Here is a 57,671-nt window from a genome sequence, read left to right as displayed (position 1 = left end):
TGTAATCCACGCCCTCCTTCAGTCGCAGGCCAAACTTCTGCACACGCTCGGCGATCACGGCGGGACGGCCGATCAATGTGGGCAGTGCGATGCCTTCGTCGACGACGATCTGGGCGGCGCGCAATACGCGCTCCTCTTCGCCCTCTGCGTAGGCAACACGTTTGCGCAGCGCCTTTTTGGCCGCGGCGAAGATCGGCTTCATCGTGGTGCCCGAGGCGTAGACAAAGCTTTGCAACTTTTCGCGGTAGGCATCCATGTCCTTGATCGGGCGCAGCGCCACGCCACTGTCGGCCGCCGCTTGCGCGACTGCCGGTGCGATCTTCATCATCAGGCGCGGATCGAACGGCTTGGGGATCAGGTACTCCGGGCCAAAGGCGAGCGCCTCACCGACATAGGCCGCAGCGACCACCTCGCTCTGCTCCGCCTGTGCCAGCTCGGCAATTGCGTGCACCGCTGCAATCTCCATTTCCAATGTGATCGTAGACGCACCAGCATCCAGCGCGCCACGGAAGATGTATGGGAAGCACAGAACGTTGTTGACCTGGTTCGGGTAGTCCGTGCGGCCGGTTGCCATGATGGCGTCGTCACGCACTGCCTTCACTTCTTCCGGCAGGATTTCGGGCGTGGGGTTGGCCAGTGCAAAGATCAACGGCTTGGCGGCCATGCTCTTGACCATGTCAGCCTTGAGCACGCCGCCTGCAGACAGGCCCAGGAAAATGTCGGCACCCACAATGACTTCGCGCAAGGTGCGCGCGTCGGTCTTTTGCGCGAACTGTGCCTTGTCTTCGTCCATCAGTTCGGTGCGGCCTTCGTAGACCACGCCAGCCAAGTCGGTCACAAAAATATTTTCGCGCGGAATGCCCAGTTTGACTAGAAGTCCCAAGCAGGCCAGTGCTGCGGCACCCGCGCCGGAAGTCACCAGTTTGACTTTTTTAGGGTCTTTGTCGACGACTTTCAAACCATTGAGCAACGCGGCGCCTACGCAGATGGCCGTGCCGTGCTGATCGTCATGGAAGACCGGAATCTTCATGCGCTCGCGCAGCTTGCGCTCTACATAAAAGCAGTCAGGCGCCTTGATGTCTTCGAGGTTGATGCCGCCAAAGGTCGGCTCCAGCGAGGCAATGATGTCGACCAGTTTGTCCAGGTCGTGCTTCTCGTCGATCTCCAGATCGAACACGTCGATGCCGGCGAACTTCTTGAACAGTACGCCCTTGCCTTCCATCACCGGCTTGGATGCCAGTGGACCAATATCGCCCAGACCCAGCACCGCCGTGCCGTTGGTGATCACTGCAACCAGGTTGCCGCGGCTGGTGTACTTGTAGGCGTTGTTCGGGTCTTTGACGATTTCTTCGCAGGGGGCGGCGACGCCAGGCGAATAGGCCAATGCCAGATCGTGCTGGTTGATCAGCTGCTTGGTCGGCGTGACCGCAATTTTGCCGGGCGTGGGAAACTCGTGGTACTCCAGGGCTGCCTGGCGCAACTGCTCTTTCTTTTCGGCAGAGTTGGCCACGGGACCGCGGGGCTGGAGGGAAGACTCTTCAGACATTGTTCATCCTCTGCGGCAGGGCTTGCGACAAAGGTGTCGTGCCCGCTGCTTTATATGGGCTTTGCATTGTAGACCTCGCATCCCGGGACGCAGACCCCGGGATCACTGCAAATTCATGCAGATCAGTCATGACATTATTCAGGCCAGTGTGATCTTGGCGAACTCCATGCGCCGTGCGGTTTGCTTGGCCGTCAACACGAAGCCGCGCTGCGCGCCTTCAGCGTCCATAAAACGCCATGCACCACCGGGCTCACCATTCTCGGGCGCTGTATCAGCGATCCAGCCGCCCGCTTGTTCCGGGTGGGCGCTGGATACGACGACGGGCCAGGCCGGCGTTTTGATGCTCACCGGCATCAGCGGGAATACGAGTGCAGTGGGTGTGCCAGCCAGTGTGGCGGCCAACGCGCGGGCAGCGTTCATGATGGGCATCACGTAGGGCAGTGTGCGGTGGCCTGCAGACGCGTACTGGGCGCAATCACCCAGTGCGTAGACATGCGCGGCAGATGTCTGCAGATGGCCATCGACAACAATGCCGCGTTCGCATGCAATACCGGCGGCGGTCGCTAGAGCGGTGTCGGCCCGCAGACCGATCGCGCTGAGCACTACATCGGCTTGCACGGTCGTGCCATCGGCCAGCGTGGCGAGCAGCCAGCCATCGCTAGTGTCCAGCGATTTGACCGAGGTACCAAAGTGCCAGTGCACACCCAGCGCTTCCAACGCGGTCTGGATTTGCAACCCTGCTTGTTCCGGAAGCAGCAAGGCCAGCGGGCGGGACGCAGGGTCGGCGACATGAATCTTGAAACCGGCGTGGACCAGATCGTTGGCGAACTCGCAACCGATCAGGCCGGCGCCCATCACGAGTACGGTCTTGCTTTGGTTTTCGGAGCTACTGGCGCTTTCTGTGTCTGCCACCAGGGCTGAATGGAACACGGAGAAGTCTTGCAACGAATTGACCGACAGCACCTTGTCAGCCGCATTGCCCTGGATGGGGACGCGGATGGCGTGCGCGCCGGTGGCCAGTACCAACTGGCCATAGGTGAGGGTTTGCTCGCCTTCCGGGGTTTGCACCTTGATGTTTTGTGCAGCGGTGTCAAGGCTTTGTACACGGCTGTGCGCCAGTAGCGTCACGTTCTGCGTTTGCGCCATTTGCGCCGCCGGTGTGGTGACCAGTTGCTGCGGGCTGCGCTTTTGGCCAAAAGCATTGGACAGCGTGGGCTTGGCATAGAAGTCGCCGTTATCGGAGGTGACCAGCACCACGGGGCTCGTGGTGTCCAGTTTGCGGAATTCGCGTACGGTGGTCCAGCCGGCCAGACCGGCGCCAATGATGATCAGTGGATGCATGGTTGTTGTAATGTTAAATTTGTATGGCAATTGTGCCTCAGGCACCCGCAGAATGTGCGTAAGCAGCTATGAAATGTATAGCATCCGCAGACCCATAAAATCAGGGGATGTCTCTGTACCCACCATTGGAACCCCGCCGCACGGGCCGCTTGTCGGTCGATGCAATCCACACTCTCTATTGGGAAGAATCCGGTAACCCCGAAGGCATTCCCGTGTTGTTCCTGCACGGCGGCCCGGGCTCTGGTACCTCGCCCAAACACCGCCAGTTTTTTGATCCCGAGCGCTACCGCATCGTGCTGTTCGACCAGCGCGGTGCCGGGCAGTCCACGCCGCTGGGCGAGTACCGCGACAACACCACGCCGCTATTGGTTCAGGACATTGAGCAACTGCGCGAGATGCTGGGGATCTCGCAATGGCTGGTGTTTGGCGGGTCCTGGGGCTCCACGCTGGCGCTGGCTTATGGGCAGGCGCACACGGAGCGCTGCCTGGGCTTTGTGCTGCGCGGCATCTTCTTGTGTTCCGACGCGGAGATTGACTGGTTCATGCAAGGCATAGGCTGGTTCTTTCCTGAAGAACATGCGAAATTCACCGCGCCGATCGCGCCGGAGCGCCGCGGCGAGTTGCTGGATGCGTATTGCGAACAGCTCTTCAGCGACGACCCGGCGCAAAACCTAAGCGTTGCGCGCACCTGGGGCCACTACGAGGGCAGTTGTCTGCATCTGCTGCAGGACAAAGACGTTGCAGACCAACACGGCAATGACACGGTGGGTCTGTCTGTCGGGCGGCTGGAGGCGCACTACTTCCGGCACAAAGGCTTTATGACTCCCGGGCAGTTGCTGCAGGGCGTTGAGCGCATCCGCCACCTACCCGCCGTGATCGTGCAGGGCCGCTACGACGTGGTCTGCCCGCCGCGCACCGCGTGGACGTTGCACCAGGCCTGGCCCGAGGCGCGGCTGGTGATGGTGGAAGACGCGGGGCACTCTGCGTTTGAACCCGGCATCACCGCAGCACTGGTGGCGGCGACAGACCGATTCAAGACCGATCTGACGTTTTAGGTTTTTCCGACGTGCCGCCCAACAATTTACGGGCGGATGTGCTGTTCTACTTCCTTCAGTGCGCCGGTAGAAAGCCGCCTGCAGGCGGGGGCAGCAAGGTTTCATTGCTGCATTTTTACGGAATTTTTACGGGCACGTAGTCGCTTTCATCCCCGTTTTTACAGTCAAAAAAATATCCTCACTCTCAGGTTTTTTACTGGAGAAGAGTCAATGGATATTCCTTACGTGGTCACGGGGGCCCTGCTGTGGCTTGCCATGGTGCTGATGGTCAAGGGGCTCGAAAAGCTCGCAAAGCCCCAAGGAGAACGCGCATGAACGTGCTCCACATGCTTTACGGTCTGGGCGGCGTTTTGTCGATCCTGCTGCTGGCCTACCTGGTCTACGCGCTGATTTGCGCAGAGGAGTTTTGAATGACCGCCTCTGCCTGGGGTCTGCTGGCCCTTTTCTTACTTGTCTTGTTGGTTGTTTCCTGGCCATTGGGTACATGGATTGCCCGCCTGAGTGCCGGCAACCACCCACGATGGATGCAACGGGTTGAAGCGCCGTTGTATAGGCTTGCCGGGACTTCCCCGGAGCAGTCCATGAAATGGACGCACTATGCGCTGGCCCTGTTGGCCTTCAATGCCTTGGGTGTTCTTGTGGTCTACACATTGCAGCGCCTGCAAGTCAGCCTGCCACTGAATCCGGCAGGTATGGCAGCTGTTTCGCCTGATTCGTCCTTCAACACCGCGGTGAGCTTTGTGACCAACACCAACTGGCAAGGCTACTCGGGAGAGTCCACGATGAGCTACCTGACCCAGATGCTAGGCCTGGCGGTGCAGAACTTCCTTTCCGCCGCCACTGGCATTGCCGTGGTGTTCGCACTGATCCGTGGATTTGCTGCACGTTCGACCGCGGTGATTGGCAATTTCTGGGTTGACATGACGCGCATCACGGCGTGGTTGCTGCTGCCGCTATCGCTCGTCTTCGCCCTATTCCTGGTCGGCCAGGGTGTCATTCAGAACTTTGACGCTTACAAGGATGTCACCACATTGGAAGTCACTGCATTCCAGATTCCCAAGATCGACGCCAATGGCGCGCCCGTGGTGGATGACAAGGGTGCGCCGGTGATGCAGGACACCCAAACCGACAAGCAGACGCTGCCCATGGGCCCGGTTGCTTCCCAGGAAGCCATCAAGATGCTGGGCACCAACGGTGGCGGTTTTTTCAATGCCAACTCGGCCCATCCGTATGAGAACCCCACTGCGCTGAGCAACTTCCTGCAAATGCTGGCCATCTTCCTGATTCCAGCTGCGCTGTGCTTCAGCTTCGGCATTGAAGTGGGCGACAAGCGCCAGGGCTGGGCCATTCTGGCGGCGATGACTGCGATGTTTGTGGTGGCCGTAATGGTCATCACACCGGCTGAACAAACCGGTAATCCCTTGCTGACCCCGCTGGGCGCAGACCAGAGCCAGTCCACCCTGCAATCAGGCGGCAATATGGAAGGCAAGGAAGCCCGTTTTGGCATCAACGCCACCAGCCTGTTTGCCGTCATCACCACCGCTGCGTCTTGCGGTGCGGTCAACGGCATGCACGACTCACTGACCCCCATTGGCGGCATGGTCCCCATGGTGATGATGCAACTGGGTGAAGTGGTGTTTGGCGGCACCGGAACCGGCCTGTACGGCATGCTGGTTTTTGCGATCCTGGCAGTTTTTATTGCCGGCCTGATGATCGGCCGCACGCCGGAGTACCTGGGCAAGAAGATTGAGGCCCACGAAATGAAGCTGACCTCGATCGCTATCCTGGTCACGCCCATCATTGTGCTGGCGGGTACAGCCATAGCGGTCATGGCGGATGCGGGCAAGGCGGGCATTGCGAACCCTGGCGCACATGGTTTCTCCGAAATCCTTTACGCGCTGACATCGGCTGGCAACAACAATGGCAGCGCCTTCGCCGGTTTGTCTGCGAACACACCTTTCTACAACGTCCTGTTGGGTCTTGCTGTCTGGTTTGGCCGCTTTGGCGTAATCGTCCCGGTGCTGGCTATTGCGGGTGCGCTTGCATCCAAAAAGCGCCTACCGGTCACCTCCGGAACATTGCCAACCCACGGCCCATTGTTTGTGGTGCTGTTGATCGGCACCGTGCTGTTGGTAGGCCTTCTGAACTATGTGCCTGCGCTCGCGCTGGGGCCGATGGTCGAGCACCTGATGCTCTTTTCGACCCATTGATTCATTGAGCAAGTACACACCATGAAAACAAAAACCTCTTTGACGCTGTTTGATCCTGCGCTGATCAAGCCAGCCATCGCCTCTTCTTTCGCCAAGCTGAGTCCGCGCGCACAGTGGCGCAACCCGGTTATGTTTGTCGTTTACATCGGCAGCATTCTGACCACCTTGCTGGGCTTCCAAGCTTTGCAGGGCCAAGGTGAGGCGCCGGCCTGGTTCATCTTCACGGTCGCCGTGTGGCTTTGGTTCACCGTGCTGTTTGCCAACTTTGCAGAAAGCTTGGCCGAGGGCCGCAGCAAGGCGCAAGCCGCATCGCTGCGCAGCATGAAAAAAAGCACCTGGGCTAAAAAATTAAAAGAGCCCAAGCATGGGACCACATGGTTGCCCGATCAGGCCGAAAACCTGCGCAAGGGTGACATCGTGCTGGTCGAGGCGGGTGACACCATCCCCGTCGATGGTGAAGTGATCCAGGGTGTTGCGACTGTGGATGAGAGTGCAATTACTGGCGAGTCGGCACCGGTTGTGCGCGAATCCGGTGGCGACTTTGCGTCCGTCACCGGTGGCACGCGTGTGCTGTCCGACTGGTTGGTCGTGCGCATTGGGGTCAATCCCGGCGAATCCTTTCTGGACCGCATGATCAGCATGGTCGAAGGCGCCAAGCGCCAGAAGACGCCCAATGAAATCGCGCTGACCATTTTGTTGGTGGCACTCACCATCGTGTTTTTGGTCGTGACGGTTACGCTGCTGCCCTACTCGGTATTCAGCGTGGGCGCCGCTCAATCGGGCACCGCTGTCAGCATCACCGCGCTGGTGGCTTTGCTGGTGTGCCTGATCCCCACCACCATTGGCGGCCTGTTGTCTGCGGTGGGTGTGGCGGGCATGAGCCGCATGATGCAGGCCAATGTGATCGCAACTTCCGGCCGCGCTGTAGAAGCGGCAGGCGATGTGGACGTGTTGCTGCTGGACAAGACCGGCACCATCACACACGGAAACCGCCAGGCCTCTGCGTTCCTGCCTGCACCGGGGGTGACGCAGGCGCAGCTTGCGATCTGCGCAACCCAGGCATCTATGGCAGACGAAACGCCGGAAGGTCGCAGCATTGTGACTCTGGCGCAGCGCCTCGGAAATGTGGAAGCACTGGTGGGCCAAACGGTGGAAGTCCCATTTACGGCTCAAACCCGCATGAGCGGCGTGGATGTCACGCGCCCTGATGGAAGCACGCGCCAGCTGCGCAAAGGTGCAGTGGATGCCATCCGCAAATATGTGGAGTCGCTGGGCGGCACTTTGCCCCCGGAACTGGTGCGCGTGTCTGACGAAGTTTCGCGCCGTGGCAGCACGCCGCTGGCCGTCGCCGATGGCAATGCAGTGTTGGGAATTGTCGAGCTCAAGGACATTGTCAAAACCGGCATTAAGGAACGCTTCGGTGAGCTGCGCCGCATGGGCATCAAGACGGTGATGATCACTGGCGACAACAAGCTCACTGCTGCAGCGATTGCTGCTGAAGCTGGCGTGGACGACTTCCTCGCAGAAGCAACGCCGGAAGACAAACTCAAGCTGATTCGCAGCTATCAGAGCGAAGGCCGTCTGGTCGCCATGACAGGCGACGGCACCAACGACGCACCGGCTCTCGCCCAGGCCGATGTGGCCGTGGCCATGAACAGCGGCACGCAGGCGGCCAAAGAGGCCGGCAATATGGTGGACCTGGATTCCAACCCCACCAAACTGCTGGAGGTAGTGGAGACTGGCAAGGCGCTGTTGATGACACGCGGGTCGCTCACCACGTTCTCGATTGCCAATGACGTGGCGAAGTACTTCGCCATCATCCCGGCGATTTTTGTAAGCACCTATCCGCAGCTCGCGGCCCTCAATGTGATGCGCCTGGGTAGCCCCTCGTCGGCGATCCTGTCGGCCGTGATCTTCAACGCCTTGATCATCATGTTCCTGATCCCGTTGGCGCTCAAAGGCGTGAAATACCGTCCGGTAGGCGCAGCCATTCTCTTGCGCCGCAACCTGCTGATTTACGGCCTCGGCGGCTTGATCGTTCCCTTCATTGGCATCAAGGTGATTGATCTGATCCTTGTTGCCATGGGTCTCATTTAAGGAAATGCCATGAACAAAATTATTCGTCCCCTGTTGACCACCTTCGGCATATTGACCTTCGTGACCGGAATCGCCTACCCCTTGGCGGTCACCGGAATTGCCCAGACATTGTTTCCGAACGAAGCCGCAGGCAGCCTCATCGTCAAAGACGGCAAGCCGGTTGGCTCCCGCTTGATTGGGCAAAACTTTACCGACCCCGGCCACTTCTGGGGCCGCCCGTCTGCCACTGGCCCGCAGCCCAACAACGGCATTGCGTCGAGTGGTTCCAACCAAGGGCCCTTGAATCCGGCATTGGTCGATGCTGTCAAGGGACGTGTAGAAGCTTTGCGGGCAGCCGACCCTGGCAACACCGCTGTGGTGCCCGTAGATCTGGTCACCGCTTCGGCCAGTGGGCTGGACCCGGATATCAGTCTGGCTGCTGCGCAGTACCAATTGGCGCGTGTTGCCAAAGCCAGAAATCTTCCCGTGGAGAAGGTGCAGGCCCTGGTCGATCAGAACACCGAGCGTCCGCTATTGGGCATTTTGGGCCAACCAGTGGTTCATGTATTGCCGCTCAATCTCGCGCTGGGCGCTCTGCATTGATGCACACTTGATCCATGGCAAACAGCGCTGACAACCGGCCGGACCCAGACGCTCTTCTCGCACAGTTGCAAGAGGAGAGCCTGGGGCTCGAGCGCGGCAAATTGCGCATCTATTTCGGTGCCAGCGCCGGCGTGGGCAAAACCTACGCGATGCTCAGTGCGGCACACCGTGCAGAGCGCGCCGGCCAGTCCGTACTGGTCGGCGTCATCGAGACGCATGGCCGCAAGGAGACCATGGAGCTGCTGGCAGAGCTTACGCTGCTGCCGTTGCGCAAGGTTCCGTACCGCGGCCAGGTGCTGATGGAGCTGGACCTGGATGCCGCCTTGGCCGCCAAACCCGATGTGCTGCTGGTCGATGAACTGGCGCACAGCAATGCGCCAGGGTCGCGGCACCTCAAACGTTGGCAGGATGTGCAGGAGTTGCTGGACGCGGGCATTGATGTATGGACCGCAATCAATGTGCAGCATCTGGAGAGTCTCAATGGCACGGTCGGTGCCATCACTGGCATCCGCGTCAATGAGACCGTGCCAGACACCGTGCTGAACGGGGCGGATGAAGTTATTTTGGTGGATGTGACAGCTGATGAGCTGCTGGCGCGGCTCAAGGCGGGCAAGGTGTATGTCCCGCACCAGGCCGAGCGAGCCAGCAAGAATTTCTTTCGCAAGGGCAACCTGTTTGCGCTGCGTGAAATTGCGCTGCGCCGCACGGCCGAGCATGTGGGTGACGATGTCCGCAGCTACCGCGCCAAGCAGTTGCAGCAGGCCCGACCCGATGCGCCGACTGGGGCGGCCTGGAATACGTCGGGCGCGATGCTGGTCTGCGTCGGCCCGGGCGAAAGTTCGGAGCACGCCGTCCGTAGCGCGGCGCGGCTGGCTGGCCAGCTCAATGTCAACTGGCATGCGGCCTGTGTGGAGACGCCCACACTGCAGCGCTTGCCTACTGCCACCCGCGACCGCACGCTGGCCGTTCTCAAACTCGCCGAAGAGCTGGGCGGCAGCACGGCGGTACTCACGGGCGACGATGTCGCAGCCGAGCTTCTGAAGCACGCGCAGATGTTGAACTGCGCAACCTTGGTATTGGGCCGCCCAGCGGATCGCCGATGGAGTGCGCTGTGGCGCGCAGTGCGTCCGACGTTGACACGCCAGCTGGCGACACTGGCCCCCACGCTGGACATCATTGAAATCGGCACCACGCCCAGCGTGCGCCGCATTCAGAGCGCCATCCCCGAGCAGGCGTCGACCGATATCGATGCGCCGTCCTGGCTAGATGCCTGGCCCCGCTATGCAAAGGCAGCCGCTGCATGTGTTGCCACCACCTTGCTGACGCTCCCTCTGGCAAATCTGCTAGACCTTGCCAACATTGTGATGCTGTTTTTGCTGTGTGTCGTGGCGGTTGCCGTTCGTCTTGGCCGAGGCCCTTCCACGTTGGCCGCCGTGCTGTCGGTGGCGTCGTTTGATTTCTTTTTTGTGATGCCGCAGTTTTCTTTTGCAGTCAGCGATGTGCAGTACCTGCTGACCTTTGCGGTGATGTTGAGCGTGGGCCTGCTGATTGGCCAACTGACTGCCCATTTGCGCTTCTCTGCGAGTGTGTCGGCGAGCCGTGAACGCCGCGCGCAAGCCCTGTTTGAGTTGACCCGGGACCTGTCTGCTGCGCTGCAGACGGTGCAGGTGGTGGAGCTGGGGGAAGCAGCGGTACAGCGCACCTTTGGCGGGCAGTGCAAGGTACTTTTGATGAATGAGATTGACCAACTGGCTTATCCGGAAGGACTGCCAGCTTCCCTGGACACCAGCATTGCCGACTGGGCATTCAACCGCGGCCAGCGTGCTGGCCTGGCGACGGACACCCTGCCATCCAGCACTTGGCATTACGTCCCGCTACAAGCGCCGATGCGCATCCGTGGCGTGCTGGCGGTGCAGCCAGCCAAACCTCGTTGGCTGTTCATTCCCGAACAGGTCAAACAGCTGGAAACCCTGGCCCGCCAGATCGCCATCGCGCTGGAGCGCGTCCACTATGTTGAAGTCGCGCAATCGGCAGTGGTGCAGATGGAATCCGAGCGCTTGCGCAACACCTTGCTCGCTGCGATGTCCCACGACATCCGAACGCCGCTCACCACCTTGGTGGGCCTGGCGGAAACCCTGGCAGCTTCCCATCCCTTGACCGCGGATCAGAAAATGTCAGCGCAGTCCATCGGGCTGGAGGCGCGGGAGCTCAGTGCCCAGGTCACCAACATGCTGGAAATGGCACGGCTGGAAAGCGGACAGGTGGAGTTGCGCAAAGACTGGCAATCAGTGGAAGAGGTCGTCGGCAGTGCGATCCTGTCTGCCCGGCACGCACTGGGTGCGCTAAAAGTCGGCACCGAGCTATCCGCAGATTTGCCCCTCGTGGAATTTGATGCTGGCTTGATCGAGCGTGTGCTGGTCAATTTGCTGGAGAACGCCGCCAAATACGGTATTTCAGATACCGCGCACGACCCGGCGATGGTTCTCAGCGCAGAGGTCTCAGCGTCCGCACTGGTCATGACGGTGCGTGACTTTGGCCCCGGCCTGCCGACCCATGTCAAAGGACATGAGGAAGATCTGTTTGCAAAATTCACCCGCGGCCACAGCGAATCGTCAACCCGTGGCGTCGGCTTGGGCTTGGCCATCTGTAAAGCGATTGTGGAAGCCCACCGTGGCAAGATTTCAGTGACGCAGGCCGATGGCGGTGGTGCAGAATTCAAGGTCACACTGCCACGCACACCGCCGCCTGAATTGCCATGCCCCAACCCGTCGCCATCCTGATCGAGGACGAGCTTCAGATCCGTCGCTTTGTGCGCGCGGCGCTGGAGGCGGAGGGCTGGTTGGTTCACGAGGCAGAGACCGCGCAACGAGGCCTGGCCGACGCCGGCACGCGCAAGCCCGATTTGCTGATCGTGGATTTGGGGCTGCCGGATGGAGATGGCATCCATGTGATCCGCGATGTGCGCAGTTGGTCGAATGTGCCCATCGTCGTGCTGTCGGCCCGCGCGGGAGAAGAAGACAAAATTGCGGCGCTGGATGCGGGCGCCGATGACTACCTGACCAAGCCATTCGGTTTGGGGGAACTGATGGCACGTGTGCGCGCCAACCTGCGGCGACCACGCACGGCTTCGGGCGACTCATCTACCGGCGTGCAAGCAAGTGAGGATGCCGTCTTCCAGTTCGGCGATATCGAGGTAAACCGTCTGGAGCGCATTGTCCGGCGCGCAGGCGAGGAGGTGCACCTCACGCCGATTGAGTACCGTTTACTCAATGTGCTGATCTCCAATGTCGGGCGGGTGATGACGCACAAGCAATTGCTGCGCGACGTGTGGGGTCCGTCGCATTCCGAGCAAAGCCATTACCTGCGGATTTACATGGGCCATCTTCGGCAGAAACTGGAAGCCGATCCGGCGCAGCCCAAATATTTGCTGACGGAAACCGGCGTTGGCTATCGACTGTTGCAGGACATGTAGTCCAACCTGCTCGGAGTTCTATTGATGACATGGACCATTGACCAAACGCCGATGCAGACAGGCCGTCTTGCCATCGTGACCGGCGCCAACATTGGCTTGGGATATGAGACCGCATTGGCCTTGGCGGGCCAGGGATGCGAAATCGTGCTTGCCTGCCGCAGCCTGGACAAGGCAGAAGCTGCGAACGCGCAGATCGCGGCGCAGTATCCAAAGGCCCAGGTGCACTGCATGGCGCTGGATCTGGCCAGCCTGAAGTCGGTGCGCGCATTTGCCAAAGCGTTCAGCAAGAAGTTCAAGCGCCTTGATCTGTTGATCAACAACGCCGGCATCATGATGCCGCCCTATGCGTTGACGGAGGATGGTTTCGAGAGCCAACTCGCCGCCAATTACCTGGGGCACTTTGCGCTAACCGGCTTGCTGTTGCCGCTGCTCAATGCCACACCCGGTGCGCGCGTGGTTTCGCTCAGCAGCCTGGCGCACAAATGGAGCGGCATCCAGTTTGATGACTTGCAATTCACCAAGGGGTATGACGCGCGCAGGGCCTATGGGCAAAGCAAACTGGCGTGTCTGATGTTTGCCTACGAGTTGCAACGGCGGCTCAGCAAAGCGGGTGCTTCCACGTTGTCGGTGGCGGCGCATCCGGGCATTTCGGCCACCAATTTATTCCAGCACATGCCCAAGATCGTGGGCGGCCTGGCGCCGCTGGCGGGGCTGGTATTCAACTCGGCACGGGGCGGAGCGCAGCCTACGCTGTATGCCGCCCTGGGTGCAGACATTGAGGGCGGTGATTACTGCGGCCCCGGCTCGCTGGGCGAAATGCGCGGCCCGCCGGTCAAGGTGGGCTCCAATCGGCGTTCGCGTGATCTGGCCGCTGCCGCTAAGCTGTGGGAAGTGTCTCAGCAATTGACTGGCGTGCAATACCCAAGTTGAGCTCCAGCCAGTCGTCAATCTCGTGCGCATGGTTCAGTGTGCGCAGCGCCATATAAGCTGTCTCGGCCTCCGGGTAGCGGCGGCGCAGAAAATTCAGCCACTGCTTCAACCTTCCGGCCTGTTGCTTGCGTTCCAGGCGGCTGCAAACCAGATGCCAGAAGTCCGCCATCAACGGCAGCAGGCTTTGCCATGTCACCGTGGGCACTGCTACGGTTGGTGCCATTTCGGAGCGGATCGCCCAGGCCAGACCCGGGTCGGTCACGATGCCTCGGCCCAGCATCAGGTCATCGCAACCCGACAGTTCGCGGCAACGCATCGCGTCCTGCACATTCCAGATCTCGCCATTGGCAATCACCGGAATGTTCACTGCGCGGCGCACATCGGCAACACGCGCCCAATACGCGGGTGGGCGATAGGCGTCGGCCTTGGTGCGGGCGTGTACCACCAGCTCACCAGCGCCACCTGCAGCAATCGCCTGTGCGCATTCCTCGGCGCGCGAGTCGTCGGCAAAGCCCAGGCGCATCTTCGCCGACACCGGCATGTGCGCAGGCACTGCACGGCGTACCGCGGCGACGATGCGGCACATCAGTTCCGGGTCGTCCAGCAGGGCCGCGCCGCCGCCATGGCGGTTCACCACTTTGGCCGGGCAGCCAAAATTCAGGTCAATGCCATCCGGTCCCAGCGCGGCAAGCCGGGCTGCGTTGTCGGCAAGACATTCAGGGTCAGAGCCCAGCAACTGAGCCCGCACCGGCACACCAGAGAACGTGCGCCCACCCGTCAGCAGCTCGGGCACGATGCGGATGAAGGCACGGTCCGGTAACACCGTGTTGGTGACGCGAATGAATTCGGACACACAGCGGTCTATGCCGCCGACGCGCGTCAGGATGTCGCGCAGCACAAAGTCCAACAGACCCTCCATGGGCGCAAGAAGCAGAGCCATAGGGTCAGGCGGAGTTAGCGGGCGCGAATGCTGCCAGTGAGTGCATTGGCCGGGTAGAAACGCTGAAACGCTTTCCAGACCACACCGGACTTGCCGGCGCGCTCAAGCATGTCCTTGAGTGCAGCCTTGTCGGCCTCACCCACGCTTTTGGAAATATAGACGCCACTGTCGCCCCAGGGCAATTCGTCTATCGGTTCTGATCGCAGCTTCTCCAGCAGGCCTGCGGCCTTGGGGTCGGCCTGCATCGCGCCGACCAGAATGGACGGGGCCATGATGGTCATATCAATGGCCCCGCTTTGTAGCGTGCGTGCGACGGATGCGGCGTCTACGTCCAGCACCACGCGACCCTGGCGTGTCAGCTCTTTGACCAGTGATTGGTAGGCCGGGCCAAAATCAAAACCACGCACCAGCCCGACCTTGATCTCATGACGGTCTATCAGTTCCTGCGCATTGCGGATCACCAATCGATCCGATGCGACCGAAATCAATGTCGCCCGGCTTTGGATCAGCGGCACGAAGATGCCAAATTCATCTCTGGACGGAGTTCGTGAAGCGGGTATCAGCAAATCGGCCCGCCCACTTTCATAGAGCAGGTCAAGGCGGGCTCTGGGCACCAACGAAAGCTCGAATGCGCAGCCTTCCTTGAGCCCTACATTGCGCAGCAGTTCGGGGTACACGCCGCTGATGGTGTTGTCTGCCGCGACAAATACGCTCAGTCCGATCGGTGCGATCGGAACGACGATGTTGCGTGAGCAACCGGCCGCAGCGATGCCGGGCAGGCTGGCCAATAGCGCCATTGCGACCAGGCAATTTCGGGCGTAAGCAGGAAACACGTGCATTCCGGTGGTTGAGCCCTGCATCATAGAAGGTTCAGACTCGGTTCAATAGTGCTAGGCGCTGCGGCGTCCCGACGTCGGTCCAACGCCCGGTGTACAGCTCTGCGCTGACGCGCTGCTGGTCCATCGCGGTACGCAATAGCGGTGCCAGCGATGCCTTGGTGCCTAGAGGGTTGCCCGAGTCGATGGTGCACCAGGGCGCCGTAAACAATTCGCTGCGGTACAGCCCGATGGTGGAATAGGTCCAGCGGGGCTGGGCGGAGTCTTTGGGCAGGTTCAGCGCAAGGCCGGTGTCTTGTCCCTCGGCTACCTCCAGCCCGAAGTCACCGCCCGGGTTGTGCTCAGGGTTGGGTACCAGCCACAGATGCGCGAGCTTGTCGCTTTCGGCAAATCGCGTGAAGGACTGGGCTGAAAAGACGAAATCTGGCGCATAGACATCACCTGCCAGTACCCAAAACACAGACGCCAACAACGGCAGGGCGCGCGCGATGCCGCCCGCAGTTTCCAGCGCCTCACCAAAATCGCGTGCCTCGTGGGAGTACTGCAACGCAAGGCCATCGGTATGCGTGCCGAAAGCCGTCTCAATCTGCTCACCGAGCCATGCGGTATTGATCGCTACTGACTGCGCGCCGTCGCGCGCCAGCGCTTGCAGATGCCATTGCATCAGCGCCTTGCCTTGCACTTGCAGCATGGGCTTGGGCGTGTGGTCCGTCAGCGGACGCATGCGTTCACCCCGGCCCGCAGCCAGAAGCATGGCAGTACAAGGCGTGGCGTCAGTGGCGGGGGATAGCAGCGGGGACACAGTGTTTTGAGCATAGCCCAAGTGCGCTGGATGTCGCGCCGTGGGTGATATTCTTGCCGCCTCACCATGCCACACGCCCGCGAACCCCAGCCTCAGCAGATCCACGCATTGGTGGCATTGTTTTCCCAAGGGCAATACCCGCAGGCAGCGACGATGGCGCGCGATCTCACACAACGCTACCCCGGCTACGGCTTCTTCTGGAAAGCGCTGGGTGCCATCCTGATGCAAACCGGGCAAACGGCACAGGCGCTGGAGCCCCTGCAAAAAGCAGCCACGCTGATGCCGCAGGACGCGGAAGCGCACAGCAATCTGGGCGCTGCATTGCGGGCTGCCGGGCGCAACGAGGAAGCACTTGTTTGTTATCAGCGCGCCGTGTCTTTACGGCCGGATTTTGTGCAAGCCCATGGCAATCTGGGCAACACCTACCGCGATCTTGGGCGGCTGCAAGAAGCCGCCGCCAGTTATCAGCGAACGCTGAACCTGCAACCCGATCATGCTGATGCGCTGGAGCAGCTGGCCTATCTTCTTTATAGCCATGGCCAGCACGCCGATGCGTTGCCGTTGATTTGCCGCAGCCTGCAATTGCAGGAAACACCGCAGATGCGGCAATTGTTTGTAGATTGCGTCAAATACGTGCAATGGTCGCAAGACGATGCCAACGTGCGTGGCTGGCTGTTGCGAGCGATCACAGAAGCCTGGGGCCGCCCCAATGATTTGGTGCGCGCTGGCTGGAATCTGGTGCGGCTGTCTACGCCACTGCCGTCCGTGTTGGCGCCTGATGACCTGCCGCGGCTGGACCGGAATGGACTGTTGTGCGCCTTGTTGCAGGCTGCGCAAATTTGTGACGCCGACATAGAGCGCTATCTCACAGCAGCACGGCGCAACCTGTTGGAATGGGTTGACGCCGGCGCGCTGCCCGAGGGCACGTGGAGTTTCTTCGCGGCGCTGGCCAGCCAGTGCTTTATCAGTGAGTATGTGTTTTCCGCACACCCCGCAGAGCTTGCGCTAGCCACCGTACTGCGAGAACGGGTTGTCGTGGACTTGCTTGCCGGCAAGCCCGTTCTGCCTCAGGCGCTATTGGCATTGGCCAGCTATTTCCCGCTGGCATCGCTCGCGCACGCCGACAGCGTGCTGCCGATGCAATTGCCGCAGGCGCTGCAACGCGTGCTGACCCAACAACTGCGTGAGCCTGCGGAGGAGCTGAGCCTTCGTGATGGCATGTCGCGTTTGACAAAGATTGAAGATGGCGTGTCACAGGAGGTGCGTGCACAGTATGAAGAAAGCCCTTATCCGCGTTGGGTGCGCTTGCCGGCTACCGCCAGCGGCTTGACGGTCAACCAGACCCTGCAGCAACTCTTTCCACGCAGTAACTTTAAGCCTTTGGCACAAGGTGATGCACCGCGCATTCTGATTGCCGGTTGCGGCACAGGCCAGCACGCTATTGATACTGCGCTGCGCTTTGCAAATGCCAGTCTATTGGCCGTAGACCTGAGTTTGAGCAGCCTGGGCTATGCCAAACGCAAGGCCACGGAAATGGGTGTGGCGTCCATCGCGTTTGCGCAAGCCGACATACTGCAACTGGGTTCCTTGCAAGAGCGCTTTGACTTGATCGAGTCCAGCGGCGTGTTGCACCACCTGGCCGATCCGCAGCAGGGCTGGCGCGTTTTGCTGGGCTTGCTCAAGCCGGGTGGGCTGATGAAACTGGGTTTCTACAGCGAGCTGGCGCGCCGCGACATCGTGCGTGTCCGGGAGCAGATCGCCGAGCGCGGCTACGCCGCTACGCCAGAAGGCATACGCCAGTGCCGTCAGGAGTTGCTGGATGCGAAAGACCCAGGCCAGTGGGGCCGCGTGACCAAGAGCTCGGATTTTTTCAGTACCAGCACCTGCCGCGATTTGCTGTTCCATGTGCAGGAACACCGCACGACGCTGACGGCCATCGCCGAGTTTCTGAAGAAGCACGATCTGGAGTTCCTGGGCTTCGAGCTGGACCCGCATATTGTCAACGCCTACCGCAGCCGGTTTCCCGATGACACGGCAGCGACTGATCTCGCACAATGGCAGCAGTTTGAGCGCGATAACCCGGACGTGTTCTTCAACATGTACCAATTCTGGGTGCAGAAACCAACGTAAGCCAGAGGAGTTCGTGTGCCGCAAGTCATTGGTATCGACCACATCTACATCACCTGCGGTGACTTGGCGCGCTCGGAAGTCTTTTACGACCAGCTCTTGGTTGACACGTTGGGTTTTCGCAAGGGCGGACGTTTTACGTTGGGGCCGGACGCCCACATCAGTTACTACAACCGCCACTTCGGCTTTGTACTGCGCCCCGCGCGCGTTCAATCGCCACATGCGCCGTACGCACCGGGTTTGCACCACTTCTGCTTCCGCGTGGATTCGCAAGCCGATGTGCAAGAGACGGCAGTCTTGCTGCAGAAAGCGGGCATTGCGACCACACCGGCCAAGCTGTACCCCGACTATGCGCCGGACTACTGGGCCATTTTTTTTGAAGATCCGGATGGCGTGCGCCTTGAGGTCACCAACTACCGCGCTGAGCGGCGCGAACGCCATGACCATTGGTATGCTTTGGGTTCCGGGTTGCGCGGCGAATGGGATAAGCGCATGGAGTCGCTATGGGCGGCGATGGACCAGTATTCCGAAGACGCGTTTTTGCAGGCCCATGAATTGTTGGCCAGCGAATTGCCTGCTGACAGTGCGGTCGCCAGTTTCGAGCGCGGTGGCGCGCAGGATTCCATGGGCCACCCAGAAAAGGCGATCGTCCATTACCGCAAAGCGCTGGCACAGGGGCTGGACCCCAGCCGTCGTCGCCAGGCAACGATTCAATTGGCCAGTTCCTTGCGCAATCTGGGACAACAGCAGGAGGCGGCAGAGCTATTGCAGCGCGAACTGGATTTGCCCGCCGATGCATTGAGCCCGGCCGTGCATGCATTCCTCGCGCTGGTGTTGACCGATCTGGGGCGCGAGCGCGAAGCTGTGGCGCTCAGCCTGGGCGTGCTGTCCACCTATTTGCCGCGTTACAACCGCTCACTGGCCCGCTACGCCCAGCGGCTCAAAGATTAGCCATACGAACGAAAAGGGCGCAGACTTCTGCCTGCGCCGCTAGTATCATCCGCACACCTTCCCCTACCAACAGGAGTACGCCATGGGATTGATGGACTTCATCAAGAAACAGTTTATTGACGTCATTCAATGGACCGAAGACGGCGACGGCACGATCGCCTGGCGCTTCCCTATGGCGGGCATGGAAATCCAGAACGGTGGCACGCTCGTTGTGCGCGAGTCGCAGATGGCGGTGTTCGTCAACGAAGGCAAGGTTGCCGACGTGTTCGGCCCTGGCACCCACAAGCTGACCACACAAACCCTGCCGGTACTGACCTATCTGAAGAACTGGGACAAGCTGTTTGAGTCTCCCTTCAAGAGCGATGTGTACTTCTTCAGCACACGCCAGCAGATCGACCAGAAGTGGGGCACGCCCCAGCCGATCACGATCCGCGACGCGGACTTTGGCGCGGTACGCCTGCGCACTTTTGGCAACTACAACTTCCGCATTGCCGACCCAAAACTGTTCCACACAGAAATCTCCGGCACACGCGATACGTATACCGTCGCCGATGTGGATGGCCAGTTGCGTGGCCTGGTGTTGCAGAACATCAGCAACGCGATTGCCAGCAGCGGCGTGGCCTTCCTTGATCTGGCGGCCAACCAGCTGATGTTCTCGCAGGCACTGGTCAAGCAGCTCGCGCCCGAATTTGAAAAAATCGGCTTGAAGCTCGAAGGCATGACGGTACAAAACGTCTCGCTGCCCGAAGAGCTGCAAAAAATCCTGGACCAGAAAATCGGCATGGGCATGGTTGGCAAGGACATGGGCGCTTTCATGCAGTACCAAACCGCGCAAGCGATCCCCAAGTTCGCCGAGGGCGCGGGCGGTGGCGGCGGTATTGCGGGCGATGCCATGGGTCTGGGCGCCGGTGTCGCGCTGGGCCAGGTGCTGGCGCAAAACCTGTCTGCGGGTTTGCATGCAGCGCCTGCCGCTGCCGCAACAGCTGCGGCCGCAGTGAAGCCGGATGACGTGATGGCCACGCTGGAAAAGCTGGGCGAACTCAAGACCAAGGGCATCCTGACGCAGGAAGAGTTCGACGCGAAGAAAGCAGAGTTGCTCAAGAAGTTGGTGTAGTCTTCGATGGAGCGGTGGGGCGGCAGAGGGTTCTGCTGCGTGTCCCCCGCCCTTCGGGCTCCTCCTTGACCTCCGCATAACCCTCTACCGCCCCACCTTCCTTGGCTAACGCGACGAATACCCAACGGGAGTACCGGGCCCCGTGCCCGGGATGCGGTGCGCCTGTCACTTTTTCCAGCGCCCAGTCCACGCATGCGATTTGCGGCTACTGCCAAAGCATGGTGGTGCGCAATGGGGAGGTGTTGTCGCGCATCGGCAAGATGGCCGAGCTGTTTGATGACCACAGCCCCTTGCAATTGCATGCGGCAGGTGTCTGGAATGGTCAGGATTTCACACTGCTGGGCCGGCTGCAATACAAGTACGGCGAAGGCACCTGGACGGAGTGGCATGCCGTCTTGGGCGATGGCAGTGGCGCATTCCTCAGCGAAGACAACGGCTCGTATGTCTTCACGACCAACGCCCCTACCCAGCGCGAGATGCCCGCGGCCGACCGCTTTCGCGTCGGCGCGACCACGGCAATCAATGGCAAGACTTTTACTGTCGCGTCCAACCAGACTGTTGCGCTGATCTCAGCGCAGGGCGAACTGCCGCGCCTGCCCAAGCTGGGCGAAAACTTTTCCATGGTGGAGCTGCGCAGCGCCGAAGGCGATGTGCTGAGCGTGGACTACAGCGTGCAACCACCAGCTGTGACCATGGGGCGCTCGGTATCGCTGGAAGACCTGAAGCTCTCGGGCCTGAAGGAAGAGTCTGCCAAGGATGAAAAAGGCCGCCAGTTCAACTGTCCGAATTGCGGCGCCACACTGAGCCTGATGCTGCCGGGCAGCAAGAGCATCACCTGCAGCTCCTGCCACAGCATCATCGACGTGTCGCAAGGTATTGGCGGTGAGCTCAAAGCGGCAGAGCAGAACGAGCCGGTTAAGCCACTGATCCCGCTGGGCAGTCTGGGTCTACTGCAGGGCAACGAATGGCAGGTCGTGGGTTACCAGCACCGCATGGGCACGGACCCGACGGACCCGGACGAGCAGTTTGGCTGGGACGAATACCTGCTCTACAACCGCAAGCTCGGGTTTACCTTCCTGGTGGATTCCACAGAAGGCTGGAGCGTCGTCAAGCCTGCGACCGGTGCGCCGGTGGTGGGCGGCAATGGCGAAAGCGCGACCTATCTGGGCGCACGCTACCAGCTCAAGGAGAGCTACACCGCCGAGACCAACTATGTGGTGGGCGAGTTTTACTGGCAGGTGCAGCGTGGCCAAAAGACCTCCAACCGCGATTACGCGAACGGCCCCAGCCTGTTGTCGATGGAGCAGTCCGCGACCGAGTTGACCTGGTCCGTAGGCGGCAAGGTCAGCAGCGACGTGGTGACCAAAGCCTTCAAGCTGGAAGGCAAAGAGGATTTGTTTCAGCGCTCGGACGTAGGCGCGACCAGCTTCAAGGGCACCAGCAACCATGTGGCGATCATCATCTTTGTGATCGTGATCATGCTGGTGTTGATGTTGAGCAACTGCTCGTCAGACTGCAACCCGAATACCCAGAACTGTTACAACAGCAGCAGTGGCAGCGGTTACCGTACCTCGGGTGGGTCATGGGGTGGCTACTCCGGGGGCGGGGGGCATAAATGAAAAGGAGATTTATATGGAATGGTTGAAACCTGCCGTCGTACTGGGCTCGCTCTTGTACGCGGTGATGGGCGTGCTGATTTTCTGGATCAGCTTCATCATCATCGACAAGCTCACGCCATATGACCTGTGGATGGAAATTGTCGAGAAGCAGAACAAGGCGCTGGGCATGGTCGTGGCCGCCATGTCGTTGGGCATCTGCATCATCGTTGCTGCTGCGATCCATTGAGGGCTGAGGCCAAGTCGGTGCCCAAAGCGGGCCCGCGCCCGGTCGAGCTTGCACTCTTAAGCTCGGTATTTGTCGTGGCCGCGTGCGGCCTGGTCTACGAGCTGGCGGCTGGCGCGCTGGCATCGTATCTGCTGGGTGACTCCATCCTGCAGTTCTCCACGGTCATCGGTGCCTACCTGTTCGCGATGGGTGTGGGTTCGTGGCTGTCGCGCTTCTTTGATCGCCAGCTTCCCGCCCATTTTTTGAGGATAGAACTGCTGGTGGCACTTGCGGGCGGTGCGCTGCCAGCTATTCTTTTTGTAGCAAATGCCTGGGTGCCCGGTTCGTTCCGCTTGTTGCTGTACGGCATGGTGTTTCTGGTGGGCATGCTGGTGGGGCTGGAGATTCCACTGGTGATGCGCATTCTCAAAAAGAATGTCGCGCTCAAAGACCTGGTGTCGCAGGTGCTGACGTTTGACTACCTGGGCGCGCTGGCGGTATCGGTTGCGTTTCCGCTTCTCTTGGTGCCGCATCTGGGGCTGGTGCGTACCGGCCTGCTGTTTGGCCTACTGAATGCTGCGGTTGCGCTGTGGGCGCTGTGGCTGTTCCGCCATGAGCTGCGCCAGTTTGGCGCGCATGCATTCGCCTGTGTCGCGACGCTGGCGGTGCTGGCCGTGGGTATGCTGATGGCGGACCACATCACGACCTGGGCCGAAGACAAGCTGTACCAGGACAAGGTGGTGTTTTCTCAAACCACACCGTACCAGCGCATCGTGGTGACCAATGCGCCGGGCGAAGGCCGCGTCGGCGTACGTCTTTTCCTGAACGGCAATTTGCAGTTTGCACAACGCGACGAATACCGTTACCACGAAGCGCTGGTGCACCCCGCGATGGCGGCATTTGGCGGAGCAGGGCCCAAGCGTGTGGCCGTGCTCGGTGGCGGCGATGGCATGGCGGTGCGCGAAATCCTGAAGTACCCCAGTGTGGAAAGCGTTACGCTGGTGGAGCTGGATCCGGCGATGACCACGCTGTTCAAGGAGCAGCCCATGCTCAGCGCACTGAATGCGCAATCACTGTCATCAAACAAGCTGCGCGTGATCAACACCGATGCGTTTCAGTGGCTACAAAACACCGACGAAATGTTCGATGTGCTGATCGTCGACTTCCCCGATCCGACCAACTTCTCGATCGGCAAGCTGTACACCAATTCGTTCTACGCCCTGCTGGACAAGCACTTGTCTGCCAGTGGCTACGCGGTGATCCAGACCACCTCGCCGCTGGTGGCGCGCAAAAGTTTCTGGACCGTGGTGAACACGATTGAATCGGTGGGTCTCAGGACCGCGCCGTACCACGCGCACGTGCCCAGCTTTGGTGAGTGGGGTTTTGTGTTGGCCAGTCGCAGACCGTATCGCTTGCCGGACCAGTTGCCTGAGGGGCTGCGATTTCTGAATCCGCATTCCCTGCCACTGTTGTTTGATTTTCCGCAGGACATGGACCGCGTGCCAACCGAAATCAACCGCCTGTCCAACCAGGTGCTGGTGACGACCTACGAATGGGAGTGGGGCAAGTTGGGGCGTTAACCGCGCAACTGCGCGGTCACTGCGCAGTTACGAAGTCAATGAAACCGCGCTCGACGTTGGTGGATACCAGCTTCACACGGAGCTGGATACCGACGGATGGAAGAATGCCGCTGCCCACCAGCTTGCCTTCGACGGGAGGTGACAGCAGCCGTACCCAGGCGCCGTCGGGCGAACGGCCGGTCACGATGGCAGTAAACGTCTCACCAATGCGAGATTCCAGCAGCAGCGCCGCATCCGACTTGCGCATGCGCCGCTCTACTTTGCGGGCGGCATCTTCCTGGCGCGTGCAGTGTTGGGCCAACGCCGCAAGCTCGCCCAGCGAATAGGGTGGCGCCTGTTGTGCCAAAGTGGCTTTGAGCAGGCGCGACGTGATCAGGTCCGGGTAGCGCCGGTTCGGAGCGGTGGAGTGCGTGTAATCGCGCACGGCCAGACCAAAGTGCCCCACAGGTGGCCCACCGGGCGACTCCACCACATACTCCCCGGCACCCATCAGCTTCACAATAACCAGTGACAGATCGGAAAAGCGCAATGGGTCGGCCAAACGGCGCTTGGCCAAAAAGTCTTCCAAGGCTTTGGAGTCGGGGTCCGGTGGCAATACCTCGCCATAACTGCGCGCGACCTCCACAATACGCAGCCAGCGCTCAGGTGAACGCACCACGCGGCGCAAGGAGCCCACACCGGCATTGGCCAGATAGCGCGCATTGCAGCCATTGGTCGCAATCATCATTTCCTCAATCAATTGCCGTGCGCGGTTTTGCACCTGCTGGTTGATGTTCACCACCTTTTCGCCATCAAAGACGGCGCGCGGCTGGAACGTTTCCAACTCGAGCGAACCCTGCGCACGGCGCAAGGCGCGCAGCTGTTGCGCCAGTGCATCCTGCTGCCGCAACTGGGCATCCATGCCAGGCACGGTCTGTGCAGCAGTGGGCAACGGGCCTTGTCCTTCTATCCACGCAGCCACAGCGTCATACGTCAGCTTGGCATGGTTGTGCACCAGTGCTCGATACACCGTGGAGTGTTGCAAGTGGGCATCCGCCGAGAAAACCATTTCGGTGACCACGGCCAACCGGTCTTTGCCCGCATTGAGCGAGGTCAGATCGGTGGAGAGTCTCTCCGGCAGCATTGGGAAGATCCGCGCCGACGTATAGATAGACGCGGTGTTGGTGCGGGCGTGTTCGTCAATCGCACTGCCCTTTTTGACCAGGGCGTCCACATCGGCAATGGCCACCAGCATGCGTGTGCTGCCGCCCTGCAGGGTTTCGCACCAGCTGAGCTGGTCCAGGTCCTGCGAGTCGTCGTTGTCGATGGAGCACCACAGCAGCGCGCGCAGGTCCTGAACCGCGGGGCCGGTTTCGGTGGCAGCGCCCGCAATAGCGTCCAGTTCTTTTGCCACCTGGGGTGAGAACTCGGGCAAGAGCTGGCGCTCCAGCATGGCGTCCACTGCTATGCGTACCAGATCGGCGCGCTGGTGTGTGGCCCGGTGGCGAGCGCTGTTGGCAGTTTGCATGGGTGAAGTGTCCGCTGTATGCGTTGCCGTCTCTGTGCAGTGCCGCACGGAATACAGGCGCGCAAGCGATCACATTGGGCCATTGTTTATCTTTTTTTGAAAGGCCTCCTATGTTGCGAAGCATGCATGAACTGGAAAACTACGCCATCGGCGCAACCGATGGCGAGGTGGGCCACGTGGCCGACATTTACTTCGATGACCAAGCTTGGGTGATCCGCTATCTGGTGGTGGACACGGGCTCCTGGTTGATCAGCCGCAAAGTACTGATCTCCCCTTACGCCATCCAGCAGGCAGACTGGGAAAACAAGCGATTGCCTGTGCGTTTGACGCGCGACCAGGTCAAGGGCAGCCCCGATGTGGATACGCAAAAACCGGTATCGCGCCAGCACGAGATGGACTATGCGGATTACTACAACTACCCCTACTACTGGGGCGGTGAAGGCTTTTGGGGCGACGGCATGTACTTCCCGGTAGCACCCATTGGGTCCGAAGAGCGACGCGCCCATGCGCGTGCCGAACGTGCGCGCCACAAGAATGACGACCCGCATCTACGTAGTTGCAAGGCGGTGATAGGGCACCAGATCCACGCAACCGACGGCGACATTGGCCACGTGCAGGGCATGCTGGTCGACGAAGAGACCTGGGCAATACGTTACCTGGTGGTGAATACCAGCGACTGGTGGTTGGGCAACAAGGTGCTGATTGCACCGCCATGGATCACCGACATCAGCTGGGCCGAATTCAAGGTGTCCGTCAATCTGACGCGGGAAATGATCAAGAATGCGCCGCGCTACGAATCCTCAGAGGCACTGAACCGCGAGCAGGAGCTGGCGCTGTACCAGCACTACGACCGCCCCACCTACTGGGAAAAGGAGCACGCCAGCAAGATCTCCACGATGTTGTGAGGCAGAGCAGTTCTACCCGGGAGGAACGCGCACATCTTTAGCGAATAATCGCAGCATTTGTCTTACTCGGGATGTAATCCATGGCATTTGCTGTTCGCCGCCTTGCTGGCGCTTTGTTTGCTTGCATGTTCTTGCCTTGTGCGGTGTCGGCACAGCTTGGCCCAGTATTCACGCCCGCGCAGATCGCACAGGCTGGCGCCTTGCGCGATGTCGCCCTGAAAGACACACGGGCCTATGGTCTGATTGATTCGCTGGTCACCGAAGTGGGTACGCGCCCTGCGGGCTCCGTGAACGACGGACGTGCGGTGGAGTGGGCGTTGGCCGCGATGCGCCAATTGGGACTTTCCAACGTACGGGCCGAGCCAGTGCCGGTCAAAGTCTGGCGCCAGGGCCCGGTCAGCCTGGAAATCACCGCTCCCTTTCCGCACAAGCTGGTTGCCACCGCGCTGGGCAATAGCGTCGGCACGCCCGAAGGCGGGCTGGTCGCAGAGATGGCCTATTACGAGAACTTTGCCGCATTAAAGGCCGACACCAGCGAGCGGGCCAAAGGCCGCATTGTTTTCATCGACCAGAAGATGGAACGCGCGAAGGACGGACATGGCTATGACACGGCGGTGATGGCCCGCTTTGCCGGTGCGGTCGAGGCGGCACGCCGCGGTGCGGTGGCGGTAGCCATCCGCTCGATCGGCACAGACCGGGACCGCATCGCCCACACAGGCGGCATGCGCTATGACCCCCAACTGCGCCAGGTGCCGGCCCTCGCCGTGTCCGTCCCCGATGCAGAACTGATCGCACGCATGCAGCGCTATGGCAAGCCGGTCGTTGTCAAACTGCAATTGCAGACGGAAAGTGGCGAGCCTGCGGTGTCGCACAACGTGATCGGTGAGGTACCGGGTACCGATCTGGCCAACGAAGTGGTGTTGATTGGCGCGCATCTGGATTCGTGGCATGTGGGCCAAGGTGCGATTGACGACGGCGCGGGCGTCGGCATCGTACTGGCCGCTGCCAAGCAGGTGCTGGATGCCGGCACGCCTTTGCGCCGCACGCTGCGCGTCGTGTTGTTTGCCAATGAAGAGAACGGTACCAATGGCGCGACGACGTATGCCGAGAAATACAAGGCAGTGCCACACCAGTTGCTCGGCGAATCGGACTTTGGTGCGGGCAAGGTCTGGCGCTCGCGCAGCAAGCTGACTGCACACGCGTTGCCGGCCTGGCGCGAGATCGCGCAGGTGCTGGTGCCCATGGGTGTGGAGGCAGGGGGCAACGATGGCGCGCCATCACCGGATGCAGGGCTGATCGTTCGGCGCAACGGCTGGCCCGGCGTGGAGCTGACGCAGGACGGCACCGATTACTTTGACTGGCACCACACGGACAACGACACGTTCGACAAGATCGATCCGGCCACGCTGCCCAGCAATGTCGCGGCATGGGCCGTTGTGGCGTGGATGGCGGCGCAGGCACCGTTGCGATTTGGCGCGCCGTGAAGCGACGCCACTTTCTCGGCGCCAGTGCGGCGCTACCACTCGCGACTTGCGCACCTGCGCCCTCTGTAGAGGGTGGCTTCATCGGCATCGATCACCAGCGCGGCCATTTGCTGCGAGGGCCAGTCGGGCCAGTCACGCCCTCGGTCGTTCGCCAGACCGAGGTGGTGATTGCAGGCGGCGGCGTTGCGGGACTGGCTGCCGCACGCGCTTTGCGACTACGTGGCAGGGAAGACTTAGCATTGTTGGAACTGGAAGACAGCGCCGGCGGCAATGCGCGCGGAACGGAAGTCGGCGGACTGCCCTGCCCCATGGGCGCGCACTACCTGCCGTTGCCGGGTGACGATGCGCCGCATGTACAAAACCTGCTGGAAGAACTGGGCTTGCGCACGCGTGTGTCAGGACGCTGGCAATACGACGAACGCCACCTGTGCCACAGCCCGCAGGAGCGGCTGCTGTTTCAGGGGCAATGGCAGGAAGGCCTGCTGCCGCTCAACGGCGTGGGGCCGCAAACGCTGGCGCAATACCTGAAGTTTGCGCAACTGGTGGACGAGGCCCGCAAGGCAGCACGCTGGGCGATGCCTTCGTTCGGTGTGCCGCAGCAGCCCTTGCAGCAAGCGTTAAAAGCAATCACTTTTGCAGCGCACCTGAATCAAAACGGCCTCGACGATCAGCACCTGCGTTGGTACCTGGACTACTGCTGTCGCGATGACTACGGCGCCGGTATTGAGGTTGTGTCGGCCTGGGCGGGTATCCACTACTTCGCCAGCCGCCATGGCTTTCACGCACCCGGCATGGAGACGGAAGAGCGCGAAGGCCTGCTGACCTGGCCCGAAGGCAACGCCTGGTTGACACGGCACATGGCGCAGCCCTTGGGCGACAGAGTGCACACCGCGCAGGTTGTCACGCGCATTGCGCAAACGCGCAACGGCGTGGAGGTGGATGCGTGGGACGTGCGCGCGCAAGCCTTGGTGCGCTGGCGTGCGCGGCAAGCCATCGTGGCCTTGCCCATTTTTATTGCCGCCCGCGTGGTGCAGGACGCGCCGGACTTTTTGCGCCAGGCCGTAGCGCAAACGGTGTACGCACCCTGGCTGGTTGCCAACCTCCATATCAAGGCGCCACTGAACGACCGGCAGGGCGCGGCGCCCAGTTGGGACAACGTGACGTATGGAACAGCCGGGCTGGGTTATGTAGATGCCACACACCAGAGTCTGCAGGCCGTGCCCGGCGCCACCGTGCTCACGCACTACCGCGCGCTGGGCGGCGCGCCCGAGACACTGGCGCAGCGGCGGCGCGACCTGATGACCAAACCCTGGGAGGCTTGGCGCGACGAAATCCTGGCCGAGCTGGCGCAGGCGCATCCGGATTTACCCGCGAAAGCAAGCCGCATGGACATCGTCCGCTACGGCCATGCGATGGCCATTCCTGTCCCCGAGATTCAGGATAAAAATGGCCTGCAGCGCCCGCAGAATTTGCGCAAGCAGCTATCAAAACATGAGCAACCTGCGGTGCCGAGCCACGGCAATCTGCGCTTCGCCCATGCCGATTGGGCCGGCTATTCGGTGTTCGAGGAGGCGTTTACACTCGGCCACCTCGCTGGAATCACAACATGAAACTCCCCAATTTGCTTGCGACGCGCCATGGGCGTTTGGTCGCTTTCTTTCTGCTCTACATCACCGAAGGCATTCCGCTGGGCTTTGCCGCTACCGCGGTTGCCACACAGTTGCGGCGCATGGATGTTGGCCCGGCCGAGATCGGCGCCTTTGTCGGTTCGTTCTATTTGCCGTGGGCGTTCAAGTGGGCGTTTGGCCCGGTGATCGACGTGTTTGTGTCGCAACGTCTGGGCCCGCGCCGCGGCTGGATTCTGGGCACGCAAATCATGATGGCTCTGACCTTGCTGTCTACCGTGCTGCTGGATTTGCCGCAACAGCTGGGCCTGTTCACCATCATCCTGTTGGTGCACAACACGTTCGGTGCGATGCAGGACGTCGCGATTGATGCGCTGGCTTGCAACACCTTGCAGGAAGACGAGCGCGGCCTTGCCAACGGCATGATGTTTGCCGGCGCGATGCTGGGCAGCACCATTGGCGGTGGCGGCGTGCTGTTGATCAGTAGCGTGACCGGTTTTCAGTCGACGTTCTTTATTGTGTCCGGTTGCATCTTGGCGGTCACCGCGTTTGTGGTGCTGCCGATGAAGGAAGCGGCCATGGCGCCGCGCGCCGTGGCAGCCGGCTCAAAACTGGCGCAGGCCGGGCGCGAGATGCGCGACTTTGCGGTTGAATCGTTCCGTTCCTTCCTGGGCAGTCAGGGTGCGTTTGTCGGTGTCTTCTTTTCGCTGTTGCCAGCCGGTGCAATGTGTCTGGGTCTGGCGCTGCAGTCCAACCTGGCTGTCGAGCTGGGCATGAACGATGAACAGGTGGGACTGCTGGGCATCTGGTCGACGGTGTTGTCCGCGGCCTTTTGCGTGACCGGTGGCTGGCTGTCGGACCGTTGGGGCCGCCGCCGCACGTTGGGTGTGTATTTCGCACTGATGAGTGTGCCGGTGTTCTGGTTCATGACCGAGCTCTCGCGCATGGGCTGGGTGATGCCGGTGAATGTGTCAGCGGCCGACCGTCCTGCGGTGCCCGCTGTTCTGGTGACCGGTCTGTGGATCAGCACGCTGGCTTATGGCGTGTTCCAGGGCCTGATGTACGGCACGCGCTCGGCCATCATGATGGACGTGACCAACCCCAAGGTCGCAGCGACGCAGTTCACTGCCTACATGGCGATGGGTAATCTGGCGATCGCCTACTCCGCCACCTGGCAAGGCATAGCGATTGAGGCCTGGGGCTACCCCAAGACGATGATGGTGGATGGTCTGGTGGGTCTGCTGTGTATTACCCTGCTGCCGTTTATGAAGCGCAGTGCTGCGGAAGGTTCATTTGCGGATGAAGCGGGGCCTAGCCGTGCACGCTCTCTCGCGCTGGGCTTGGGCGTGATGTGCCTGGCCTGGTGGCCGTTCCACTTCTGGGGCGAAATGGCCGGTGCGGCCAAACCGATTTTCAGCACCCTGTTCACGCTGGTGTTCGTGGCGTCTGCGCTGTACCTGCTGGCCGCACGTGCCGTGCTGGGGCCGCAGAGCGGCTGGCTCACACGCATCGGCACCTGGCTGGCGGTGCTGCTGTTGGCGATGCATGTGCGCAACTACCTCGATGGTTTGGGCAAATGGTTGTCACCTGTGGTCGATGCCATGGCCTTCAAGCAGGGCGCGCAGTCGGTGATGTTGCTGGTCACGCTGGCCGGCGGCGCCGTGTTGCTGCTGCTGGCGATGCAGCCGTGGCTGGCGATGCGGCCAGCAGCCGCCGAGCCAGAGCCCGTTACAGCTTAGCTGCCTGGGAGTGGCCGCCGTACCAGCCTTCGCACCAGTCCAGAAACTCGGTGCTGAGGATGGGGCGGCTCATGTGGTAGCCCTGGGCCTCGTCGCATTGCGAGTTGGCCAGCAACTGGTAGATGTGCCGGTTCTCCACCCCTTCGGCCACCACGGTCAGGCCCAGGTTGTGCGCCAGGTCGATGGTTGAGCGCACGATCTTCAAATCGCTCTCATCGGTTTCCATACCCATCACAAATGACTTGTCGATCTTCAGCTCGTTGACCGGCAGACGCTTCAGATACGCCAGTGACGAATAGCCGGTACCAAAGTCATCGATAGACAGCTTGTAGCCGCTGGCCGAAAGCTGGTTCAGTGTCGCTTCCGCGCGCTGCGGGTCGTCCATGATCGCGCTCTCGGTGATCTCCAGGCAAAAGCCTGCGTGCGGCACGCCGTGGCGCAACAGGATGGAATCCACCTTGGCCGGAAAGTCGGGGTCCATCAAATCGCGCGTGGACAGATTGATGGCGATGCGCAGCATGTCGTGTCTGGGCTGCAGGCTCTTCCACTGGCTTGCCGCTTCTTCCAGCATCCACAGTGTCAGGTGGCGCACAAAGCCGGTCTGTTCCGCAAACGGAATGAACTGCATGGGCTGCACCATGCCGCGTGTCGGGTGCTGCCAGCGCACCAGCGCTTCGGCCGCGACGACCTGGTGGGTTTGCAGGCTGATCTTGGGCTGCAGGAACAGGCGCAACTGGTGGCCATCAATCGCCTGGCGCAGCTCGGACAGCAGGGAGAGCGTTTGCGCACTGGCCGAGTCCAGCGAGGGGTCGTAGACCTGCACGCCCAGGCTCTTGTGCTTGGCCACATACATCGCCACTTCCGCGCGGCCGAGCAGAATGTCGGCCTGGTCTGCATCACCTGGCCAGCGCGCGATGCCCATGCCTGCGCTCAGGTCCACCGTCTGCCCTTCCAGTGCGACTGGGGCTTCGAACGCATGGGCAATCGTTGCCGCCACCGCCAGAGCCTGCGCCACATCCGCACCCGGCAGCAAAAACGCAAATTCGCCACCGGCCAGCCGCGCCACCTGGTGTTGTCCATTGCGGGCCACACCCTGCAGGCGGCCCGCAACGGCTTGCAGAATGCGGTCACCAAACGCATAGCCCATCACATCGTTGATGTGTTTGAGCCGGTCCAGATCAAGAACGATCACTGCCAGCGGTGCAGGCGTGGCCTCGGGGTTGTCCAGCAGGGCCTGCACCGCTTCGCGAAACTGTGCGCGGTTGGGCAGGCCGGTCAGGCTGTCCCAGTACGCGAGCTGGCGAATTTGCGCCTGGCTGGCCTGGATGTTGATCCGCATCCGGTCAAACGAGCGCGCCAGATTGCCCACTTCGTCCTTCTGCCCAAAGTCCTGCACGGGCTGGCTGTAGTCGCCGCTTCCGAGTCGCTCGGTGTCCGCCACCAACAGGGCCAGCGGTCGCGACACGCGCCGCGCCATCACGATGCTGCCCAGCGCAAACAGCACCAGGCCCAATGCGGCAATCAACAACAGCACGGTTTGCATGCGTGCAAACACCACTTTGGCGTCGGCCGTCGAGCGCAACAGCACCACTTGCAATGGCCGGTCGGCAGCGCCGATATCAACACGCAAGGCCGCATAGTCTTCGCCGCCCAGGCTGAGCGTGGTGGCGCTGCCCAATAGCGCATCGGCATCGGCCATCTGCGGATTGTCCAGCGTGGAATGGATGATGCGATGGCGGGCGTCGCCTGCAGGGTTGAGCAGTACGACATGGGCGCCCGACAGGCCATTTAGCTCTGCCGCCAGATCCTGGTCCACCGCAAATCCCATCACGACCCAGCCGACCACCAGCGGCGCCTTGACCGGCACCATCACAAACTGGTGCAAGCGCCCCAGTTCCACGGCCATGCTGCCTTGCTGCAGGTCGCGCGCCATAGCCTGGCCCAGTGCGGTCAGTGTTTGTCCTACCGCAGCGGACTCCTGCGGATTGGCCATAGCCTTCAGGTTGAAATCGGGGTCCAGAAACGCAGAGATCGTGGCGCCGATGCGGTCGGCGGAATTGTCCAGTGCGGACTCAATCGTCGGTACATCACCAGAGGCAATGGCCTGTTTGAAGCCGAAATCGGCGGCCAGCAGGGAAGCACCCAACTGCAGACGCTGTGCATTCTGATCGACCAGCCGCGCCCAAACTTTTTGATCCGAGGCCAGCTCGCGTTGCAGGTTTTGCCGCACGCTGTCGTCGATGCTGCTGCGCACGACGAGTTGCACTGCAATCTGTATCAGTAGAAGCAATCCCACTGACAGGATGACGATGCGCTTGACCAGGCCGGGCCGCAGCAGGCGTGCGCGCAAAGAAGTCAGAAGGCTCAAGGTTTGGCACCCGCAAGCGTGATGGCCACGGATGTTTCGGCAGTGCCGACCTGCAGGCTTTGTTCCTGCACTGGCGCGCCCACGGAAAAGCTGTTGTGCCAGCTACGCAACTGGTAGTTGCCTGCCGGCACGGCGTTCAGCGTGAGCCGGCCGTTTGCATCAGTTTTGCCAAAGTAAGGTGTCTCCACTACCAGCACCCAGGCGGCCATGTTGTCGTGGATGTTGCAGCCCAGAATCACCACGCCCGATTTGTCAAACAGAACGGGGTTGGACGGTTTGCCGGAGTACAGCTTTAACTCAAACGTCTTGGCAGGCGAAAACGAATAGACATGGTGGCGTACCGTGTCCTGGTTCGGGAACAGGACTTGTGAGCCCGCGGTGACGACGCTCACGAGAGGGACAAATTGTCGGTTGGCCTGTGCGATCTCGGCACCAATGATGGGGCGGGCCTGCGCTTTGGCAGCCGGGGAATCCAGAAACACCACCGCGTCGGCCAGCGGCTTGCCGTTGGCCGCATTCACTTGCACTTGCACATTGCCTGCCCCTGCGGAGAGGCTGCCAGCGGCAAGACATGCAATGGCGAAAGTACGAAGTAAAAAGAGGAGACGCTGCACAGGAACTCTCAGGGCTCGACGGCCGCGCCGACGATGGGAGCGCCTGCCGCCAGCGTGCCCAGCAACGTCGCCTTGCCGGAGCTCAGGTCGATTTGGTACAGGCGTGTGGTGTGGTGTCCGGCCAGGCGCAGCGCAGCAAATGCGGCGCCGGAAATGTCGGCAATGTCCAGCGAAGCGTCTTGCAGCGCTCCGGTGCCGAGCAAGCCCACGGTCTTGAGCTGGCCGGTGTTGGGGGAGACCACGGGCTGCGTGCCTTCCAGCGAACCCTGCATGACCAGCGCGCCCAGACGCCTATCGATGGCGTAGTTGGTCGTGAGCTTGTCGTCCTTCTTGTTGTAAGTGTAGGCAGCGGCGGCCAGATCGGGTGCTTGCCCGGCCTGCATATCGCCTGCTACATAGGCCACTTTGGGGTCGGTAGCGGCCAGTGCGCCGGTATCGGGGTGCAGGCGCAGGCTCTGGCCCTTGCTGCTGACAACGCGAATGCGGTCCGCCACCGGGTTGAAGTCCACCCCGAAAACATCCCCGTCCAACGCAGCTGCAATCGGCGCATTGCCAACCGCCGTCAACGCACCGCTGGCAGTGTCAAGCGTATAGACCCGGCCCGAGCGGGACAGCGCATACAGCACGCCCTTGGCCACGCGGTAATCCATGCCGATCAGCGTGTCATTCGGCAGCCCCGACACCGTCTTGCGCGACAACACCCGCTGCGGTTGGCCCGCGTTGACGGTCAGCAATTCGCCGCCCTGCGTCAGCACCTGCAAGGTTTCCTTGCGGGCGACTCCTACGGGTTCTTCCACGGTGGCACATGCGCTCAATGCCAAGGCTGCTACGGCGGCAATGGCACCGCGGCGCAATGGGGAAACTTCAGGCATGGTCATACACTCCCTCAAAAGAAACGTTTGCACTCCCCTTGGACCGAAATTACCATACCTTGGCAAACGCAGTGGTCCAAATAGTGCCCTTATCCCTAGAATCTGCCCATGATCAAAATTTACTCCTTGCTATTGGCGGTGTTGGTCTTATTGGCGGGCTGCGAGTCCATGTCCAAGCAGGAGTGCCAGGTCGCCGACTGGCAGCGTGTCGGATTCAACGACGGCGCCAGCGGCGAGAGTGAGCGCCGGATCGCTGCCTACACCGAAGATTGCGGCGAGGCTGGCGTCAAGCCCGACGCTCAGGCGTACCGCCGCGGTTGGGACAGCGGCATACAACGCTTCTGTACAGCGGCCAACGGCTGGCGCGAAGGCGTGCAGGGCCACTCCGGCAAAAACGCGGTGTGCCAGGCGCAGCGGGGTTACGAGGATTTCACCCGCTACATGGAGGCAGGCCTGCAGGTCTACCGCACCAGCGAGCAGATGCGCCAGAACGACCATGAGATCAACCGACTGCAAAAACGTCTGGAAGCCGGTGGCACGGATGAGGAAAAGAAACGCATCCGCGAATCGCTGCGCGATCTGGACCGCCAGCAGTTTTATTTGCGCGCCACGTTGGCGCAACAGCAAATGCTGGCGCCCCGATAAACCGCAGCAGGCCTGATCCACCGACCCCCAAGGAGCGACACCCACCATGGCATCCGGAAAAATCCTCGTCGCCCAGGGCGGTGGCCCCACAGCCGTCATCAACCAGTCGCTGGTCGGTGTCGCGCTCGAAGCCCGGCGCTTCAGCCAGGTCGCCCACATCTACGGCGCGCGCCACGGCGTGGGCGGCATCGTCAATGAAGACTTCGTTGATCTGACGCAGGAGACCAGCCACAACCTGGAGCTGGTGGCCGCAACCCCTTCGTCAGCGCTGGGCTCAACGCGCGACAAGCCCGACGCCAAGTACTGCCACGAGATTTTCAAGGTGCTTCAGGCGCATGAGATCGAGCACTTCTTTTACATCGGCGGCAACGACTCTTCCGACACGGTGCGCATCGTTGCCGAAGAAGCGATCAAGGCCAACTACCCGCTGCGCGCGATCCATATTCCCAAGACCATCGACAACGATCTCGTCGGCAACGACCACACGCCCGGCTTCCCGTCGGCGGCGCGCTTTGTCGCGCAGGCCTTTGCGGGCGCGAATCTGGACAACGCGGCGCTGCCCGGCGTTTACGTCGGCGTGGTGATGGGGCGGCACGCGGGCTTTCTGACCGCAGCATCGGCGCTCGGCAAAAAGTTTCCGGACGATGGACCGCACCTGATTTATCTGCCCGAGCGCACCTTTGTGCTGGAGAAATTCCTCGCCGATGTGAAAGCAACCTACGAGCGCTATGGCCGCTGCGTGATCGCGGTGTCCGAAGGCATCCACGATGCCAGCGGCACGCCGGTGTTGAGCCTTTTGTCCAAGGAGCTGGAGCACGATGCGCACGGCAATGTGCAGTTGTCTGGCACCGGCGCACTGGCCGATCTTCTGTGCGAAGAGATCAAGAGCAAGCTGGGCATCAAGCGGGTGCGTGGCGACACGTTTGGCTATTTGCAGCGCTCGTTCATCGGTTGTGTGTCTGACGTGGACCAACGAGAAGCGCGCGAAGTGGGTGAGAAAGCCGTGCAGTTTGCGATGTGGGGCAAGACCAATGGCTCGGTCGCGATCAAGCGTACCGGTTTTTATTCGGTGGACTATGAGCTGCTGCCGCTGGAAGCGGTGGCTGGAAAAACCCGCACGATGGAAGACGAGTTCATCACCGCCAGCGGCACTGATGTGACCGACGCCTTTCGCATGTATTTGCGCCCGCTCTTGGGCTCCGGCATGCCGGATGCATTTCGTTTACGGCACCACCCGGTTGCCAAGGTTTTAGGGGGCAAATAGGGCTGAGAAGCGCATAAAACGTGCGTGAGCAGCTCCTGTTTTTATAGCGACCCGCTGTGAGCGAATGCCTGCAACTTGGGATACAGCGTTTGCCACTGGCGATGGCGCTGCGCATGCAGCGCGGCGCGCTCTGGCCGGGGCGCATACGTGTGCAAGCGTGCGGGTTTGCTCAGCTGATCCAGCGGCCGACCCGCTGCCAGTTGCGCAAGCCGCGCCGCACCCATGGCGCAACCGATATCGCTCTCGGCCACCTGGTGCAGCGGCAAGTTCAAGACGTCTGCCATCAGCTGCGACCACAACGGCGAGCGGGCGCCGCCACCAATCAAATCCGCCTGTGTCAACACGGTGCCCGCACCAGCCAGCGCCTGCTGCGCATCGCGCATGGCATACGCCACGCCTTCCAGCACGGCCAAGGTCATGTCGGCGCGGGTGCAGCCGTTCTCCAGGCCGAGGAAGCCACCGCGCACAGCGGCGTCATTGTGTGGGGTGCGCTCGCCGTTCAAATAGGGTGCGAACCAGCAGGGCGAGGCTGGGGTGCCGGGGTCAATCTCTTGCAGCAGTGCTGCTTCATCCAGGCCGGTGATACCCGCCCACCACGCCAGGCTGGCGGCCGCGGACAGCAGAACGCCCATCTGGTGCCAGGTGTTGGGCAACGCATGGCAAAACGCATGCACGGCGCTTTGCGGTGCAGGCATGAAAGACGCAGTGGTCGCCCACAGCACGCCGGAAGTTCCCAGTGACACAAAGGCGTCGCCCGCCCGCATGGCACCCAAGCCCACGGCGCCTGCAGCGTTGTCACCCGCGCCTCCGGCAATCAACGGCGGTTGGGCAAAGCCCCAGCGCTGTGTCAGCTCGGCACTGAGCTGCCCCGAGATGGCATTGCCCTCTACCAGCCGCGGCATTTGATCGCGGCGCATGCCGCTGGCGGCCAGTGCGGCGTCGGACCAGTCGCGCTTGCCAACATCCAGCCACAAGGTGCCCGACGCATCCGACATGTCTTCCGCATACTCGCCGCACAGGCGCCAACGCACATAGGCTTTTGGCAGCAGCACCTTGGCCACGCGGGCGAACAACGCGGGTTCATGTTCGGCCACCCACATCAACTTCGGACTGGTAAATCCCGGCATGGCCAGGTTGCCGGTGACGGCATGCAGCTCGGGCCACTCGCGGGTGAGTCGTTCGCACTGCGCTGCGCTGCGGCTGTCGTTCCACAAAATACAGGGGCGCAGCACCTCGCCCTGTGCATCCAGCAAGGTGGCACCATGCATCTGACCCGACAGACCGATGGCTTGTACCTGGGCAAGGTCTTCCCCATGGTTCGCCCGCAATTCGTCCAGACCATCGCATACGGCCTGCCACCAGTGCTGTGGATCCTGTTCGCTGAATCCGGGTTGCGGCCGGCTGACAGACAGCGGCCGACTGACGCTGGCCAGCACACGGTCCTGCCCGTCCACCAGTGCAGACTTCACGCTGGAGGTGCCTATGTCGATTCCCAATGTGATCACGGTAAATTCTCTTTGACGAAGATGTCGATGCGGATGCGCTCCTGGTCGGGCACAACACGCTCCTTGTTCAGGCGCGCAAGCGCCAGCCGGAAGGCGGACCGAAGCTCGTGCCCCGCATCCTGGTTGATGACGGCGTCGGCCACGCCATCCAGCAGTGCACGGCGTGCGTGGGGCGTCAGTTCATGGCACACCCACACCACTTTGGATGCGCGGCCGCTGTCGACCAGCGCCGATTGGATGCCGCGATTTCCCGCGCCAATGCTGTACAGGCCGGTCAAGTGCTTCTCGCGCTTCAGCAAATCGGCCACCAGCGGGTGGGTGCGGTCCGAGTCGTCGTGTCCTTCCAGCGCGGGCAGCAGTGTCACCTGCGGGTGATCCGCCGCCATCACCTGCTGGAAGCCAAACAGGCGCTCGGCGTGGTCGCGCAGTGCGTGGCTGCCCAGCACGATGCCGACGCGGTGTTTGGCGGCCGCGGCCCCCAAGAAACGGCCCAGCAGCGTAGCGGCGGTACGTCCGGCCGCCACATTGTCGATACCCACGTAATGGGCGCGCCGGGAGCTCGGCACATCGGAGACCAGCGTGATGACAGTCATTCCGTTGGCGCACAAATCGTCAATGGCTGCACGCACCAGCGGGTGGTCCATACCCATTACCAATACCGCCACATACTGCCGACGCAGCGTGGCCAGATGGCGCGCGAGCGCTTCTGGCGCAAACACATTCACGCGCTGTACCGTAGCGACCAGTCGCTGCTCGGCCAACCATGGCGCCAGAGAAACCACCTGGTCCGCCAGTGAGTTCACAAAACTGTTGGTACCGGAGGGCAGCAACACTGCAATGGAGTGTGATGAGCGGGCACGCGCCAATCGCGTGGCCGCTGGATCTGCCCGGTATTCCAGGCGTTGCACTGCCGAGAGCACCTGCTCCACCGTGGTCGCGTGCACCCCGGAGCGACCATGCAGTACCCGGTCCACGGTCGCCAAGCTAACGCCAGCGGCCGCAGCCACGTCGGTTAACTGGGTCCGGCGGACGGGAGAAGTTGAAGCCATGTGTGGATCGGTATTCTAGTGAGTAATGAGGTGCGCAACTCATTTTGAATCTGGAGTGTGCCGGGCCTTCTACTTTGGATGAGCCATTTAGTTTCTACAATAGGTTGAAAAATATGAAAATAATGACTTGCGCACCTCAAATCCATGATGCCATCTGTGTGCGTGGCATGGCAGAGCAACACGCCGTATGAGCGAACTGTTGCGCGCGCGTTTTCGCGGAGTGGTGAATGGACGCCCGGTGGACCTCTATACGCTGCGCAACCCAAGCGGCATGGCGGTGAGCGTCAGTAACTTTGGCGCGCGCATCCAGCAGGTTCTGGTGCCGGATCGCCATGGTCAGGTGGCCGACGTTGTGTTGGGCTATGACAGCCTGGCCGGTGTGCTCCAGGACACTTCCTGGCTGGGCGCGTTTGTCGGGCGTTATGCCAACCGAATTGGTGGCGCGCGGTTGACACTCAACGGTCAGCCGTACGCACTGTCCGCCAACGATGGCGCCAACACCCTGCACGGCGGCACGCAAGGCTGCAGTGGGCAAGTCTTCGATGTGGTGCGGGCAGATGAAGAGCGCCTGGTCCTGGCATACCGTTTTCGCCCCGAAGACGATGGCTTCCCGGGCACCCTGGATCTGACGCTGACCTACTCGGTGGATGCAGACAATGCGCTGAGAGTGGAATGGGTTGCGCAGGCGATCGATGGGCCCAGCGTGGCCAGCTTTTCAAGCCATGCGTATTTCAATCTGTCGGGCGTGGCGGGCACGCACATCCTGGACCACGAGGTCTGCATCCATGCCGACCGCGCGCTGGAAATCGGTGCCGGGCAGATACCCACAGGCCAGGTGTTGGCGGTTCAGGGAACGGCGTTGGATTTGCGTCTGCCGCAGGTCCTTGCCCAGTCTCCAACGGGCGGCGCGTATGACCACTACTGGGTCAGCGCCCAACCCGCAGAACATGCGGGTCTTGTGTTGCAAGCCCGGGTTCGCCATGCTGGAAGTGGACGTACGCTGGAAACCTGGAGCACGGAGCCGGGCGTACAGTTTTATACCGGTGGCTGGCTGGGTGGCGAAGGCGCCGAAAAACTGCTGCCCGACAAAAACGGCCAAGCCATGGTGCGCTACGGTGCGTTGTGTCTGGAGCCATCCGCGTATCCCGATGCACCCAACCATCCGCATTTTCCCGACACCGGCGTGCACCCCGGCGCACCCAAGACCGGAAAAATCGTCTATCGGTTTGGCGTGACGCCGGACTGACACCCGGTCACCAAAATCCGGGAAACCGGAACCATTCCTAGGGAACACCCCTAGTACGTTTCCCTCGCAACGGTGATTTAATTCGACCATCGCACTAATTTGTGCAGAGTGCGTCGCCTATCCATGGCGGCAGTGTTGCTTGTGTTAATTCCTGAGGTGCCATGACGATTTCCAGGCGGGGCTTTTCAAAGCTGGCCACGGCCTTGCCAGTGGCCGGTGCCGGCCTGTGGAGCACCGTGCGCGCTGCGACGCAAGAGTCCGTCCGCCTGCCGTCGTTGGCCCACGCCTATGCGGGCAAATTGCTGATTGGTGCGGCGGTAACGCCAGAGTTGATGGCCGGGCAGGTTGGTGATCTGGTGCGCCAGCAATTCAGCATCGTCGTCGCCGAAAACGCGATGAAGCCCGAGAGCTTGGCGCCCACTGCGCAAGGCCACTATGACTTTGCCGCGGCCGACCGAATGGTGGACGCCGCCTTGGCCGCTGGCCTCAAGGTGCGGGGGCACACGTTGTTGTGGCACCAGCAATTGCCGGCCTGGTTTTTGGTGGATGGGGGCGCAGAGGTCACGCGAGCCGTCCTGGTGGCAAGAATCGAGCAGTACATCACGGACGTGGTGACCCACTTCCGCGGACGCATTCACGCGTGGGATGTGGTGAATGAAGCCTTCGTGTGCGATGAGAAGGATGTGGCTACGGATGCCACGGGAATGCGCCTGAGCAAACTGCGCACCATTGTCGGCCCTGAGTACGTTGAAATTGCCTTTCGTGCTGCTGCAAAAGCGGACCCGGATGCGCTGCTCTTCTACAACGACTATGAAACGCAAAATCCCTGCAAAGTCGCGGCCCTGACGCGCTTTCTTGCCGACTTGAAGTCCAGGGGCGTGAAGGTGGATGGCATCGGCCACCAATGCCATTGCGGTTTGACGCACCCGCGTGTTGATGCGCTCGAGCGCGCCATCGATGCCTTCGCAAAGTTGGGGCTCCAGCAGCACATCACGGAGCTGGATATTTCTCTCAATGCACGGCTGATGGAAAACAAGGTGCCACGGTCTACGCCCGCGCTGTTGCAAACGCAGGCGAAGCGTTACGGAGAGTTCTTTGCCATGTTTCTTCGCAAGCGCGCGCAGGTCAGCGCCGTGCTCATGTGGGGGGTGGGTGACGCGGGCAGCTGGTTGCGCTACTGGCCCATGCGCCGCCATGAAGCGCCACTGTTGTTCGATGACCAAATGCAGGCCAAGCCGGCCTTCTTTGCGGTACTGGCAGCAGCGAAGGGGGCTGACGCGTGCAATGGTAGTCTGGGTGTTTCTCCCAACTCCAGGACCAAGACATGTTACTAACCGGCGACCAACAGCTGCTGCGACAAATTAACCGAATGGTCCTTGTGCGCAAGCTCCTGGGTGAATCTGAACTGTCGCGCGCGGACCTGGCCGAGGCGGTGGGTCTTACCAAATCGACGGTCAGTTTGCTGGTGCGTGAACTGGTGGACGAGGGCTGGTTCAACGAGAGTGAATTGGTGGTGACCGGGAGCCTGGGCCGGCGGCCCACGCCATTGCACATCGATGGAACACGCCTGGCGCTCCTGGGCGCGGATTTGGGCATTGACGAAATCCGTATCGTTGCCACCAATTTGCTGGGGGAGGTGCTGGAGCACTACGCCATTGCGTATGACGATGTCACCAACGTCAACGCGTGCCTGAAGTTGCTCGGCAAGGAACTGATTCGTATGGCGCGCACGATGTCTGCGCAAGGCCGGAGCATTTTGGGCATCGGCGTGGGCATGCACGGTGGCGTGGATGAGGCTGCTGGAGTTCTGCATTTCGCGCCCAACATGGGCTGGAAAAAAGTCAACGCAGCCGAGCAATTGCGCGCCCAGTTTTCAAACACCCTGTTAGCTGACCTGCCGCTGTTCGTACAAAACGAAGCCGACGTCGCAGCACTGGCCGAGTTCGAATTCTCGGCCCAGCCGGGCGCCGACCCGTTGATCTACCTGAGCATTGGTTATGGCGTAGGCGCCGGCGTGGTCGTGCGCGACAGCCTGCTCACCGGCTACCGCGGTTTTGCGGGTGAGGTCGGGCATACGATTTTGCAGGCGGGGGGCGCGCTTTGTTCTTGCGGACGCCGCGGTTGTGCCGAGGCGGTGATTGGCCTCACCAACCTGATTGGCAAAGCCGGCAAGTCCATGCCACAGAGGCAGCAGGCGCTGGCGAAATTGTTTGCGCAGGTCGAGTCGGGTGCGGTTGCACCCACCAAGGCGGTTGAAGTCGCCGGCAGGCATTTGGGCGTGTTGCTCAACAACCTCTGGGTCGCCTTTGATCCCATGCGCATTGTGCTGGGGGGGCCTGCCATGAAGCTGGGTGACGCGCTGCTTGCGCCAGCGCTTTCTGTGCTCCAGGAGTACTCCGATGCAGCCCAATTGCCTGCGCCCACCATTCAAACAACGCGCTACGGCGAAGACGCCGTCGCCATTGGCGCCGCTGCCCTGGTGCGCTATCACCTGACGCGGCCATTGACCTATCAGAACTTGCGAGGTGCTTCGGCACAAACCGCACCGCTGTAAATCCCGGCGTGCCATGCCATGGCTGCCGGTTTCATCATTTTTAAACTGGAACACGGCATGACTAACTATTTCAAAGACATAGCACCCATTCGCTACGAAGGGCCCAACACCACCAACCCCCTGGCTTACCGCTGGTACGACGAGAGCCGTATCGTTCTTGGAAAAACCATGAAGGAGCAACTGCGCTTCGCGGTCTGCTACTGGCACAACTTCTGCTGGAACGGCTTCGATCCTTTCAGTCATACCGGTACGCTGGAGCGCCCCTGGTGGACGATTCAGGATCCGATGGCCGCCGCCAAGGCCAAGGCCGACGCCGCGTTTTCTTTCGTCAGCAAGCTGGGCCTGCCGTACTACACCTTTCATGACCGTGACGTAGCGCCCGAAGGCGCGACTCCGCGCGAGACGGTAGACAACCTGAAGGCCATGGTCGATGTACTGGGCCGCAAGCAGGCGGACACGGGTATCCAGCTGCTGTGGGGCACAGCCAATGCGTTCAGCCACCGCCGCTTCATGAGCGGCGCCGCCACCAATCCCGATGCCGAGACCTTTGCGATGGCCGCGCTGCAGGTGCGCGAGGCGATGAATGCGACGAAAGCCTTGGGTGGCACCAACTACGTGTTGTGGGGTGGACGAGAAGGCTACGAAACGCTGCTCAACACCGACCTCAAGCGCGAAGGCGAGCAGTTCGGCCGCTTCCTGCAAATGGTGGTCGAGTACAAACACAAGATCGGCATTCCCGGTTTCGTGATGCTGGAGCCCAAGCCGCGCGAGCCCAGCAAACACCAATACGACTTCGACGTCGCCACCGTCTATGGCACGCTGCAGCGCTGGGGTCTGGAGAAGGAAGTCAAGGTCAACATCGAGGCCAACCACGCTACGCTGGCGGGTCACAGTTTTGAGCACGAGATTGCACTGGCCAACGCCACGGGCCTGTTCGGCTCCATCGATATGAACCGCGGCGACATGCAGTGCGGCTGGGACACCGATCAGTTCCCCAACAACATTCCCGAGACTGCGTTGGCCCTGTACTACATCCTGCAAGGCGGCGGCTACACCCATGGCGGCACTAACTTTGATGCCAAGGCGCGCCGCCAGTCGCTGGATGCCGAAGACATGTTCCATTCGCACATCGGTGGCGTCGATGTCTGCGCCAAGGCGCTGCTGATGGCCGAAGCGATGATCAACGATGGCGCCATGCACAAGTTCGTCGAGCAGCGCTACAGCAGCTGGACTGCGCCCTGGGCGCAAAACGTGCTGGCTGGCAAGAGCACGCTCGACACCGTGGCCCAGCATGCCTGGGATCGCAATGTCGACCAGCCGCCGGTATCGGGTCGCCAGGAATTCCTGGAGAACTGGTGCAACAAGTTCGTCGCCTGATTGGGTGAAGCCATGTCCCAGATGATCCAGAACCCGGTGCTGCCGGGTTTCCATCCCGACCCGTCGATTCTCCGTGTCGGTGACGACTACTACCTCGCCACCTCGACCTTCGAATGGTGGCCAGCGGTGCGTATCCACCACAGCAAAGACCTGGTGCACTGGCAGCACCGTGCCTACGCGGTCACGCGCAAGAGCCAGCTCGATCTGACCGGTCACCCCGACTCGTCCGGCATCTGGGCACCCTGTCTGAGTTATGCCGATGGCCTGTTCTGGATGGTCTACACCGATGTGCGCAGCATGTATGGCGCGCACAAGGATGCGCACAACTATCTCATCACAGCGCCGTCGATTGACGGCCCCTGGAGCGAACGCATCTTCCTGAACAGTTCGGGCTTCGATGCCAGCATGTTCCATGACGAAGATGGCCGCCACTGGCTGCTCAACCAGCAGTGGATCCATGTGCCCGGAAAGCACAACTTCAACGGCATCCTGCTGCAGGAGTACGACCCAAAGGCCGGCCGACTGGTGGGTCCGGTGAAGAACATCTATGCAGGCACCGAGCTGCAGGTCGTCGAAGGCCCGCACATCTACCGCCGCAACGGCTGGTACTACCTGATGACCGCCGAGGGTGGCACGTTCTATGAGCATGCCGTGACACTGGCCCGGTCGCGCAACATCGACGGACCTTACGAGACGCTGCCGGGCAACCCGTTGCTGACTGCCTGGAAGCAACGCACCGACGGTCTGCAGCGCTCCGGCCACGCAAGCCTGGTCGAGACACAGACTGGCGAATGGATGCTTGCCCATCTGTGTGGTCGACCGCTCGAATGGAGTGGCCCGAATCTGGACCAGAACGATCCCGCCGCGGGCTACCCGGCCCTGCACTGCCCGCTCGGCCGCGAGACGGCGCTGCAGCGCATCCATTGGCGTGATGACGACTGGCCCGAAGTCGAGGGCGGCGGTAACCGGCCGCACGTGCAGGTTGCCGCGCCGGCGCTGCCAGCCCATGCTTTCCCCATTGAACCGGTGCGCGACGATTTCGACTCGACCACCTTGAATCCGCATCTCAACGCGCTGCGGGTGCCCTTCGATGAGAGCTGGCTTTCGCTGCGCGAACGCACGGGCTGGTTGCGTCTGAAAGGCCGCGAATCGCTGATGAGCCTTTTTGAACAAAGCCTGGTCGCGCGGCGCCAGCAGCACTTCAATTGCCGGGCAGAAACGCGCCTGGAGTTCACGCCGTTGCATTTCCAGCAGATGGCTGGCCTGGTGGCGTACTACAACACCAGCAACCACGCCTATCTGCACGTGACCTGTGATCCGGATAGCGGCGCGCGCATTCTGCGTCTGCAGGTCAATCGCGATGGCAAGCTTAGCGAAACCTGCGCGGCGTTGGTGCTGGCAGACGGCGCGGTCGATCTGGCCGTCGAGTTCCGCCATGCGCATTACCAGTTCCATTTCGCCCAAGGTGGCGCGTGGCAGGCGTTCGGCCCACCGCTGGACACGGCCATGCTCAGCGACGAGTTCGCCACCCGCTTCGAAGACGGCTTCGCGCGCAGCTTCGGCTTTACAGGCAATTTCATCGGACTGGCCTGCCAGGACCTGGCCGGTACGCGCATGCATGCAGACTTTGATTACCTCAGTTACGAAGCGTTTGCCTGACCACGAGGTCATCCATTTGAAGCAGCCCGTCGAAGGCTGCATAAAAATTACAGGAGACAGCCACCATGAGTCAGCCCCTTTCCTTTCTGGAAAAAGCCGGTTACAGCGCAGGTGATGCAGCCGCCAATCTGGTCTTCATGACCATGGTGCTGTTCCAGCTCAATTTCTACACCGATGTGTTCGGCCTGAGTGCCAATACAGCGGCGGCGATCCTGCTGTGGCCACGCCTGTGGGATGCCGTGTTTGATCCCATCATGGGCGTGCTTGCGGATCGCACGGAAACCCGTTGGGGCAAGTTCCGCCCGTGGATTCTCTGGACGGCCGTCCCCTGGGTCATCGTGATGGTGCTGGCGTACACCACGCCGGACAAAAGCTGGGGCTGGAGCACCGGCATGGTGATCGCCTACGCCGGCATCACCAACACGCTGTTGATGACGCTGTACTCGATGAACAACATGCCTTACTCAGCCTTGGGCGGCGTCATGACGGCGGACCTGAACGAGCGCACCAAGCTCAATTCCTACCGCTTCGTTTCCGTCAACATCGCGCAGTTTGCAGTGGGTGGCCTCACCCTGCCGCTGGTGGCCAAATTCGCACAGGGGTATGACCGTGCACACGGATGGCAAGTCACGATGACGATCTGGGCCGCGGCTTGTCTGGTGTTGTTCATGATTACTTTTTTCACCACCAAGGAGCGCATCAAGCCAGTGGTGCAAGTGCAGTCCTCGCCCAAACAGGATTTCCTGGACTTGCTGAAAAATGGTCCCTGGATTGCGCTGGTCTGCTACACCTTGTTCCACTTTGCGATGCTGGCCTTGCGCGGTGGTGCCCATTACAACTACTACCACCACTTCGCCGACAAGCCTGCGATGTTTGACTTTGTTGAGCAGCTTGGGCTCACCACGTCCAACCCCATTCATTCGGACAGCCTGCTGGACACACTGGGCTACGTCGTTCACGGCACGCGCGACAGCATTGCCAACTCCAATGTGGCTGATGTATTCAACAGCATTGTGAATATGGCTGGCTTCGGCACCACCATCATTGTCATCATGCTGTCGTCGGGCTTGGCGGCGCGCTTTGGAAAGCGCACGGTTGCCACCATCTGTTTTGCGTTGGCAGCAGTGAATGCCTTTGCCATGTACCTGCTGCCACCCACGGCGGTCTGGGGCATGCTGGGCCTGGCAGTCACGGGTTCGCTGGTCTATGCGCCCACCTGCGCGGTGATGTGGGCCATGTATGCCGACGCGGCCGATTACTCCGAGTGGCAAACCGGTCGACGCTTCACTGGCATGGTGTTTGCCACCATTGGCTTCTCGCTGAAGGTGGGCTTGGCGCTGGGGTCGGCGAGTCTGCTATGGCTGCTGGCAGGTCTTTTCAACTACGACACCCAATTCCCCGCTGCCGCCAATGCCATTGACGGGTATCGCGTGATGTCCAGCATCGTCGTGGGCCTGCTTTTCTCGGCATGTACGGTTTGTCTGATCGCCAACAAGCTGAGCAAACAGACCACGTTGCAGATGGCGGACGAGCTATCCAGGCGCCGCCGTGAGGCCGGTGTGGTGATGGCCTGACAGGCGATGGTGCACGCGTGTTTTTCTGCGGTTTCCGACGTAGTCCATTCGGAGCGGGAAAACACCTATTCCATCCAATAACGATGCCATATTTAATTAGTTCGAAGTTCGAATTAATTGCCTCGGGTGACCTCTATGGAGAGGGCCTGAGCTGGATTTTGAGGGGGTGTTGTATGCCATTCGCAGACACGGGAAAACACCTATTCGCGGCGATCTGACAACGCTGTCTAATCGCATTCATTGTGACAACGCTGTCTATTTGTAGTTCCGTCTAGCCCCTGCCACTAAACGTTTCTTGCCAGCAAATCGTAATAACCAAAAGGAGATTCCATGAGCCCCCAGTTTGCCGTCAGCACTGCCGTCACCCGATCATCGGCGTAGTCACGCATTTCACCCCCTCGGAGACATTCACATGAAAAAAATACAGAAAATCTCGCCAGCCGCATTGCACCGCCCCAAAGTAAGTCCAGTGGCGGCGGCATGCGCGACCATGCTGGCATTGAGCATGCCTTTCGCGCAAGCGCAACAAGCGACCGACGGCAAATCGGGCGACCTGAGTACCGTTGTTGTCACCGGCATTCGCAGTTCGCTGGATACGTCCACCGAGCTCAAGCGCTCAGGGCGAGGTGTAGTTGACGGCATCGTTGCCGAAGACATCGGCAAGTTCCCTGATACGAATCTTGCCGAATCGATGCAACGCGTTGCGGGCGTGTCGATTGACCGCAACCCAAGCGGCGAAGGCTCCAAGGTGACGGTTCGCGGCGTTGGCCCCGACTACAACATGGTGTTGCTGAATGGTCGTCAAATGCCGACCTCGGTGATCAGCAATGAGAACGGCGGTGCAAACGGTTCGCGCGCTTTTGACTTCGCCAACCTGTCAACGGACTCGATCTCCGCGATCGAGGTTTACAAGACCTCTCGTGCCGAAAACCCCACCGGTGGCATTGGCGCGACCATCAATATCAAGACGGCGCGTCCTCTTGATCTCAAACAACGGGTTGCCGCATTCTCCGTGAAGGGCAACTCTGACGAGTCCAACTCACGCCTTCCAAGTGCATTCCAGGGCAAGAACATTACGCCAGAGTTGTCGGGAATTTACAGCGATACATTTGCAGATGGCACGATTGGCATCGCAATCAGCGGCAATTACTCAAAGCGAGATTCCGGGTCCAACAAGGCCTATACACAGGGTGGCTGGCGGGTCCATCCTGGTGGTGCAGACGGTGACTGGGGTGCCATCCCCGCGAAGCCCGCGGCCGGTGTAGACCCCATTACCAACCGCCCGGCTGGCGTGTATACGGCTCCGGTTGATTTGCGGTACTCGCTGACATCATTGGAGCGCGAGCGCCTCAACGGTCAGGCCACATTGCAGTTCGCCCCAAGCAAAGACCTCAAGTTCACCCTCGATTACACGATGGCGGATAACACGACCAACAAGAAGAATGCCGAGCTTTCCAGCTGGTTTAACTTCTCGTATGGTCCGACAACCTTCACCACCCAGTCGGTGCCATCTCCGCTTGAGATGACCTCGCTCTTCCCCGGCGATCATGATTTGGCCATCAATACGGGTATGTATGGCGAGAAGACGCAGAACCGATCCACCGGCTTCAATGCGGATTGGAAGGTCAGCAAAGACCTGAGTGTCGAGTTCGATGCGCACCACTCCACATCCACTACCGCACCGAATAGCCCGTTCGGCACTTACTCAGTCATGGACCTTGGCATGTTTGCACAAGGTAATGCCATTGCCTACTATGGCCAGAAGTTTCCAATCTTGAGCTTGCCCACGACGACTTTTAGTGCCGCCGCGATGCAGATGACCGGTTCCCAGTTCAACAGCAACTTGAGCGACCAGACCGTTGACCAAGCGCAGTTGCGCGCTACGTACAAGCTCGACCCTGACAATACGTTGAACACCGGACTGGGCTTCACCAAAGTCCAAAACCGCTCCGCCAGCTACAACAACCAGAACAATGACTGGGGTGGCGTCGGCGCGAAGGGTGACTACGCAAATGTCAAGTACAACAATTCGTCGAGTATTGGCGGATATTTTGGTCAGATCCCTGGCAGCGGCGATTCACGCCTGTTCCCTCAGTTCATCATGGCTGACTTCAATAGCCTGCGCGAACAATTCATCACCGTGCTCATGACCAAGGGTGTTGGCGGAGGTGCGCCGATGACGCGCGCCCAAGCCGAGGCCTATTCTTCTGCCGCGGCCGACTACACCAAGGGCAATGATTGGCGTACGACTGAGAAATCCACCAGCGCATACGTGCAGTGGGATCATGCGATAGAGGCATCGATTCCGATGAATGTGTCGCTGGGTCTGCGCTATGAGCGCACGGATGTCGAATCTGCGTCCCAGGTCGTACCTATCACCGCGACCTCGTGGGATTCCCAGAATGAGATCAACTACACACGTGGAGCGCCGACTTTCGGTACAGGCGTGGGCAGCTACACCTATGTGTTGCCAAGCATCGACTGGGATGCGGACCTGACGAAGGACGTCAAGGTGCGGGCCAGTTACGGTGAGAACATTGGCCGTCCCGGCTGGAATGCTTTGCAGGGTGGCGTGAATATCAATGGCAGCAATGCAAATGCTGGTGGGGGTGGTGGCGGTACCGGTAATCCAGCCCTGAAGCCGCTGAAATCAAAGAGCTTCGACCTCTCGGCTGAGTACTACTACGCCAAGTCCAGCTACGTCGCAGCGGGTGCGTTCTTCAAGACGCTCACCGACGCGGTAGGGAATTCCAATGTCAGCATGACGGTGCCAGGAGTGACCACACCGATAGGCGGTGCGTACTACAAGGCAGCCCAGGCGGCCTGTGGTGCCAACGCCCAGCCACTGTGCCTGCGCAACTACATCTTTGCCAACTTCAATGGTCAGCCTGGGGTGACCGTCACCGGCGTCAACGGTGCAGAAACGTTGGGCAAAATCGCTGGCCTGCCCGGCGACCCGCAGATGAACTTTGCTGTCAACTCTTTCGCCAATCAAGAAGGGGATACCGTCCGCGGTCTGGAATTGACAGCCCAGCACGTGTTTGGCACCAGTGGTTTTGGTGTCGCGGGCAACTACACCTGGGTTAAACCCGGGCAGACATTCGACGACACAAGCATAGCCCCTCAGTCTGTACTCTTGGGTATTAGCAACTCTTACAACTTGGTTGGTTTCTACGAAGACAACGCCTGGTCCGTACGTGCGGCATACAACTGGCGCGGTCAGTTCCTCTTTTCCAAGGCCGATGGTGGTCCAGACAATAACCCTGTCTATACCGAACCGTATGGGCAAGTGGATGTGTCAATTGGCTACAAGATTGGCAAGAACCTGACGATGCAGGCTGACCTGATCAACCTGAACGATGGATACATCCGTCAGCACGGTCGCTCAGAAGAGCAACTGGTGTCGGTAACGCAAACTGGGCGCCGCTACCAGTTTGGTCTGCGCTACAAGTTTTAAATTGAGGGTGCCTGACCTGTGCTGTCGTTGAGGCTGCACAGTTCGGGTTTACAGTCCCCATAAAGCAGAGTCGACCGCATTGGCCGACCCTATTTATGGGGACTGTTTTTATGGAATATCACGGATGCCGCCTGTCCCATGGCGACAATTTGTGCTTTGTGTTGGGTGGGACTTAATGTGACAGATGCGGTGAGACGCGTTGTGGTGTTGGGGGGGGGCTCGGCAGGCTGGATTACTGCTGCCTTGCTGGCTGTGGAACACGGCGGATTGGAGTCCGGCGCACTGGAAATCAGCCTGATCGAATCGCCGGACACTCCAGCCATCGGGGTGGGCGAAGGCACATGGCCGTCCATGCGTGAAACCCTGCAGCGTATTGGCCTGCACGAGGCCGAGCTGGTGCGCGAATGCGATGCTGCGTTCAAGCAGGGGTCGCGTTTTGATGGGTGGGTCAACGGCGGCAGCGAGGACCGTTACTACCATCCCTTTTCGTTGCCGCAGGGCTATGGGGAGGTCGATTTGGTGGGTGGCTGGTTGCATGCAGAGTCGGGTCAATCCTTTGCAGAAAGCGTCGGCCCCCAGCCCCATCTTTGCAACGCGCAATTGGCGCCTAAGCAGACATCCACCCCGGAATTTGCAGCCGTCGCCAACTACGGCTACCACTTCGATGCGGTCAAGATCGGTCTTCTGCTGCGAAAGCATTCGATCGAAAAACTAGGCGTGCGACATGTTCTGGATGAAGTCATTGCGGTGCGCTCGCATGACAATGGTGACATCGCTGCATTGCACACCCGGGGCCATGGGGACGTGGCGGGCGATCTTTTCATCGACTGTTCCGGCTTGCCGTCCGTGCTGCTCGGAAAACACTTCGGTATCGCCCTGCAATCACAACAGCACGTGCTGTTCAACGACAGTGCATTGGCGCTGCAGGTTCCCTATCCTGACAGCAATGGCCCCATTGCTTCGGCAACGATTGCCACTGCACACGCTGAGGGGTGGACTTGGGACATTGGCCTTCCAACGCGGCGCGGTGTGGGGCTGGTGTATTCCAGTGCACACACGACGCAAGACGCTGCTGAACGCGCTCTACGGGCGCATATCCAGCGCAGTGGTGGCACGGCGGACTTGCCCACGCCCCGACACATCCGTTTTACGCCGGGTTATCGTGAGCGATTCTGGCACCGCAACTGCGTGGCCGTGGGCCTGTCATCGGGGTTCATTGAGCCCCTGGAGGCTTCCGCATTGGCTTTGGTTGAATTGTCCGCTGCGATGATCCGTGATGAGTTGCCAGCCAATCGTGCCGACATGGATCTTGTGGCCAAACGCTTCAATGACGCCTTCACGTATCGATGGGAACGCATCATCGATTTTCTGAAGTTGCACTACGTTTTGAACCAGCGCAACGATTCCGACTATTGGCGCGAGCACCGCAGTATGGAAACAGTGCCGGAGCGTCTGCGGGAACTGCTGCAACTGTGGCGTCATCGGGCGCCCTACAGGAATGACCTGTTTCGCATTGAAGAAGTCTTTCCTGCTGCGAGCTATCAGTATGTGCTGTATGGCATGGGCTTCAAGCCCGAGCTGGCGGCGATGCGTCCCGCGCGGCTTGCGCAGGCGCATGCCAACCTCCAGATCGCTGCTACAGTCACCAAGCGTTTGCTGGGCGGCTTGCCGCGCCAACGCGACCTCATCAATCACATTCACGCACACGGCATTCCCGCCGTGTGAGCCAAGCCGGAACTCCCATGCTCGAACTGCTCAACAATATTTCGCACAAAGATCTTCGCATCGTCACAGAGCGCGGAGCGCAATGGGGTGACGATGTCATGTCCTGTCCCGTCACGCCTGACGAGTTCAGGCGTCTGCAGGCGCACTACCCCATCCTGTTTCAGCCGGACGGAGGGGGCAGTTTCATTCCCGTAGTGTTGTTCGGTTTGCAGGATGGCCAAAACCTTTTCCTCAACGAGAACGGTTGGGACGCCGAGTACCTGCCACTGGCCATGCGGCGCATGCCTTTCTCGATTGGTGTAGCCGAGGACGAACTGCGCATGCTGGTCGATATGGCGAGCCCACGCATCAGCAAGGGTGCTGAAGGTGAAGCCGTCTTTCTGCCACAAGGGGGCAATACCGAATTTCTGGAAACGGCCAACTCCATCTTGCGTACGCTGCACGAAGGGAATCAGGCTATCCCGGAATTCGTCCAGGCACTCACCGCAAATGACTTGCTCGAGTCTTTTGTGCTGGACGTTGAGCGACCGGACGGCTCTCATGGGCAACTGGTCGGCTACTACATGATCAACGAGGAGCGTCTGGCCGCCTTGTCTGCCGATACAGTCAGTCTGCTGCATCAGGCGGACTACCTGCAGCCGATCTACATGGCAATCGCATCTCTGTCCAACCTCACCAACCTCATTCGCCGCCAACTCGCGCGCGAAGCCTGAACCCATGTTGGAGCGCAACGACGTGAGCCACGAGGCGCTGCCCGTCGATGTGCTGCAGTCCACTGAGCCAGTGCTCATGCGCGGCCTGGTACGCCACTGGCCGATGGTCCAAGCGGCCTTGCGCTCCGATGCAGATTTCTGCGATTACCTTCGCCATTTCGGCGGGGCCACAAAGGTCGGACTTTGGCGCGGTGCCCCTGATATTCAGGGCCGCTTCTTTTACAACGCTGATTTTTCCGGATTCAACTACCAGCGGGAAGTCGGTCTCTTTGGAGCCCTGCTTGACGAATTGCTGGCTAACGCTGACAACCCCAAACCACCGGCGCTTTACCTGGGCTCGACCGAGCTGGATGGTTCTTTCCCCGGCCTGCGCAAGGAAAACGATCTCCAGGGCCTGGGTCAACGCGATCCCTTGGTAAGTTTGTGGCTCGGCAACCGGACCCGCGTATCGGCGCACTTTGATGTGCCGGACAACATCGTCTGCGTTGTCGCCGGACGGCGTCGCTTTACATTGTTCCCGCCAGAACAGGTGGACAACCTCTATATCGGCCCGCTGGACCTGACACCGGCCGGGCAACCCATCAGCCTGGTCGATATCAAACAGCCCGATCTGGCGCGCTTTCCGCGTTTTGCACTCGCGCAGGAGCACGGACACACGGTGGAGCTGATGCCGGGTGATGCGCTATTCATCCCAAGTCAGTGGTGGCACGCAGTGGAAGCGCTGGAACCCGTGAGCGCCCTGGTGAATTTTTGGTGGCGGCAATCTCCGGCGCACATGGATACCCCGCTGAATACCTTGATGCTGGCGTTGATGACTCTGCGCGACCTGCCGCCTGCGCAGCGCCAAGCCTGGAAAGTGCTCTTCGATCACTACATCTTTGAGGCCGACGAGCACACGGCTGCCCACATCCCGACGGATGCCCGGGGCGTGCTGGCTCCGATCACACAAGACCGGGCGCGGCATCTGCGCGCCTTCCTTTTGAATCGCTTGAACCGTTAGGACAAAATTCCATGAACTCTCCCGATCATCCCAAACCGATCCGCCGCATCGTCATCGCTGGCGGTGGAACCGCTGGCTGGATGGTGGCTGCTGGGCTTTCAAAAAGCATTGGCAAGCAGTACGAAATCCGGTTGGTCGAGTCCGAGGAGATTGGTACTGTTGGAGTGGGCGAAGCAACCATCCCAACACTTCACTTCATGCACGAGATCCTTGATCTTGACGAGAAGGAGTTCATGCAGGCCACGCAGGCCACGTTCAAGCTGGGCATCAGTTTCGAGAACTGGCGCAACGTCAACGAAAACTACTTTCACTCCTTCGGCAAAACGGGTACGACGCACTGGACAGCGGGCTTCCAGCACTTCTGGTTGGAGGGCCGCAAGCGCGGTCTGGCCAGTGACTATGGCGACTACTGTCTCGAGCTGCGCGCTGCGATGGACAACCGCTTTGCGACGCTGCCCAATAACGGCATCAACTACGCCTACCACTTTGACGCGACCCTCTATGGTCAATACCTGCGCCGCTTCTCAGAGGCGCAAGGCGTACAACGGATCGAAGGCAAGATTTCCAAAGTGCACACCGATGCGCAAAACGGCTACATCACCGGGCTGACACTCGGCAACGGTGAGCTGATTGAAGGCGATCTGTTTATCGATTGCACCGGCATGCGCTCGCTGCTGTTGGGCGAAACGCTGGGCGTTGGCTACGAAAGTTGGGCCCATTGGCTGCCCTGTGACAGCGCCGTGGCGACACAGACCTCGCTGGTGGGCGATGCTGTTCCCTACACCCGCTCGATCGCGCATCCCTGGGGCTGGCAATGGCGCATTCCATTGCAGCACCGGGTTGGCAACGGCCTGGTCTACAGCAGCAAATTCCTTAGCGACGACGAAGCGAAGGCGGCGCTCCTGGCCAATGTGCAGGGCGAGGTACTACGCCCACCCCGCGTCATCAAATTCACACCGGGCCAGCGTGAGGTGGTGTGGAAGAAGAACTGCATCGCCATCGGCCTGTCCAGTGGATTCCTGGAGCCACTGGAGTCGACCAGCATCCACCTGATTCAGAAAGGCATGACACGCCTGATCCAGTTGTTCCCTGCCGATGGCATTTGCCAGAGCGACATCGATGAATACAACCAGCAGTCGCGCGATGCCATTGAGAACATCCGGGACTTCGTCATCCTCCACTACCACGTTACCAACCGGACGGATTCCCAATTCTGGCGCGACTGCCGCGAGATGGAGGTTCCCGAGCACCTCAAACATCGCATACAGCAATTCCGCGACAGCGCCCGCGTCGTGATCAGCGCCGATGAACTGTTTGCCGAGAATTCCTGGATTCAGGTGATGATGGGCCAGGGCATCAAGCCGAAGGCCCACCACCCCATCACCCGCCAGATGGACGACCGTAACCTTGCAGATTTCCTCGGCGGCGTGCGCAAGGAAGTGGCGCGGACCCTGATGAAGCTGCCCAAGCACCAGGCCTACATCAACGATTTCTGCCCTGCGCAGAAGCCGATGGATGCGCCGACGATGCCCAAGAGTGTGGGTGGTGCAACGGACCTGCGTATCAACCCCAAGGCCAAGCTTGAGACGGTTGCGCTGGCCGATGGTTCCAAAGTGATCGTTGTCGATGACTTCGCCGAGAACCCAATGGAGCTGGTCCAGCAGGCGCAAAATGTCCTGCCGCAATTCAGCATCCTGCCCGGCCATCCCTACCCCGGGCCGCAGCTTGCGCTGCCAACAGAGTTGGTCACCACGCTGAACGCGTTCTTCCAGCAGCATTGCCGTGAATCGCTTGGGGCAGGGACACTGCAGGGCATGTTCGGCCGTTACTCCCGCGTCACGCAGGACAGCGCGGCGCTCGATGCCCGTCAGCGCATCTGCCACCGGGACGACTCCAGTCTCACGCCGGGGCAGATGATGTCCGCGTCTGTCCACTATCTGTTCCACGAAGAGCATCTCGGGGGGACAGTCTTCTTTCGATCACTGATGTCCGAGCAGGAAACTCAAAAATTCTTTCGCGATGCTGCGTCGATGGACGGCGCGTCATTTGGCGCAAAGTACGGAATTCCATCGGGCTACATGAACCAAAGCAATCGCTACTTCGAAGTGATTGGGCGCATTCCTGCGAAATGGAACCGTGCGGTCTTTTACGATGGTGGTATTTTCCATTCTGGTGACATTCAATGGTCACCACAGGCGGGCTACCTGTCGGGAATGGGGCGTTTGACAATCAATGCCTTTTTCATGAGCAGCAAGCTGAATCCGGAAAAAGGGTAGGCAGACTGCCCTTTGGGTTTTGGCGCAGGTTATCGGCAGATCAATATTGGAAGGCAACACACAATGACAGTCAGAGCGGGTTCTCCACCCACCATTACTGACGTGGCACATAAAGCGGGTGTTTCGATCAAGACCGTATCGCGGGTCATGAATCAGGAACCAGGCGTGAATGCCAAGACGCGCGCGCATGTGCAAAAGATTGTTGGCGAACTGAAATACCGACCCAAACTTTCCGCACGGAGTTTGGCGGGTGCGCGTTCATTCCTGATCGGCCTTTTGTACTACGACCCGAGCGCATCCTACGTCGGCGGGGTGCAGCAAGGTGCAACATTGCGTTGCCGGGAGTCCGGCTACCACTTGGTAGTCGAGTCACTACACAACGATGCCCCTGATTTGAAGCAGCAGGTCGAACGCATGATCAGTGCCCTTCGACCGGACGGAATGATCCTGACGCCACCCTTGTGCGACAACATCCAGGTACTGAACGCCTTGCAGGAAAGTGGCACGCCTTGCGTGCTGATTTCGCCGGCCAAGGATGTCGGGGACATTCCAAGCGTGCGCATGAATGACGCCAAAGCGTCGGAGGAGATCACTAACCTGTTGATCAGTCTGGGACACAGAAACATCGCGTTCATCAAAGGCCCTGCGGACCAGGCCGCCTCAGCGCTGCGTTACAAGGGCTATGCACACGCCATGAAGACCCATGGGATCACCATCGACAAGGACCTTGTCTACACGGGTGACTTCACATTTGCGACCGGTGTCGAGGGAGCGCATCAAGTCCTGAGCCGTCGAATTCGTCCCACCGCAGTGTTTGCCAGCAACGACTATATGGCGCTGGGCGTTCTGGCCGCCGCGCAACGTCTTGGGCTTTCTGTGCCGGGGGATCTGTCCATCGCGGGGTTTGATGATTCCAGCGCAGCGGGCTTGGTCTGGCCACCGCTGACAACGGTACGACAGCCCATGTTTGAAATGGCGCGCATGGCCGTCGATATGTTGATTGCGCCGCTCAGGCGCGACGAACCGGTGGATACGGACCTGCTGCAGAACGTGCACAAAGTACTGACGCATGAGTTGGTGGTGCGGGACTCTACAAGCGCAGTGAA

Annotated in this window: 43 protein-coding genes (2 of these 43 only partly in view); 32 read left to right on the top strand and 11 right to left on the bottom strand. The window is 60.6% G+C overall.

Translation table 11 applies throughout. From position 1 onward, the window contains the following. Both AC1DV6_RS06960 and AC1DV6_RS06955 read right to left on the bottom strand, forming a co-directional pair. Positions 1 to 1,546, bottom strand: partial view of an NADP-dependent malic enzyme gene (locus AC1DV6_RS06960; protein ID WP_477976465.1) — the 5' portion only. It extends 812 nt beyond the left edge of the window; only the first 1,546 of its 2,358 coding nucleotides appear in the window; the start codon lies at positions 1,544 to 1,546; the stop codon falls past the left edge of the window. Positions 1,547 to 1,684: 138 nt separating this feature from the next. Next, entirely contained in the window at positions 1,685 to 2,887 is a 1,203-nt protein-coding gene (locus AC1DV6_RS06955) for an FAD-dependent oxidoreductase (protein WP_477976463.1), read from the bottom strand. A 107-nt stretch (positions 2,888 to 2,994) separates the two neighbouring features. Here AC1DV6_RS06955 and pip point away from each other — a divergent pair, with 107 nt between their 5' ends. The 8 genes from pip (at position 2,995) to AC1DV6_RS06915 (ending at position 13,233) form a co-directional block, all read left to right on the top strand. Then, positions 2,995 to 3,942, top strand: a complete 948-nt coding sequence (pip, locus tag AC1DV6_RS06950) for a prolyl aminopeptidase (RefSeq protein WP_477976461.1) — start codon at positions 2,995 to 2,997, stop codon at positions 3,940 to 3,942. Between the two features lie 311 nt (positions 3,943 to 4,253). Continuing rightward, positions 4,254 to 4,352, top strand: a complete 99-nt coding sequence (kdpF, locus tag AC1DV6_RS06945) for a K(+)-transporting ATPase subunit F (protein ID WP_477976459.1) — start codon at positions 4,254 to 4,256, stop codon at positions 4,350 to 4,352. After that, positions 4,353 to 6,152 carry a potassium-transporting ATPase subunit KdpA gene (kdpA, locus tag AC1DV6_RS06940; RefSeq protein ID WP_477976457.1) on the top strand — a complete coding sequence of 600 codons (1,800 nt, stop codon included), beginning with the start codon at positions 4,353 to 4,355 and terminating at the stop codon, positions 6,150 to 6,152. 21 nt (positions 6,153 to 6,173) lie between these two features. Beyond that, positions 6,174 to 8,249 (top strand): potassium-transporting ATPase subunit KdpB, encoded by a 2,076-nt coding sequence (gene kdpB / locus AC1DV6_RS06935; RefSeq protein WP_477976455.1) that lies wholly within the window; start codon positions 6,174 to 6,176, stop codon positions 8,247 to 8,249. A 9-nt stretch (positions 8,250 to 8,258) separates the two neighbouring features. Continuing rightward, positions 8,259 to 8,831, top strand: a complete 573-nt coding sequence (kdpC, locus tag AC1DV6_RS06930) for a potassium-transporting ATPase subunit KdpC (protein WP_477976451.1) — start codon at positions 8,259 to 8,261, stop codon at positions 8,829 to 8,831. Between the two features lie 14 nt (positions 8,832 to 8,845). Further along, a complete protein-coding gene (locus tag AC1DV6_RS06925; protein ID WP_477976449.1) occupies positions 8,846 to 11,611 on the top strand; it encodes a DUF4118 domain-containing protein in 2,766 nt (921 codons plus the stop codon). Next, a complete protein-coding gene (gene kdpE, locus AC1DV6_RS06920; protein WP_477976447.1) occupies positions 11,587 to 12,303 on the top strand; it encodes a two-component system response regulator KdpE in 717 nt (238 codons plus the stop codon). Before AC1DV6_RS06925 ends, kdpE begins: the two co-directional genes overlap by 25 nt. Before the next feature lie 24 nt (positions 12,304 to 12,327). Next, complete coding sequence (locus AC1DV6_RS06915) at positions 12,328 to 13,233, top strand: oxidoreductase (protein WP_477976445.1); 906 nt, start codon at positions 12,328 to 12,330, stop codon at positions 13,231 to 13,233. Here AC1DV6_RS06915 and AC1DV6_RS06910 read toward each other — a convergent pair. Genes AC1DV6_RS06910 through AC1DV6_RS06900 form a run of 3 tightly spaced genes read right to left on the bottom strand, consistent with a single transcriptional unit; the run spans position 13,181 to position 15,763 of the window. Further along, positions 13,181 to 14,173 carry a tRNA dihydrouridine synthase gene (locus AC1DV6_RS06910; protein ID WP_477976442.1) on the bottom strand — a complete coding sequence of 331 codons (993 nt, stop codon included), beginning with the start codon at positions 14,171 to 14,173 and terminating at the stop codon, positions 13,181 to 13,183. The genes AC1DV6_RS06915 and AC1DV6_RS06910 overlap by 53 nt on opposite strands. Positions 14,174 to 14,187: 14 nt before the next feature. Next, positions 14,188 to 15,012, bottom strand: a complete 825-nt coding sequence (locus tag AC1DV6_RS06905; protein ID WP_477976440.1) for a substrate-binding periplasmic protein — start codon at positions 15,010 to 15,012, stop codon at positions 14,188 to 14,190. Between the two features lie 31 nt (positions 15,013 to 15,043). After that, complete coding sequence (locus tag AC1DV6_RS06900) at positions 15,044 to 15,763, bottom strand: nucleotidyltransferase family protein (RefSeq protein ID WP_477976438.1); 720 nt, start codon at positions 15,761 to 15,763, stop codon at positions 15,044 to 15,046. Between the two features lie 114 nt (positions 15,764 to 15,877). Between AC1DV6_RS06900 and AC1DV6_RS06895 the strand changes: the two genes are divergently transcribed. The 6 genes from AC1DV6_RS06895 (at position 15,878) to AC1DV6_RS06870 (ending at position 23,407) form a co-directional block, all read left to right on the top strand. Beyond that, positions 15,878 to 17,941, top strand: a complete 2,064-nt coding sequence (locus AC1DV6_RS06895) for a tetratricopeptide repeat protein (RefSeq protein WP_477976436.1) — start codon at positions 15,878 to 15,880, stop codon at positions 17,939 to 17,941. A 15-nt stretch (positions 17,942 to 17,956) separates the two neighbouring features. Continuing rightward, the gene (locus tag AC1DV6_RS06890; RefSeq protein ID WP_477976434.1) at positions 17,957 to 18,889 is read left to right on the top strand and encodes a tetratricopeptide repeat protein; all 933 of its coding nucleotides are present in this window, start codon (positions 17,957 to 17,959) and stop codon (positions 18,887 to 18,889) included. Positions 18,890 to 18,971: 82 nt separating this feature from the next. Beyond that, positions 18,972 to 20,003 carry an SPFH domain-containing protein gene (locus AC1DV6_RS06885; RefSeq protein WP_477976432.1) on the top strand — a complete coding sequence of 344 codons (1,032 nt, stop codon included), beginning with the start codon at positions 18,972 to 18,974 and terminating at the stop codon, positions 20,001 to 20,003. Positions 20,004 to 20,221: 218 nt separating this feature from the next. Beyond that, positions 20,222 to 21,622 (top strand): DUF4178 domain-containing protein, encoded by a 1,401-nt coding sequence (locus AC1DV6_RS06880; protein ID WP_477976430.1) that lies wholly within the window; start codon positions 20,222 to 20,224, stop codon positions 21,620 to 21,622. A gap of 7 nt (positions 21,623 to 21,629) precedes the next feature. Next, entirely contained in the window at positions 21,630 to 21,848 is a 219-nt protein-coding gene (locus AC1DV6_RS06875) for a DUF350 domain-containing protein (RefSeq protein WP_477976989.1), read from the top strand. Positions 21,849 to 21,865: 17 nt separating this feature from the next. Further along, positions 21,866 to 23,407, top strand: a complete 1,542-nt coding sequence (locus tag AC1DV6_RS06870) for a polyamine aminopropyltransferase (protein WP_477976428.1) — start codon at positions 21,866 to 21,868, stop codon at positions 23,405 to 23,407. A gap of 16 nt (positions 23,408 to 23,423) precedes the next feature. Here AC1DV6_RS06870 and AC1DV6_RS06865 read toward each other — a convergent pair whose 3' ends face one another. Further along, the gene (locus tag AC1DV6_RS06865) at positions 23,424 to 24,914 is read right to left on the bottom strand and encodes an RNB domain-containing ribonuclease (RefSeq protein ID WP_477976426.1); all 1,491 of its coding nucleotides are present in this window, start codon (positions 24,912 to 24,914) and stop codon (positions 23,424 to 23,426) included. Between the two features lie 122 nt (positions 24,915 to 25,036). On the opposite strand from AC1DV6_RS06865, the gene AC1DV6_RS06860 reads away from it, so the two are divergent. The 4 genes from AC1DV6_RS06860 to AC1DV6_RS06845 all read left to right on the top strand — a co-directional run bounded on the left by AC1DV6_RS06860 (position 25,037) and on the right by AC1DV6_RS06845 (position 30,667). After that, positions 25,037 to 25,819, top strand: coding sequence for a PRC-barrel domain-containing protein (locus tag AC1DV6_RS06860; protein ID WP_477976424.1), 783 nt, complete (start codon positions 25,037 to 25,039; stop codon positions 25,817 to 25,819). 80 nt (positions 25,820 to 25,899) lie between these two features. Further along, entirely contained in the window at positions 25,900 to 27,303 is a 1,404-nt protein-coding gene (locus tag AC1DV6_RS06855; protein ID WP_477976422.1) for a M20/M25/M40 family metallo-hydrolase, read from the top strand. Beyond that, the gene (locus AC1DV6_RS06850) at positions 27,246 to 28,913 is read left to right on the top strand and encodes an FAD-dependent oxidoreductase (protein ID WP_477976420.1); all 1,668 of its coding nucleotides are present in this window, start codon (positions 27,246 to 27,248) and stop codon (positions 28,911 to 28,913) included. The genes AC1DV6_RS06855 and AC1DV6_RS06850 overlap by 58 nt, the downstream gene beginning before the upstream one ends. Continuing rightward, complete coding sequence (locus AC1DV6_RS06845; protein ID WP_477976418.1) at positions 28,910 to 30,667, top strand: MFS transporter; 1,758 nt, start codon at positions 28,910 to 28,912, stop codon at positions 30,665 to 30,667. Before AC1DV6_RS06850 ends, AC1DV6_RS06845 begins: the two co-directional genes overlap by 4 nt. Here the strand turns inward: AC1DV6_RS06845 and AC1DV6_RS06840 are convergent. The 3 genes from AC1DV6_RS06840 to AC1DV6_RS06830 are packed head-to-tail and all read right to left on the bottom strand — an operon-like array spanning position 30,657 to position 34,521. Next, positions 30,657 to 33,035 (bottom strand): bifunctional diguanylate cyclase/phosphodiesterase, encoded by a 2,379-nt coding sequence (locus AC1DV6_RS06840; RefSeq protein ID WP_477976416.1) that lies wholly within the window; start codon positions 33,033 to 33,035, stop codon positions 30,657 to 30,659. The genes AC1DV6_RS06845 and AC1DV6_RS06840 overlap by 11 nt on opposite strands. After that, complete coding sequence (locus AC1DV6_RS06835) at positions 33,032 to 33,649, bottom strand: methylamine utilization protein (protein ID WP_477976414.1); 618 nt, start codon at positions 33,647 to 33,649, stop codon at positions 33,032 to 33,034. The genes AC1DV6_RS06840 and AC1DV6_RS06835 overlap by 4 nt, the downstream gene beginning before the upstream one ends. An 8-nt stretch (positions 33,650 to 33,657) precedes the next feature. Next, complete coding sequence (locus AC1DV6_RS06830; protein ID WP_477976412.1) at positions 33,658 to 34,521, bottom strand: DUF4394 domain-containing protein; 864 nt, start codon at positions 34,519 to 34,521, stop codon at positions 33,658 to 33,660. A gap of 108 nt (positions 34,522 to 34,629) precedes the next feature. Between AC1DV6_RS06830 and AC1DV6_RS06825 the strand changes: the two genes are divergently transcribed. Together AC1DV6_RS06825 and AC1DV6_RS06820 are read left to right on the top strand one after the other, a co-directional pair. Next, positions 34,630 to 35,166 carry a DUF2799 domain-containing protein gene (locus AC1DV6_RS06825; RefSeq protein WP_477976410.1) on the top strand — a complete coding sequence of 179 codons (537 nt, stop codon included), beginning with the start codon at positions 34,630 to 34,632 and terminating at the stop codon, positions 35,164 to 35,166. A gap of 46 nt (positions 35,167 to 35,212) precedes the next feature. Next, positions 35,213 to 36,430: a 6-phosphofructokinase gene (locus tag AC1DV6_RS06820; RefSeq protein ID WP_477976408.1), complete on the top strand. Its 1,218-nt coding sequence runs from the start codon at positions 35,213 to 35,215 to the stop codon at positions 36,428 to 36,430. A gap of 41 nt (positions 36,431 to 36,471) precedes the next feature. Here the strand turns inward: AC1DV6_RS06820 and xylB are convergent, their stop codons facing one another. Next, on the bottom strand, positions 36,472 to 37,935 hold the full coding sequence (gene xylB / locus AC1DV6_RS06815; RefSeq protein WP_477976406.1) for a xylulokinase: 1,464 nt from the start codon (positions 37,933 to 37,935) through the stop codon (positions 36,472 to 36,474). Then, complete coding sequence (locus AC1DV6_RS06810) at positions 37,932 to 38,984, bottom strand: LacI family DNA-binding transcriptional regulator (protein WP_477976404.1); 1,053 nt, start codon at positions 38,982 to 38,984, stop codon at positions 37,932 to 37,934. The genes xylB and AC1DV6_RS06810 overlap by 4 nt, the downstream gene beginning before the upstream one ends. A 187-nt stretch (positions 38,985 to 39,171) precedes the next feature. Between AC1DV6_RS06810 and AC1DV6_RS06805 the strand changes: the two genes are divergently transcribed. The 12 genes from AC1DV6_RS06805 to AC1DV6_RS06750 form a co-directional block, all read left to right on the top strand. Then, positions 39,172 to 40,230 carry an aldose epimerase family protein gene (locus AC1DV6_RS06805; protein WP_477976402.1) on the top strand — a complete coding sequence of 353 codons (1,059 nt, stop codon included), beginning with the start codon at positions 39,172 to 39,174 and terminating at the stop codon, positions 40,228 to 40,230. A gap of 161 nt (positions 40,231 to 40,391) precedes the next feature. Further along, positions 40,392 to 41,564, top strand: coding sequence for an endo-1,4-beta-xylanase (locus AC1DV6_RS06800; protein ID WP_477976399.1), 1,173 nt, complete (start codon positions 40,392 to 40,394; stop codon positions 41,562 to 41,564). 44 nt (positions 41,565 to 41,608) lie between these two features. Next, positions 41,609 to 42,784: an ROK family protein gene (locus AC1DV6_RS06795; protein ID WP_477976397.1), complete on the top strand. Its 1,176-nt coding sequence runs from the start codon at positions 41,609 to 41,611 to the stop codon at positions 42,782 to 42,784. A gap of 57 nt (positions 42,785 to 42,841) precedes the next feature. Next, positions 42,842 to 44,161, top strand: coding sequence for a xylose isomerase (gene xylA / locus AC1DV6_RS06790; protein WP_477976395.1), 1,320 nt, complete (start codon positions 42,842 to 42,844; stop codon positions 44,159 to 44,161). A gap of 12 nt (positions 44,162 to 44,173) precedes the next feature. Beyond that, on the top strand, positions 44,174 to 45,820 hold the full coding sequence (locus tag AC1DV6_RS06785) for a glycoside hydrolase family 43 protein (RefSeq protein ID WP_477976393.1): 1,647 nt from the start codon (positions 44,174 to 44,176) through the stop codon (positions 45,818 to 45,820). Between the two features lie 65 nt (positions 45,821 to 45,885). Continuing rightward, on the top strand, positions 45,886 to 47,394 hold the full coding sequence (locus AC1DV6_RS06780) for an MFS transporter (protein ID WP_477976391.1): 1,509 nt from the start codon (positions 45,886 to 45,888) through the stop codon (positions 47,392 to 47,394). A gap of 412 nt (positions 47,395 to 47,806) precedes the next feature. Beyond that, entirely contained in the window at positions 47,807 to 50,851 is a 3,045-nt protein-coding gene (locus AC1DV6_RS06775) for a TonB-dependent receptor (protein WP_477976389.1), read from the top strand. A gap of 189 nt (positions 50,852 to 51,040) precedes the next feature. Then, entirely contained in the window at positions 51,041 to 52,576 is a 1,536-nt protein-coding gene (locus AC1DV6_RS06770) for a tryptophan halogenase family protein (protein ID WP_477976387.1), read from the top strand. Positions 52,577 to 52,593: 17 nt separating this feature from the next. Further along, on the top strand, positions 52,594 to 53,289 hold the full coding sequence (locus tag AC1DV6_RS06765) for a SapC family protein (protein WP_477976385.1): 696 nt from the start codon (positions 52,594 to 52,596) through the stop codon (positions 53,287 to 53,289). A gap of 4 nt (positions 53,290 to 53,293) precedes the next feature. Further along, positions 53,294 to 54,289 carry a cupin-like domain-containing protein gene (locus AC1DV6_RS06760; RefSeq protein WP_477976383.1) on the top strand — a complete coding sequence of 332 codons (996 nt, stop codon included), beginning with the start codon at positions 53,294 to 53,296 and terminating at the stop codon, positions 54,287 to 54,289. Positions 54,290 to 54,300: 11 nt separating this feature from the next. Further along, entirely contained in the window at positions 54,301 to 56,565 is a 2,265-nt protein-coding gene (locus AC1DV6_RS06755) for a DUF6445 family protein (protein ID WP_477976381.1), read from the top strand. Between the two features lie 12 nt (positions 56,566 to 56,577). Then, positions 56,578 to 57,671, top strand: the 5' portion of a protein-coding gene (locus tag AC1DV6_RS06750) for a LacI family DNA-binding transcriptional regulator (RefSeq protein ID WP_477976379.1). 40 nt of this gene lie beyond the right edge of the window; only the first 1,094 of its 1,134 coding nucleotides appear in the window; it begins with the start codon at positions 56,578 to 56,580; its stop codon lies off the right edge, out of view.

This window comes from Rhodoferax sp. P2_H8_2 (assembly GCF_056403235.1).
Note: the sequence above shows the minus strand (reverse complement) of the source record. Positions and strands in the feature narration are given on the sequence as shown.

Bases quoted from the DNA above. Each gene is read 5' to 3' on its own strand.
- AC1DV6_RS06955 (WP_477976463.1), bottom strand. From the start codon at position 2,887: ATGCATCCACTGATCATCATTGGCGCCGGTCTGGCCGGCTGGACCACC.
- pip (WP_477976461.1), top strand. From the start codon at position 2,995: ATGTCTCTGTACCCACCATTGGAACCCCGCCGCACGGGCCGCTTGTCG.
- kdpF (WP_477976459.1), top strand. From the start codon at position 4,254: ATGAACGTGCTCCACATGCTTTACGGTCTGGGCGGCGTTTTGTCGATC.
- kdpA (WP_477976457.1), top strand. From the start codon at position 4,353: ATGACCGCCTCTGCCTGGGGTCTGCTGGCCCTTTTCTTACTTGTCTTG.
- kdpB (WP_477976455.1), top strand. From the start codon at position 6,174: ATGAAAACAAAAACCTCTTTGACGCTGTTTGATCCTGCGCTGATCAAG.
- kdpC (WP_477976451.1), top strand. From the start codon at position 8,259: ATGAACAAAATTATTCGTCCCCTGTTGACCACCTTCGGCATATTGACC.
- AC1DV6_RS06925 (WP_477976449.1), top strand. From the start codon at position 8,846: ATGGCAAACAGCGCTGACAACCGGCCGGACCCAGACGCTCTTCTCGCA.
- kdpE (WP_477976447.1), top strand. From the start codon at position 11,587: ATGCCCCAACCCGTCGCCATCCTGATCGAGGACGAGCTTCAGATCCGT.
- AC1DV6_RS06915 (WP_477976445.1), top strand. From the start codon at position 12,328: ATGACATGGACCATTGACCAAACGCCGATGCAGACAGGCCGTCTTGCC.
- AC1DV6_RS06910 (WP_477976442.1), bottom strand. From the start codon at position 14,173: ATGGCTCTGCTTCTTGCGCCCATGGAGGGTCTGTTGGACTTTGTGCTG.
- AC1DV6_RS06905 (WP_477976440.1), bottom strand. From the start codon at position 15,012: ATGCACGTGTTTCCTGCTTACGCCCGAAATTGCCTGGTCGCAATGGCG.
- AC1DV6_RS06900 (WP_477976438.1), bottom strand. From the start codon at position 15,763: ATGCTTCTGGCTGCGGGCCGGGGTGAACGCATGCGTCCGCTGACGGAC.
- AC1DV6_RS06895 (WP_477976436.1), top strand. From the start codon at position 15,878: ATGCCACACGCCCGCGAACCCCAGCCTCAGCAGATCCACGCATTGGTG.
- AC1DV6_RS06885 (WP_477976432.1), top strand. From the start codon at position 18,972: ATGGGATTGATGGACTTCATCAAGAAACAGTTTATTGACGTCATTCAA.
- AC1DV6_RS06880 (WP_477976430.1), top strand. From the start codon at position 20,222: ATGGTGGTGCGCAATGGGGAGGTGTTGTCGCGCATCGGCAAGATGGCC.
- AC1DV6_RS06865 (WP_477976426.1), bottom strand. From the start codon at position 24,914: ATGCAAACTGCCAACAGCGCTCGCCACCGGGCCACACACCAGCGCGCC.
- AC1DV6_RS06860 (WP_477976424.1), top strand. From the start codon at position 25,037: ATGCATGAACTGGAAAACTACGCCATCGGCGCAACCGATGGCGAGGTG.
- AC1DV6_RS06855 (WP_477976422.1), top strand. From the start codon at position 25,900: ATGGCATTTGCTGTTCGCCGCCTTGCTGGCGCTTTGTTTGCTTGCATG.
- AC1DV6_RS06850 (WP_477976420.1), top strand. From the start codon at position 27,246: ATGGGCCGTTGTGGCGTGGATGGCGGCGCAGGCACCGTTGCGATTTGG.
- AC1DV6_RS06845 (WP_477976418.1), top strand. From the start codon at position 28,910: ATGAAACTCCCCAATTTGCTTGCGACGCGCCATGGGCGTTTGGTCGCT.
- AC1DV6_RS06830 (WP_477976412.1), bottom strand. From the start codon at position 34,521: ATGCCTGAAGTTTCCCCATTGCGCCGCGGTGCCATTGCCGCCGTAGCA.
- AC1DV6_RS06825 (WP_477976410.1), top strand. From the start codon at position 34,630: ATGATCAAAATTTACTCCTTGCTATTGGCGGTGTTGGTCTTATTGGCG.
- AC1DV6_RS06820 (WP_477976408.1), top strand. From the start codon at position 35,213: ATGGCATCCGGAAAAATCCTCGTCGCCCAGGGCGGTGGCCCCACAGCC.
- AC1DV6_RS06810 (WP_477976404.1), bottom strand. From the start codon at position 38,984: ATGGCTTCAACTTCTCCCGTCCGCCGGACCCAGTTAACCGACGTGGCT.
- AC1DV6_RS06805 (WP_477976402.1), top strand. From the start codon at position 39,172: ATGAGCGAACTGTTGCGCGCGCGTTTTCGCGGAGTGGTGAATGGACGC.
- AC1DV6_RS06800 (WP_477976399.1), top strand. From the start codon at position 40,392: ATGACGATTTCCAGGCGGGGCTTTTCAAAGCTGGCCACGGCCTTGCCA.
- xylA (WP_477976395.1), top strand. From the start codon at position 42,842: ATGACTAACTATTTCAAAGACATAGCACCCATTCGCTACGAAGGGCCC.
- AC1DV6_RS06785 (WP_477976393.1), top strand. From the start codon at position 44,174: ATGTCCCAGATGATCCAGAACCCGGTGCTGCCGGGTTTCCATCCCGAC.
- AC1DV6_RS06780 (WP_477976391.1), top strand. From the start codon at position 45,886: ATGAGTCAGCCCCTTTCCTTTCTGGAAAAAGCCGGTTACAGCGCAGGT.
- AC1DV6_RS06775 (WP_477976389.1), top strand. From the start codon at position 47,807: ATGAAAAAAATACAGAAAATCTCGCCAGCCGCATTGCACCGCCCCAAA.
- AC1DV6_RS06765 (WP_477976385.1), top strand. From the start codon at position 52,594: ATGCTCGAACTGCTCAACAATATTTCGCACAAAGATCTTCGCATCGTC.
- AC1DV6_RS06760 (WP_477976383.1), top strand. From the start codon at position 53,294: ATGTTGGAGCGCAACGACGTGAGCCACGAGGCGCTGCCCGTCGATGTG.
- AC1DV6_RS06755 (WP_477976381.1), top strand. From the start codon at position 54,301: ATGAACTCTCCCGATCATCCCAAACCGATCCGCCGCATCGTCATCGCT.